The sequence below is a fragment of the Streptomyces sp. NPDC020747 genome, assembly GCF_044334695.1.
Lineage (GTDB): Bacteria > Actinomycetota > Actinomycetes > Streptomycetales > Streptomycetaceae > Streptomyces.
The window spans coordinates 1-57,671 of record NZ_JBIRTJ010000005.1 but is presented as its reverse complement, the minus strand read 5'-3'; the positions used below and the strand labels follow the sequence as shown (position 1 = coordinate 57,671).

Sequence of the window (57,671 nt, the reverse complement as noted above, 5' to 3'; positions counted from 1 at the left end):
CCCGTGCCGCGCGGTGTGCGCAAGCGCGGCGGGCTCTCGGCATGGGCCCGGCGGCTGACGGGCGGCCGGAGCGACGAGCCGGAGGCGGAGCACGACGAGGCGTACAACGACGCGTACGAGGACGGGTACGACGACGGGTACGAGACACCGGCCGCCGAGGAGCCCGTCGTGGCGGGCACGTCCGCTCCCGAGCGGTGGCCCGATCCCGCCGCGCTGCTGCTGGCCGCCCTCGGACCGGGGCCGCGGCTGTGGGAGCGCGGCCCGGGACACCCGGAGACGCTCACGGTGCGGCTCGGAACGGCGGACCGGAGCGCGCCCGACGGCTCCGGCCTGCTGCCCTCCGTGCCGGTGACCGCGGGGCTGCGGGAGGTCGGGGCGCTCGGCCTGGCCGGGCCGCGCGGCCGCCTCTCGGGGCTCGCCCGCGCGGTGGTCGCCCAGCTCGCCGCGCTGCACTCGCCGGACGCCTTGGAGATCACCCTGATCAGCACGGACCGCTCGCGTTCCGTGGAGGAGCGCACCGCCGAGTGGTCCTGGCTCGGCTGGCTCCCCCATCTCCGTCCCACCCACGGCCAGGACTGCCGTCTCCTCCTCGCCTACGACCGCGAGCAGGCGACGGCACGCACGGAGGAGCTGGTCCGCCGCCTTGAGGACCACCTGGCGGAAGTGGGCCGTGCCTCCGCGGCCACCGGCGGAGGGCTTCGCCTCGGCGAGGGCTCACCGGACGACACCGGGGCCTTCGCGGCCGTACGCCGGTCCGGCGGCGGCGAGCGGGGCCATGACGGTGAGGCGAGCGGCCGACCAGGGTCCTCCTCTTCCTCCTCCGACGGCCCGGCCCGGCCGAGGCACCCGTCCGACGGTGACTCGGCGCCCGACGGGACCGCCGGCCCGGCGTCCCCCCGCGCCCACCCCACCGCACACGACAGCAACATCACCCACCTGGGGCTCCCCCGCAGCGGTACGCAGACCAGCCACGCGGCCGCCCGGGGGCGGGCCAGGCGGCCCTCCTGGGCGCGGTCCGACGATCCGGCGGAGACCGAGTGGCCGGGCCCCCACACCGTCGTCGTGGTGGACGGGGACCCGGGGTCGGCCGGTGTGCGGGAGGCCGTGTCACGGCTCGCGGCCGAGGGGCCCCAGGCCGGGATCCACGTCATCTGTCTCGTCGAGACACCGGCCGCGTCGCCCGCCTCACCGGTGACGGACACGTACGAGGCGGCCTGCGCGGCCTCGCCCGTCTTCCGGGAGTGCGGGGCCGTCGCGCTGCTCAGCGGGGACGTGGCGACGGCGCTGCGGCTGCTGCGCGTGGCGCACGGCAAGCAGACGGGCGGTTCCGCGGCCCCGCCGCAGGGCGGGCCCGTGGGCCACGGCACGGTCGCCGCGGTGGACGCCGTGTCCATGGCCTGGGCCGAGCGGTTCGCCCGGGCGCTGGCGCCGCTCCGCGCGGACGGCGTGGCAGGTGAGCGGCACACCCGCGTGTCCGCGCCGCTGCCCCAAGCCGCCCGGCTGCTCGACGAGTTGGGCCTGGCGAGGGCCACCCCGGCGTCCCTGATGACCCGCTGGGCGGACGCGGCCGACGACACGGAGGCGCTCGGCGGCCGGGCCACGGCCGTGCTTGGCGCAGGCCCCCGCGGGCCCGTCTGCGCGGACCTCGCGGTCGAGGGACCGCATCTGCTGGTCGAGGGTCCTTCGGGCAGCGGGCGTACGGAACTGCTGCGCTCGGTGGCCGCCTCGCTGGCCGCCGCGGAGCGGCCCGACCGGCTCGGCATCGTGCTCATCGACGGGCGGGACGGCACGGGCAGCGGTGGCGCGGCGGCGCGCGGGGACGGGCTCCAGGTGTGTACGGACCTGCCTCACGTCACGACGCATCTGGGCGCCCACGATCCCGTACGGATGCGGGAGTTCGCCCAGTCCCTGGCCGCCGAGCTGAAGCGGCGGGCCGAGCTGCTCGGCCGGCTCGACTTCGCCGAGTGGCACTCCTTGCAGGACCGACAGGACAGGCAGGCCCGACAGGAACGGCAGGACCGGCAGGGGGCGTCGGGCCGTGTCGTCGCCCAGCGCTCCGCCGGTTCGGCGGGTTCGACCGGTTCGGCGGGTTCGGCGGCGGCCAGGCAGACGGGCGGTACGGCCGGCGGGTCCGCCGGTGCCGGGGACCTCGACACGCCTTCCAGTTCCACTCTCCGGCTGCGGCCCGCCGCCAGCAGGCCCCGTTCGGACACGGGTCCTCCGCTCCCCCGGCTCGTCGTGGTCGTCGACGACCTCGACGCCCTGCTCTCCCCCGCGCTGGGCTCCCCCGGGCGCCCGGCCGCCGGTTCGGTCGTACGGGCGCTGGAGGCCGTGGCGCGGGACGGGGAGCGGCTCGGGGTCCATCTGGTGGCGGCGACCGGGGGTGGGGAGCGGACGGACGAGACGGAGCTGGCTCGGCGGGCGACGCTTCGGGTCGTCCTCGAAGCGGTGGTGGCCGGGCCGGATGAGCCCGCGCCCGGGCGGGGGCGGCTCGGCGGACCGGCCGGTCGGTCAACGCCGTTCCAGGGGGGCCGGGTCACGGGGCGTATTCCTCGTACGGCGACTCTGCGTCCCACGGTCGTGCCCTTGGAGTGGGCTCGCATGGGCGATCCGCCCGCGCGGCGGCCCGTCCGCGAGCTGGGCAACGGGCCCACGGACCTGGCCCTCCTGGCCAGCGCCCTGGAGCGGGCGGCCCGCTCGGTCTCGGCGGCGGAGGTGCCGTCGCTTCTTTAGCGCGGGCTCCGTCCACCATTTTTTCGCCCCCGCCGCCCCTACCCAATCCCGTCCCTTACTCGGGGGCTCCGCCCCCGAACCCCCGTGCGCAGTTCCCCGCGCCCCTGAAAGGGGCCCGGGGTCCGGGGCGTGGCCCCAAGTCCCCACGTCACGACGCGGTTACGATCACGGGCTTGACAGCGCAGGCGCTCTTGCCGCCCCCAAGCGCACGGGCGTAGACCAAGAGCGCACGGGACAGCGCTCGGACGTTCGACGAAGAACGGGGCAAGTCATGCGCAGCAACACTCTTCGTACACACAGGCCGCACCACAAGTCGCACAAGATGAGCAGGACCGCGCGAACCGCGGCCGCCGTCGTCGCGGGGGCGATGGCGCTCACGCTCACGGCGTGCGGCGGTGACGACGACAAGAGCGACGAAGGAGGCGGGGGAAGCGAGACCGGCAGCGCCGCCAGTGTCGAGCTCCCCAAGCTCGACGGCCAGAAGCTGGAGGTCGCGGCCGTCTGGACCGGCCCCGAACAGGACAACTTCACCAAGGTCCTGGACGAGTTCGAGAAGCGGACGGGCGCGGAGGTCAGCTTCGTACCGACCGGCAACAACACCTCCACCTTCCTGGGCACGAAGATCCAGGGCGGCAAGCCGCCGAACGTGGCGTTCCTGCCGCAGGTCGGTGTGCTGCACCAGTTCGTCGACAAGGGCTGGGTCAAGCCCCTCGGCGCCGAGGCACAGGCGCAGATCGACAAGAACTTCTCGGCGGGCTGGAAGGACCTGGGCGCCTACAAGGGCAAGCAGTACGGCGTCTACGCGAAAGCCGCCAACAAGTCCCTGGTCTGGTACAACACGGCCGCGTTCGAGGCGGCCGGTATCACCGCGGAACCCAAGACCTGGGACGAGTTCATCCAGACCGCCCAGACGCTGTCGGACGCCGGTTCGCCCGCGGTCTCCATCGGCGGCCAGGACGGCTGGACCCTCACCGACTGGTTCGAGAACGTCTATCTCTCGCAGGCGGGCCCGGAGAAGTACGACCAGTTGGCGAAGCACGAGATCAAGTGGACGGACCCCTCCGTCAAGGAGGCCCTGACCACGCTCGCCCAGCTGTGGGGCAAGGACGACCTGATCGCGGGCGGCAAGGCCGGCGCGCTGCGCACCGAGTTCCCCAAGTCGGTGACGAACACCTTCTCGGGCGACACCCCGGCCGCCATGGTCTACGAGGGCGACTTCGTCGCGGCGAACATCAACGCCGACACGAAGGCCAAGATCGGCACGGACGCCAAGGTCTTCCCGTTCCCGGCGGTCGGCGACCAGTCACCGGTGGTCAGCGGTGGTGACGTGGCCGTGATCCTGAAGGACGACAAGGCCTCGCAGGCCCTGATCACCTTCCTCGCCTCGACCGACGCGGCCGAGCTGTGGGCGGCGCAGGGCGGCGTCATCTCCCCCAACAAGGAGATGGACCTGAAGAGTTACAAGGACGCCGTGGCCTCAGACATCGCCAAGGCGCTGCTGGACGCGGGCGACGACTTCCGCTTCGACATGTCCGACCAGGCCCCGGCCGCCTTCGGCGGTACCCAGGGCGCGGGCGAGTGGAAGGCGCTGCAGGACTTCCTGAAGACGCCCTCGGACGTCGCGGGCGCGCAGCAGGCGCTCGAAACGGCCGCCGCCAAGGCGTACAAGGGCTGACGGCAGCCCATGTCGTCGCAGGTGGCGACGGCGGGGGGCCCGGCGAGTCCGGTGCCCCCCGCCGGAAAACGCAAGAGCGTGATGGGTACGCGGGCGTGGGTGGCAGGACTGTTCCTGCTGCCCGCGATCGTGTTGCTCGGCGCGCTCGTGGTCTACCCGATCGGGTACTCGGTCTGGCGCAGTCTCTACGACGCCGACGGTTCGGGCTTCGTGGGCCTCGGCAACTACGGCGACCTGTTCAGCGACGACGCCACCTTCACCGCGGTCAAGAACACCGCGATCTGGGTGGCGGTCGCCCCTGCACTGGTCACCGGGCTCGGCCTGATCTTCGCCGTCCTCACCGAACGGGTGCGCTGGTCAACGGCGTTCAAGCTCGTCATCTTCATGCCGATGGCCATCTCCATGCTCGCCGCGGGCATCATCTTCCGGCTCGTGTACGAGGCCGACCCCGACCAGGGCGTGGCGAACGCGGTGGTGGTGGGCGTGCACGACACCTTCGCCGAGTCGTCCGTCTATCCGAAGGCACGCCCGTCGACCGAGAGCGACCTCAAGGCGTCCGGCGGGGGTTCCTTCACCTCCACCGGCGAGTTGAGCGCGGGCTCCCCGGCCCTGATCCCGCTGGTCGGCATCGCCCCGAACAAGGTGCCCGGCAGCCCCGAGGACGCCAAGCCCGCGCGGGCATCGGGCGACGGGGTTTCCGGCACGGTCTGGCTGGACTTCAAACTGGGCGGCGGCGGCGAGAAGGGCGCCATCGACACGGGTGAGAAGGCCCTGCCCGGCATCAAGGTCGAGGCGGTCAGGGACGGCAAGGTCGTGGCCTCCGCGAAGGCGGGCGCAGACGGTACGTTCACCCTGCCGGCGGCGGCCGACGGTGCCCAACTCCGGCTGCCGTCCTCGAACTTCGCGGCACCCTACAACGGCGTCGACTGGCTCGGCCCGTCCCTGGTCACCCCGGCCATCATCGGTGCGTACGCCTGGATGTGGGCCGGTTTCGCGATGGTGCTCATCGCGGCGGGGCTCGCCGGAGTCGACCGCAACCTCCTGGAGGCGGCCCGGGTCGACGGGGCCAACGAGTGGCAGGTGTTCCGCCGGGTCACCGTGCCCCTGCTCGCGCCGGTCCTCGTCGTCGTGCTGATCACCCTGATGATCAACGTGATGAAGATCTTCGACCTGGTCTTCATCATCGCTCCGCAGCCCACCCAGGACGAGGCCAACGTCCTCGCCCTGCAACTGGTCAACGCCTCCTTCGGCGGCGGCAACAACCAGGGGCTCGGCAGCGCGATCGGCATCGTCCTGCTGCTGCTCGTGATGCCCGTGATGATCGTCAACATCCGCCGACTGCGAAGGGAGCGCCGACGGTGACCGCACCCTCCGTACCCCTGAAGGAACCGCCGGTGGCCGTGGACGCGGCCGGTCCGCCCCGGCGGTCACTGGCCTCCAAGTTCGCGAGCGGCGCGGCGGGCGGCGTGATGCGGGTCTTCCTCATCCTGGTCGCGCTGCTCTGGGTGACGCCGACGGTCGGGCTGCTGGCCTCGTCGTTCCGCGATCCGACCGACATCGCCGACTCCGGGTGGTGGGACGTCTTCAGCAAGCCGTCCCAGCTCACCACCGAGAGCTACTCGACCCTGCTCGGCAAGGAGCAGATCACCGACGCCCTGCTCAACACGGTGTGGATCACCGTGCCGGCCACCGCGCTGGTCGTGGTGATCGGCGCGATGGCCGGATACGCCTTCGCCTGGCTGGACTTCAAGGGCCGCGACTGGTGGTTCGTGGCCGTGGTGGCCCTGCTGGTGGTGCCCATCCAGATCGCCCTGATCCCGCTGGCCGACCTCTTCGGCGACCTCGGGATCTTCGGCAGCGTCATCGGTGTCGTCCTCTTCCACGTGGGCTTCGGCCTGCCGTTCGCGATCTTCCTGCTGCGCAACTTCTTCGCGGAGATCCCGCGTGAACTCCTGGAAGCGGCGCGGCTCGACGGCGCGGGCGAGATCAGGCTGTTCACCACCGTGGTCCTGCCGCTCGGCGGGCCCGCGATCGCGTCGCTCGGCATCTTCCAGTTCCTGTGGGTGTGGAACGACATGCTGGTGGCGCTGATCTTCTCGGACTCCGACTCGCGGCCGCTGACCGTCGCGCTGACCGAGCAGACCCGGCAGTTCTCCGGCAACATCGAGACGCTGGCGCCCGGCGCGTTCATCTCGATGGTGATCCCGCTGGCCGTGTTCTTCGCGTTCCAGCGGCAGTTCGTGTCCGGTGTGATGGCGGGCGCGGTGAAGTAGCTTCCAGGACATCCGGGTCGGGCATCCGGAGTACACATCGCGAGGGGCGGGCCGTCATCGGCCCGCCCCTTCGCGTTCACCGGGGGTCCCCCACATGCCGCATCCGGCGTAACCCGGTAACCCCTTCGGCCGTTCCCGGGCAGTATGCCCGCGCCGACACAAGGATGTCCCTTGCCCCGGTTCAGTGTCATTGTCCCCGCGTACCAGGTGCAGGCATATCTGCACGAGTGCATGGCATCCGTCCTCGAACAGTCCTTCACCGACCTTGAGTTGATCGCGGTGGACGACTGCTCACCCGACGCCTGCGGCGCGATCATCGACGAGTTCGCGGCCGCCGACCCCCGGGTGCGAGCTGTCCACCTCAAGGAGAACGTGGGCCTGGGCCGGGCCCGCAACGCCGGTATGCGGTACGCGACCGGCGACTACCTGATCTTCCTGGACGGCGACGACACCCTCACCCCTGACGCCCTGCGGGCCATCGCCGACCGCGTCAAGGAGACCGGCGACCCGGACGTCCTGGTCTACGACTACGCGCGCACCTTCTGGTCCGGCGAGACGGTACGCAACATCCAGGCGGGCCAGCTCACCGAGGACGCGCCCGCGCCGTTCAGGCTCGACGACCGGCCGGGGCTGCTGAAGGTCCTCATGGTCGTGTGGAACAAGGCGTACCGCCGGGAGTTCATCGCCGGGGAGGGTTTCGCCTTCCCGCCCGGCTACTACGAGGACACCCCCTGGACGTCCCCGGTCCTGATGGCCGCCGAGACGATCGCGACACTCGACCGCGTCTGCGTCCACTACCGCCAGCGCCGCCGGGGGAACATCCTCGGCACGGTCAGCGGCAGGCACTTCGACATCTTCGACCAGTACGACCGGGTCTTCGCGCATCTCGACGCGCACCCCGAACTGGCGCACTGGCGCCCGGTCCTGTTCCACCGCATGGTCGACCATCTCTCGGCCGTGTTCCTCAAGCGCGACCGGCTGCCGCGCGGCTCCCGCGCCCTGTTCCTGCGCAAGGCCCGTGCCCACTACGTCCGTTACCGCGTACGGGCCGCCGACGTCCCGTCCGACAACCGGCTGCGGCACGCGCTGGTCCGCCTGGGCAGCCACCGCGCCTACCGGGCGACGTGGGCGGCTGTCCGGCTCAAGCGTGGCGTCGCACGACTCACCGGGGCACTGGCCCGGACCCTCCGCACGGCCGCACTCCGGCTGCACTACAGGCTCCAGCTCCGGCTTCCCGTCCGGGCCGACCAGGCCGTGTTCGCCAGCCACGGAGGACGCGGCCACGGCTGCAACCCGGGGGCACTGGAATCCGCGTTCCGGACGTACGCGCCGGACGTGCGCACCGCGTGGATCGCGCGCCCCGAGTTCCACCACACGATCCCGACGGCGACGCGCAGGCTGACGCCGGGCACGGCCGCGTACTGGACGGCGCTCGCCCGCTCCAAGTACCTGGTGAACAACGCCGACTTCGACCGCCGGCTGGTCAAGCGCCCCGGCCAGGTCCTCGTCCAGACCCAGTACGGCACACCGCTCAAGCACATGGGCCTGGACCTCCAGGAACGTCCGGCGGCGGCCCGCGGCACGGACTTCACCGAGCTGCTGCGCGACGCCGACCGGTGGGACTACTGCCTGTCCGCCAACCGCCACTCCACCCTCGTCTGGGAGCGCGTCTTCCCGTCCGGCTACACGACGCTGGAGTACGGCCAGCCGCGCAACGACGTGTTCCAGCAGGCGAGTTCGGCCGACGTGGCCCGGCTCCGCGAGAACCTCGGCATCCCCGAGGGCGCGGTCGCCGTCCTGTACGCACCCACGCACCGCGACTACCGGCGCGGCCAGCGCACCGCGCTCGACCTGGAGCGGGTGCTGCGCCAACTCGGCCCGCGCTTCGTCCTGCTGGCCCGCGCACACCACGCGTACGGTGCCCCGCTCGCGCGCAGCGGCGGCCGGCTCATCGACGTGTCGGACCACCCGAGCGTCGAGTCCCTGTGCCTCGCCTCGGACGCGCTGATCACCGACTACTCCTCGCTGATGTTCGACTACGCGGGCCTCGACCGGCCGATTGTCATCCACGCGGACGACTGGGAGGCGTACGAGGCGGCGCGCGGGACGTACTTCGACCTGCGCGCGTTCCCGCCGGGTGCGGTGGCGCGCAGCGAGGACGAGCTGATCGACATCTTCGCGACGGGCCACTGGCGCGGGTCCCGCTCCACACAGCTCAGGTCGGCGTTCCGGGACCGCTTCTGCCCGTACGACGACGGTCACGCGGCCGAGCGCGTCGTGCGCCACGTCGTACTGGGCGAGGCGTCGGGGCTGCCGGCGGTGGTCCCGCTCGCCGCGCGCAATCCCGCCCGGTCGGCGGCGGACCAGTCCGTCACCGCGCCACTGGCCACCGTCCCCACACCGGCGGGCCAGGCCCCTTGTCTCTAGGGGCGGGCCCGGTGGGGCGAACCCACACCCGGCACACCACACCAACCCCCACCCACCCCACGCCACAGAAAGAGCCCCGCACCACATGCCCCGCTTCAGCGTCATCGTCACCGCACAAGGCCTCGCGGGGCGCCTCCCCACCGCCCTGGACTCGGTCCTGACCCAGTCCTTCACCGACTTCGAGCTGGTCACGGCCTGCGACACCCCCGACTCCCCGGCGGCGACCGTCACCGGGGAGTACGCCGACCGAGACCCCCGCGTCGTCCGAACCCCCGGTTCGCGCGACGCGGGCATGCACGCGGCCACCGGCACGTACCTCCTGTTCCTCACCGCGACCGACGTCCTGACGCCGGGAGCGCTCGCGGCGATGGACGCACGGCTCCGGGAGACCGGCGAGGTGGACGTCCTGCACCTCGCCCACGAGCGCGTGCCGTGGTGGGTGGGCGAACCGGTGGCGGAACGGGTCGACGACGGCGACCCCACGGACGTACGACGGCCGGTCTGGGCCACGGCCTACCGAAGGGCGTTCCTCGCCGATCACCAACTCACCTTTCCCGAGGGCCACTTCACGGACATCGGCTGGTCCGGTCTGGTGACCCTCGCGGCCGGGGAGACCGCCGCGCTGGACACGGTCTGCGTACGACGTCATGAGCGGCGCCCCAGCGGCGGCGGCGCGACACCCGACGCACAGCGCCAACTCCTCGACCAGGTCGAGCTGGTACTGAGGCGGGCAGCCGAACAGGACCTGGACCAGGACACATCGCGTGCTCTCTTCGACCATCTCTACGCCGAGGTCCTCGACACGGCGGCCACGTCCTGCCGCAGGGCCTTCTTCCGCCGGGCGGGCAGGCTCCACCGCCGCCACCGCCCGCACGGCCACCGCGTCGAGGGGCTGCGCGACCGGCTGCTCGCCCGCGGCGCGTACACCACGTTCCGCGCGCTCCTCCGCATCGGCCGACTGACCGAACGGGCCGGTGTGTTCGCGACCCGCGCCGCCCGCAGATGGCGCCGAGGCCGACCGCACGGCCCGTACCGGCGATACCTCCGCAAGCCTCTCGACGAGAACCTCGCCGTGTACGCCGCCTACTGGGGCCGCGGCTACGCCTGCAACCCGGCCGCCGTCCACCGCAAGGCGCGCGAACTGGCCCCGCACATCAGGTCGGTGTTCCTGGTGCGGGAGCAGGACGCGGCGAACATGCCCGAGGACGTGGAGAGCGTGGTGATCGGGAGCAGGCGGTACTGGGAGGTGATGGCGCGGGCCAAGTACACGTTCAACAACGTCAACTTCGAGACGGCCGTGGTCAAACGCCCCGGATCCGTGCACGTCCAGACGCACCACGGGACGCCGCTGAAGCGGATGGGCGTCGACCAGGTCGAGTACCGGGCCGTCGCCGCGGCCACCGGGAGCTTCGGCCGGCTGATGGAGCGCGCGGACCGCTGGGACTACTCCCTCTCCTCCAACGCGCACTCCACGGAGGTCTGGTCGGGCGCCTACCCCAGCGCCTTCACGCACCTGGAGTACGGCTATCCGCGCAACGACCGCTTCTACACGGCGGATCCGGCCGAGGTCACCGGGATCCGCGAGCGGCTCGGCATCCCCAAGGACCGGGTGGCGCTGCTGTACGCGCCGACGTACCGCGACTATCCGCGCGATGTGTCGGCCCAGTTCGACCTGGCCCGCTTCTGTGCGGAGCTGGGGCCGGAGTTCGTGGTGCTGCTGCGGGCGCACTACTTCCTCGAAGGCGACGCCGACCTCCAACAGGCCGTGGCTTCGGGCCGGTTGATCGACGTCACGGCCTCTCGGGAGACCGAGGACATCTGCCTGGCCTCGGACGCCCTGATCACGGACTACTCGTCGATCATGTTCGACTACGCCAACCTGGACCGGCCGATCGTCACGTACGCCGACGACTGGGACGTCTACCGGGACACCCGGGGCGTCTACTTCGACCTGCTGGCCGAGCCGCCCGGCCATGTCGCCCGCACGCAGGACGAGTTGATCCGGGTCTTCACGACGGGCGAGTGGGCGGACGAGCGGTCCGCCGGGCTGCGGGACCGGTTCCGGGAGCGCTTCTGCCGGTTCGACGACGGGCGTGCCGCCGAGCGGGTCGTACGGCGGGTACTGCTGGGGCAGGCCGAGGAGGAGCTGCCGCCGGTGGTGCCGTTGCACGAACGCCTCCCCGTTCCGGCGGGAGGGCCAGCAGCGGGGGCGACGGCAGCCGGCTCACGGCGGCCCCACGCCCCGGCGCTCTGATGCGGCCGTCGAGTCCGATGCCGCCGTCAACTGCCCCCGAATCCCCGCCGGTTCCCGGACCTGGAGGTGCCATGCCCCGCTTCAGCATCGTCGTGCCCGTCCACAACGTGCAGGGCTATCTGCGCGTATGCCTGGAGTCGGTCCTCGACCAGTCGTACGGCGACTTCGAGCTGATCGTCGTCAACGACCGCTCCCCGGACGGAAGTTCGGCGATCATCGACGAGTTCGCGGCCCGCGACGAGCGGGTCGTGCCGGTGCATCTGCCGGTCAACGGCGGTATCGGCCCGGCCCGCAACCACGGCGCGAAGCTGGCGCGGGGCGAGTACCTGCTGTTCCTCGACAGCGACGACAGCTACACCCCGGGCACCCTGCGGGCGATCGCCGAGCGGATCGACGCGACCTCGCGGCCGGACATCGTCCTGTTCGACTACGCGCGCACGCACTGGCACGGCGCGGTGAAGCGCAACCGGGACGCGGCGGTGTTCGAGGCGCCGGGCCCCGAGGTGTTCACGGTCGCCGAACGCCCCGATCTGCTCGACCTGTTCACGGTCGTCTGGAACAAGGCGTACCGCCTCGACTTCTTCCGCGAGGGCGGCTTCGCCTTCCCCACCGGCTTCTACGAGGACGCGGTCGTCGTCTACCAGACACTGTGGACGGCCCGCACGATCACGCTCGTCGACCGGATCTGCGTGTACTACCGGCAGCGCCGCCAGGGCAACGCGTTGCGCACGCCGAGCCGGGAGCACTTCGAGGTGTTCGCGCAGTACGAGCGGCTGTTCCGATTCATCGGGGAGCGGCCCGAGTTGGAACGGTGGCGCGGCTTCCTCTACGACCACATGGCGGACCACTACCTCTTCATCCTCCGCCAGCAGGACCGCGTACCGCCGTCAGCCCGCCCCGAGTTCCACCGGCGGGCGGCCCGGGACCTGCGGGCGTACCGGCCGGACGGACACCGGCTCGGCGCGGACATCCCGCGGGTGTCCTTCACGCTGCTCGCCCGGACCCCGTACGCCTTCTACGCCCTGCACCGCGTGGCCGCCGTACGGCGGGCCGGACTGCGCAGGCGCTATCGGGTCTGGCGCCGGCGGCTGCGCAGGGTGCTGCTCGCGGCGCACCGGCGGCTGGTGCTGCGGCGCGCGCTCGACCCCAACCTCGCTGTGTACTCGGCCTTCTCGCACCGCGGCGTCCTGGGCGATCCGGCCGCGATCCACCGCAAGGCACGAGAGATCGCCCCGCACATCCGGGGCGTGTGGGTGGTCGGCAAGGAGTACGTGGACACGCTGCCGCCGGACGTCGAGCACGTCCTGCCGGGCAGCCGCGCCTACCGGAAGGTGACGGCGAGGGCCAAGTATCTGATCAACAACATGAACTGGGCGAACGACCTGGTGAAGCGCGAGGGTGCCGTGCACATCCACACCCACCAGGGCACCCCGCTCAAGTCGATGGGCGCGGACCTGCTCAAGTACCCGGGCGCGCGACGGGGTTTCAGCGTTCCGAAGATGCTGCGGCGGGCCGACCGCTGGGACTACAGCCTGGTCGCGAACCCGCACTCGGAGCTGGTCTGGGACCGCGCGTACCCTTGCGACTTCGTGTCCCTGCGCTCGGGCAGCCCGCGCAACGACTGCCTGGTCCGGCCGGAGCGGGGCCGGCGGGAGGCGGCGCGGGGGCGGTTGGGCGTTCCGGACGAGCGGACCCTGATCCTGTACGCGCCGACCAACCGCGACCACCGTCAGGGCGGTTACGCACCCGACTGCGACCTGGAACGTCTGGTGGCGGGGCTGCCGGGCGACCACGTGCTGGCGGTCCGCCTCCACCCGTCACTGGCCCAGCGCCACGAACGCGGCCTGGAACTCAAGGACTTGGCAAGGCGAGGCGTACTCCTGGACGTCACCGACGAGCCGAGCGTCGAGGACCTGATGCTCGCCTCCGACGCGCTGGTCACCGACTACTCGTCCCTGATGTTCGACTACGCCCACCTGGACCGGCCGATCGTCCTGCACGCCTACGACTGGGACACCTACCTCGCCGGCCGCGGCACGTACTTCGACGTGACCGAGCGCCCACCGGGCCATGTGACGCGCGACGAGGGCGAGTTGGCGCGGCTGTTCACGTCGGGCGCGTGGCGGGACGAGGAGTCGGCGCGACTGCGGGGCGCCTTCCGGGAGCGGTTCGGCGGGTACGACGACGGGCGGGCCGCCGAGCGGGTCGTACGGCTGCTGATGCTGGGCGAGGACCTGGCCGCCGTGCCGCCCACGGTCCCCGCACCCGGCGTCCCGAGCGGGCAGTTGGCCCGCTCGTGAGCGCTCGCCCCGCCGCGTGGGTGCTGTTCCTCGCCGCCCTCTTCGGCTGCCTCCAGCTCGCCAACGTCACCGGCCGTGACACGCCCGACAGCCGCAACTACCTGTCGTACGCGCTGAGTCTGGGCGGCGCGGCCAAGGAGGAGGCGGCGGGGCGCACGATCGCGTACGTGTGCGCGAGCCGGGCCGAGACCGTGTCGCGGAACCACAGTGTGGACGTGCGGCGCTTCCGGGCTCCCGATCCGGGGCCGGGGATCCGGGACGAGTGCCGGGGCTACTACGACTGGAGCGTCGGCCGGCGGCTGGAGGCCGGGGAGACGTCCGGGTGGACGGCGCCCTTCATGAGCGAACGGTTCATGCGGATCTTCGAGGTGCGGCCCGGATATCCGCTGCTGCTCGTGCCGTTCGTGACGGTGCTCGGGGTGACGTGGGGGCTGTGGGCGGCGGGGGTCGTCGTCGCGGCGGCCGGGGGCGCGCTGGTGTTCCTCGTCCTGCGGACGGTGGGCGTACCGGTGGGGCTGGCCCTGACCGGGCAGGCCCTCTACTACCTCCTGCCGACCGGTGCGACCGCGATGCGGCCCATGACCGAGGGCACGATGATGGCGCTCACGCTGGCGGTGCTGTGGGGGTGTGCGCTGGTGCTGCGAGGGCGGGCGGGGGCCGCCGGACTGGTCGGCGTCTCGCTGGCGCTGCTGTTCACCGTGAAGCACTCGCAGGCGCTGTTCCTGTCGGTGTGTCTGGCCGCGGGGCTCGGGGTGATCGGCCTCTACCGGAAGCGGGCGGGGCGGCCGGTGGGCGACGCTGTGAAGACGCTGCTGAAGGTGACGCTGGGTGCGGTCGTGGGCGTCATGCTCCTGACCCGGCTGCTCCCGTACCCCTCGGAGTCCGACAGCCTCCAGGACCTCCTCACCGACCACTTCAACCGGCCGGACCGGGAACGGGCGTGGTGGGAGTTCCTCCATCTGGAGCTCAACTTCTGGACGGAGTGGCTGCGGCGGCAGTTTGCCGAGCCGTTGTTCCTGGCGCTGCTGGTCGCCGGCGGGTGGGGGGCTCTTCGGCGGTGGCCCGCCTTCGGGGTGCTCCTCGCCGCCGCCGCCGGCACCGGCGTGCTCAGCATCGCCGCCCATCCCGACATCGGCATCGACCGGTTGATGGTGATGGTGTGGCTGGTGCCGGTGGTGGGGGTGCCGTTGCTGCTGGCGGAGTTCGTCGAGGACGGATCACCGGAGAAGGTTTCTCGCCCCCGCCGCCCCTACCCATTCCCGTCCCCTACTCAGGGGCTCCGCCCCCGAACCCCCGCTCCTCAAACGCCGGAGGGGCTGAATACTTCGCGGCCCGGGCCGACACCTTCAGCCTGTCCGGCGTCTGAGGACGAGCGCGGTAGCGCGATGCGGGGGTCTGGGGGCGGCAGCCCCCAGGGACGGGAAGGGTAGGGGCGGCGGGGGCGAGGAAAGGTCTACTCGACGACGAGCTCCACCGGCACGTTGCCCCGCGTCGCGTTGGAGTACGGGCACACCTGGTGAGCCTGCTCGACCAGCTTGCGGCCGGTCTCGGCGTCCACGGACTCCGGCAGCTCCACCCGCAGCGTGACAGCGAGGGCGAAGCCCTCCCCCTGCTTGCCGATACCGACCTCGGCGGTCACCGCCGCGTCACTGACATCGACCTTCGCCGCCCGCCCGACCAGCGCGAGCGCACTGGCGAAACAGGCCGAGTAACCGGCCGCGAACAGCTGCTCCGGGTTCGTGCCCTGACCGTTGCCGCCCATCTCCACCGGTATCCCGAGCTCCAGGTCGAGCTTGCCGTCGGAGCTGTAGGCCCGACCGTCACGGCCGTGGGTGGCGGTGGCGACGGCGGTGTAGATCGCGTCCATGGAAACCATCCCTCTCAGGGTCAACGTCGTATCGGCGGGCCCTGGTCCGGCCCCCCTCACGACCACAAGTAGAGCACACAATTCAGTTGTGCACAACTAAATGACGCACCGGAGGTATCCTGGAGCCATGACCACGACGCCCGCACCCGACCCCGCCGTACAGCACCCTGCACAGGGCCCCGTACAGAACCCTGTACGGGACGAGGACTTCCTCCGCCTCGACCAGCAGATCTGCTTCTCCCTGAACGCGGCCTCCCGCGCCTTCGGCGGCGTCTACCGGGTCGTGCTCAAGGATCTGGGGCTCACGTACCCCCAGTACCTGGTCATGCTCGTCCTGTGGGAGCACGGCGAGCTGCCCGTGAAGAAGGTCGGCGAGCACCTGCGGCTCGACTCCGGCACGCTGTCGCCGCTGCTGAAGCGCCTGGAGGCGGCCGGCCTCGTACGGCGTGAGCGCAGTGCGCGCGACGAACGGTCCGTGGTGGTCGGACTCACGGACGAGGGCACGGCCATGCGCGAGCAGGCACTGCGCGTACCGCGCCGGATCGCCGCCGCGACGACCTTCGAACTGGACGAGATCCTCGAACTGCGCGCCCGGCTCGACAAGCTCACGAACGCGCTGGACGCGGCGGCCCTGGACGAGACCCCGGGCTGCGGCGCGTAACGACCACCGCGCTCCCCCGCCCCCTCACACCGCCGGAGCCCTCCGCACGTACAGCCGCAGAATCGACCCCTTGCGTACGAACTCCGCCCGCGGCGCGAACTCCTCGCCCACGACGGTGAGTTTGACCCGCTCGGTCGGATCCCTCGGATACCAGGCCGACTTCAGGGCGTACGGCTCGGCGACCACCCACACGCGGTCCAGGCCGGCGAGTCTGCGGCGCAGCTCGTCCGGGCCTGCCTCGCGCCCGTAGAGCGTCCCGGAGACGGGTGCGGGCTCCTCCAGCGCGATGTCCCGCGTGCCCTGGAACCCCTTCGGATACGCCAGCGCGGAGCGCCTGCCGAGCGACGGCAGGAAGAGCACAGAGTCGCCGGGGCTCATCCGCTGGGCCGCCGCGGCCGAGACGACGGCGAGGTTGTCGGGACGGCGGGCGGGATCCCGGTCCTCCCGGAGGACGGGGAGCTGTGAGACGAAGGCGAGGGTAATGGCCAGTACACCGACCAGCGTGGCGGCGTACGGCACGCGGACGCGGACGCGCACACCTCGTACGAGAGCGGGATCGAGGTCGGGACCGGGATCGGGGTCGAGGTCGGGAGCGCCCCCCACGTCTCGCATCAGGCCGTCGGCGTCGCGTCGCGCGAGGCCCGCCCGGCGTGCCGCCAGGACCAGCCGTTCAGCCCCCGCCGCCGCCAGCAACGGCGCCCCGGCGAGCGCGTACAGCACATAGCGGTCGTCGTAGAGCGGCCAGTGGCGCGAGACCGCGATGAGGACCGCGGGCGGGAGGAGCAGCAGCGGCAGGGCGACCGCGGGGACGGAGAGTTCGCCGCGGCGGGCGGGCGGGGTGAACGGGACGCGCACGGCGAGGGCGATCAGCAGCAGATACGGGCCGAGGACCAGCATGGTCGGACCAGTGAAGGAGCGCAGCAGGCGTTCGACGGTGCCGCCGCCCGGGGGCCGGAGCCAGGCGACCTGGTCCGCCTGGCCGCTGGAGACCAGGGCGAGCGGAAGCAGGACGAGGACTACGGCACCCGCGGCGCGGGCCCAGTCGCGCCACACGCGGCGGGGCATGCGGGCGAGGGCCAGGGTGGCGGCGTGCGCGAGCAGGATCAGTACGGCGAACTCGTGCAGCAGGACGGTGACGGCGACGGCCCCTCCGTACGCGCACCAGCCGACCGGGCGCGCGTGCCGGGCGAGCCGGCCCACGGGCTCGTCTTCCTGGTCCCCACCTCCGCTCCCGCTCCCGTTCCCGTTTCCGTTTCCGTCCCCGTCGGCCGTCACCGCCCGTGCCAGCAGCAGCGTCGATGCCGCGACCCCGGCGGCGACCAGCGCGTACGAACGGCCCTCCTGGGCGAAGTGCCCGGCCATCGGGGTCACGGCGTAGAGCAGCCCGGCCCACAGGCCCACCCTCGGGCGGGCGAGCCTGGCCCCCAGGGCCGCGACGAGGCCCGCGGTCGCGGCGGCCGCGCAGAGCGAGGGGAGGCGCAGGGCGACCTCTCCGGGGTGGAGGGCGAGGACGGGGTGCATGAGGAGGTAGTAGAGGCCGTGCACCGCGTCCACGGAGTGCAGCAGCTGCCAGATCTGCGGGAGCGAGCGCCGCGCCACCTGGAAGGTGACCGCCTCGTCCCGCCACATCCCGCCGCGATCGATCCCCCACAGACCGATCGCGGACATGACGAGCACGGGTACGAGCACGGCGACGGCAACCTGCGGGCGCTTGACGACCATGCACCAGATTTTGTGCTATTAGTCAGCCTTCACTCGTGATTGACCCGTCATCGGACGTTATATGCCTTCTTGCGGCTTACGATCCGTCGGGTGAAGCCCTGGATGAAGCCCCGTCTCCTCCTCGTCGCCGTCGGCTGGCTCACCACCCGCGCCCTGATGCTCTGGCTGCTCGCCCGGGACGGGCACGCCCCGCTGGGCATCGGCGGTGTCGCGCGCGAGGTGCACGAGCTGTACGCCCGCTGGTACGGCGTGCTCGCCCACGGCACGTTCCCCTCGGGCGACCGGCTGTGGCAGTACCCGCCGGGCGCGGGCCCGGTCCTGTTGTCACCCGGACTGCTGCCGGGGCTGACGTACTTCCAGGCGTTCGTGCTTCTCGCGCTGGCCGCCGACGCCGTGGTCGCCGTCGCCCTCACGCGCGCGGGCACCCGGACGGGCCGCAGCCTGCGCGGCGCGGCCCTGTGGGTCGCGGGCCTCCCCCTCCTCCTGCACCTCCCGCTGGCCCGCTACGACGTGCAGGTCACCGCCCTTGCCGTCATCGCCCTGTTGACGTTTTCGCGCTCCACGCGCGCGTGCGGCGCATTCGCGGCGCTGGGCGCTCTCGTGAAGGTGTGGCCCGCGCTGATCCTGATCGGCACCCCCAGGGGGCGTACGACGAGGGAGGTGTGGACCTCGGCGGCCGTCACCGCGGGCGTACTGCTCCTCGCCCTCGCCGCGCTCTTCCGCGACCCCTTCGACTTCCTGCGGCAGCAGGGCGGCCGGGGCGTACAGATCGAGTCGCTCGGCGGGACGGCCCTCTCCTTCGCGCGGCACGCCGGCTGGCCGGGGCAGGTGCGCTACCGGTACGGGGCGATGGAGTTCACGGGACCGTACGTCAGCACGATCGCGGCGGCGTCGCTGGCGCTCACCGTCGCCGCCTTCGGGGCCCTGCTGCTGTGGCGCCTGCGGGCCCGGCACTGGACGCCGGCCACCCCGTACGACGCCGCACTCTGTGCCGTGCTCCTGTTCACCGTGACGAGCCGGGTGATCAGCCCCCAGTACCTGGTGTGGCTGCTCGGCCTGGCCGCCGTGTGTCTGACCTCGCGGCACACCTCGCAGCGTCCGGTGGCCGTGCTGATCACGGCTGCCGCGGCGGCCAGCGCCCTCGCCTACCCCGTCCTGTACCGGGACGTCATGGACTGCACCTGGACCGGCACCCTGCTGATGCTGGTCCGCAACGGGCTGCTCGTCGGGGCCGCGGCGCTCTCCTTCCGCCGCCTGTGGACCGCCGGATGCCGGCCGGCCGGTGTCCGGTCCGCGGGAATTCGATCAGCGGAAACGGAACCCTCACATAATTCCCGTCATCTTCCCCACGAGACAGTAAGTACCTCTTAACGGAAAATTAACTACACCAGCCACTATTTCGCCCCGTGGAAGCCATGCGACCTCTCCAAGCCATACCTCCCCACCAGTCACAGGTGTGCGTCGTCGTCATCGGGTACGACGACGCCGCCCATGTGACGGACGCGGTGCGCTCGGCCCTCGCGCAGGGACCCGCCGTCCGCGAGGTGATCGCCGTGGACGACTGCTCGACGGACGGCAGCGCGGAGCTCCTGGACCGCCTCGCCCTGGACGAATCGCGTCTGAAGGTGCTCCGCCGCAAGGTCAACAGCGGCGGTTGCGGCAGCCCGCGCAACGACGGGATCGACGCCGCCACGGCCCCGTACGTGATGTTCCTGGACAGCGACGACGTGCTGCCGCCCGGCGCCGTGGACGCGCTCCTCGACGCGGCCGTCGGGCGCGGGGCCGAGGTCGCCGCCGGTCTGTGTGTACGCCGTGAGCTGCCGTCCGGCCGCGAGGTCCCCTGGCAGCCCGAGCTGTACGCGAAGGCCGCCCTGGTGAGGCACCCGTCCCGCCGCACCCACCTGGTCCACGACACCCTCTGCGTCAACAAGCTCTACCGCACCGACTTCCTGCGCGAGCACGGCATCCGGTTCCCCGCGGGACGCTTCCCCTACGAGGACTTCGTCTTCACCGCGCGCGTGCTGGCTGCGGGTCCGCACGTCGCGCTGATCCCGGACACGGTGTACGTCTGGCACGTGCGCCGGAGCGCCGAGCAGCTGTCGATCTCGCTGGACCGGGCGGGCGTCGGCAACTGGCGGTCCAGGATCACGGCCCACGCCCTCTCGTACGACATCCTCCTGGCCGCCGGTGAGAAGGGGCTGGCGCGGGCGACGCGCGCGCGGTTCCTCGACCACTCGCTGCGGATGTACGCGCGCGAGCTCGATCAGCGCGGCCCCGAGTACCGGAGGGAGTGGTGGGCCCTCACGCGCGCGTACCTCGCGACGTTCGACGCGGCCGACCTCGCGCTCGCACCGGCGCCGGGACGGGTCCTCGCGCAGGTCGTGACGGCCTCCGAGGAGCCCCGCGACCTGACCCGCGTCAAGGAGGTCGCGGCACGCCCGGCCCGGCTGCGACCGCCCTATGCGCGGCTCGCGGACGGTACGCCGGTCTGGTCCGCCGACCTGACCCAGGTGACTCTGGAGCACCTCCTGTTCCGGCCCGTAGGTCTTCTCCCGGTGGCCGTAGACGCGGAACTGCGGCCACGCGCGCGTGCCACCCGGCTGCTGCTGCGCCTGCACGAGCTGTACGGGCGGATGGCGGACGCGGCGCCGGCGTCCGTGGACGCCGAGTTCGTGAACCGGCACGACGGGGCGGTCGGGCTCACGGTGACGGCCCGGTTCCTGCCGGACGACCCCGATCCCGTGGACGACGGCTCGGGCACCGACGGGAGCACCGACTCGTGGACGGCCGAGGCGGCCGTCGACCTCGCGGCGCTCGGGTCCGGCACCTGGGACCTGCGCCTCCGCCTGCGCTTCCACGACGGCACGAGCCGCGAGACGACCGCGCACGCCGTCGCGGGCCCGGGTCTGCTGCGCCGGTCCGTCGTACCGAACGGCCGGCACGGACTGCTGCTCGTCCAGCCGTACGCGACCCACGCGGGCTCGCTCGCGCTGCGGCTGGCGCCCGGCTGGCGTGGAATGACCACCGTGGTGGGCCGCAGAATGAAGCGTTTGCTTCGCTGACGGCCGGCTCGACCACCCGGACGGATCCACGCGTCCGCACGTCCGGTCCGCGCGTCCGGCCGGCCGCACCACCATCGACGCACCAACCGACACACGAGGGGACGGCCGATACATGACCTGGCTGATCACCGGCGGCGCTGGCTACATCGGGGCGCACGTCGTCCGTGCGATGACCGAGGCGGGCGAACCGGCCGTGGTCTACGACGACCTGTCCACCGGCATCGCCGAGCGGGTGCCCGACGGGGTGCCGCTGGTCGTCGGCTCGACCCTGGACGGGGACCGGGTGGCCCGCGCGCTCAAGGACCACTCCGTCACGGGCGTCGTCCACCTGGCGGCGAAGAAGCAGGTCGGCGAGTCCGTGGAGCTGCCGCTGCACTACTACCGAGAGAACGTCGAGGGGCTGCGGGTGCTGCTGCAGGCGGTCACGGCCGCCGCGGTGCCGTCCTTCGTGTTCTCGTCCTCCGCGGCGGTGTACGGCATGCCGGACGTCAACCTGGTGACCGAGGAGACGCCCTGTGTGCCGATGAGCCCCTACGGCGAGACGAAGCTGGCGGGGGAGTGGCTGGTCCGCGCGACGGGCCGCGCCCACGGTCTGTCGACGGCTTGCCTGCGCTACTTCAACGTGGCGGGCGCCGCGGCGCCGGAGCTGGCCGACACAGGCGTCTTCAACCTGATCCCCATGGTCTTCGAGAAGCTCACGGAGGGCGTGCCCCCGCGCGTCTTCGGCGACGACTACCCGACCCCCGACGGCACCTGCGTCCGTGACTACATCCACGTGGCCGACCTGGCGGAGGCCCATGTCGCGGCCGCACGCCGGCTGGCCGCCGCCCCCGGCACGGACCTGACCCTCAACATCGGCCGCGGCGAGGGCGTCTCCGTCCGCGAGATGATCGACCGGATCAACGAGGTCACCGGCCGCACGCTCACCCCGACCGTCACCCCGCGCCGCGCAGGCGACCCGCCCCGCGTCGTCGCCTCCGCCGACCGCATCGCCGCGCAACTGGCCTGGAAGGCCAAGCACGACGTCCACGACATGATCACGTCGGCGTGGGAGGGCTGGGTACGGCTCCGTCCCGAGGCCCGGCGGGGCTAGGGACCGGGTTCAGAAAACGCGCTCGCCGCGGGCCGGACGTCGTCCGGGGCCGCGGCGAGTGCCTGACGGGTGTACTGACGGGATCCGTCAGAGCTTGTCCATGCGGGTGTAGGGGCTGACGATACGGGCCTGGCGGGAGCCGAAGTCGACGAGCATCGCGATGCCCTCCTCGACGCCGACGATCCTGCCCAGGCCGAACTGGTCGTGCGTAACACGGTCACCCAGGGCGAAGTGCTTGGCGACCGGGACAACCGGAGCTTTGAAGGGACTGGTGGACAGGTGGCGCCGGGGCGCGGATGGCTTCGTCATCGTCAGTCCAGTATGCGCCCCCGAGGGCCTCGAAAGTGAGGCCCGGATGACAACGATCCGGACGCTACGGGGTTGACGCCCCTTGCCGGGGCACCCCGCAAGGGGTTCGGAGCTGCGACGATTCCTGGCTCCCTGGCATGAACGGGACCAGCCTCGGCCGACTTCCACTACCCGCGCGTGAACCCGGACTTCGTGACCCGGAGGCGCCTTTTCGACGCCCTTCGACGCCTTGCGGCCGCCTTTACAACATCTTTACAACGCCTTGAGTGCCACCGCCGTGGCCCGGGCCAGGCTCTCCAGGTACCCCTTCGGCGGCTTGGGGCTGCGGATGACCACCGAGCGCCAGTACAGCGGTCCGGAGATCAGGTCGAGGGCCAGCTCGTCGTCGATGCCCATCCGGACCTCGCCGCGCCTCTCCGCCGCGGCGACGATGCCGCTGGCGACGCCCTCCTGCCCCTCCCGCAGGGCCTTCTGCATGGCCTCGGCGATGTCCGGGTTGCGGGCGGCCTCGGCCTGAAGGTCGGGGATGATCTGCGAGGCGACAGGGTGACGCAGGGCTCGTGACGTGACCTCGTACAGGAGACGCAGGTCGCCCTCCAGGGAGCCCGTGTCGGGCGCCGGCAGCCCCTGCACCGCGACCGCCGACACCAGGTCGAGCACCAGATGCAGCTTGGAACGCCACCGGCGGTACACCGCGGTCTTGCCCACGCCCGCGCGGCGCGCGATCCCCTCGATGGACATCCGCGCGTATCCGACGGCCGCGAGCTCCTCGAAGACGGCCGCCCTGATGGCCTCCGTCACATCCTCCCGGAGCACCGCCGCCCCGGCGGGAGTCCGGCGGCGCGGCTGCTGCGGGCTCTCTGGGGCCCCGTCGGCGTTCGTCATCATGCCGGACAGCATAGGGGCGTCACGACGAAACGGTTGCGTTCCGACGTCGAATCGGCCTACGCTCACGTGACGACGATACGGTTCCGTCCCGACGTAAAGAGGGTCCCAGGTACGGGTAAAGACGGGCCCGTGGCGACGTAAAAGAAGCGTTCGCACACCCCCGTTCGCACGCCTCCTCTCCCACGCAGTTCCTCTCACGCACCCCCTCCCTCACGCACCCCCTCCCACGAGCCACGCGCTCCGAGCGAAAGCAGCGGATGTGAGTCAGGTCCTCCACTCACCGCCCCCGGCGCCCGACCCGGTGCCGGTATCGGCCGCCCTGCCCGACGACGCCGCGGCACTCGCCGCCCGTTACGGCCTCACGGTCAGCGGCGCCCGCCCCTCACTGCCCGCGTACGTCCGCCAGTTGTGGGCACGCCGGCACTTCATCACGGCGTTCGCCACGGCCAAGCTCACCGCCCAGTACAGCCAGGCGAAGCTCGGCCAGGTCTGGCAGGTGGCCACGCCCCTGCTGAACGCGGCGGTCTACTACTTCATCTTCGGCGAGCTCATGGGCACGAGCCGCGGCGTCCCGGACTACATCCCGTTCCTGGTCACCGGCGTCTTCGTGTGGACGTTCACCCAGAGCTCGATCATGGCGGGCACCCGGGCGATCTCCGGCAGCCTCGGCCTGGTGCGCGCCCTGCACTTCCCACGGGCCGCGCTCCCGGTGTCGTACGCGCTGCAACAGCTCCAGCAACTGCTGTTCTCGATGGCCGCGCTGTTCGTGATCCTGCTCTGCGTCGGTGTGCCCGTCCGTATGTCCTGGCTCCTGGTCGTTCCCGCCCTGGCACTGCAGTTCGTGTTCAACGCGGGCGTGGCGATGATCATGGCCCGGATGGGTGCGAGGACGCCGGACATCGCGCAGCTGATGCCGTTCGTGCTGCGCACCTGGATGTACGTGTCCGGTGTCATGTGGAGCATCGACCGGGTGCTCACCGCCCACCAGGACATGCCGCACTTCGTGCTGGTCGCGCTGGAGTGCAACCCGGCCGCTGTCTACATCGACCTCATGCGGTTCGCGCTCATCGACACCTTCCACGCGAGCCAGCTGCCCCACCACGTGTGGCCGCTCGCGGTCGGCTGGGCGCTGCTCGCCGGCGTCGGCGGCTTCATCTACTTCTGGAAGGCTGAGGAGACGTACGGCCGTGGCTGATCCCGAGAACGCACCCGCCCCCACCCTCGTCGCGGACCGTGTCCCCACCGTCGCGACCGACGCCTCCGTCCCCGCTGCCGGGGCGGACCTCGTCCCCACCGTCGTCGCCGACCGCGTCGACATCGTCTACCGCGTCAACGGCACGGGGGCCGGCCGCGGCAGCGCCACCGCGGCCCTCAACCGCATGCTGCGCCGGAAGAAGACCGAACAGGCCTCGGGCGTGCGGAAGGTGCACGCCGTGAAGGCGGTCTCCTTCACCGCGTACCGGGGAGAGGCGATCGGGCTCATCGGCACGAACGGATCCGGAAAGTCCACGCTGCTCAAGGCCGTCGCCGGGCTGCTTCCGGTCGAGCACGGGCGGATCTACACGGACGGGCAGCCCTCGCTGCTCGGTGTGAACGCCGCCCTGATGAACGACCTGACCGGCGAGCGCAACGTGTATCTCGGCGGCCTCGCCATGGGAATGTCCCGGGAGCAGGTGCGCGAGCGGTATCAGGAGATCGTCGAGTTCTCCGGCATCAACGAGAAGGGCGACTTCATCACGCTGCCCATGCGGACGTACTCGTCCGGAATGGCCGCGCGGCTTCGTTTCTCCATCGCCGCGGCCAAGGACCATGACGTGCTGATGATCGACGAGGCCCTGGCCACCGGAGACCGCTCCTTCCAGAAGCGGTCCGAGGACCGGATCCGGGAACTGCGGAAGCACGCCGGCACGGTGTTCCTGGTGAGCCACAACAACAAGTCGATCCGGGACACCTGCGACCGGGTGCTGTGGCTCGAACGCGGCGAACTCCTCATGGACGGGGCCACGGAGGACGTTCTGCAGGAGTACGAGAAGTTCACCGCGGGCGGGGGCAAGAGGTAGGAACCCCTGAGGAGGCTGCAGGCGGCAGGCGCTGTCAGCGCTCCAGGAACGCGAACAGGTCCTCCCACTTCCTCACTATCTCGTCCGTCGTGTAGCGCTGGATACTGATCCTCGCCGCCTCGCCCATCCTGTCCCGCAGTTCCTTGTCGGACATCAACGTGCCGAGGCGGCGGGCCAGTTCACCGGTGTTACCCAGGGCGGCGAGCAGGCCGTCCTCGCCGTCGTGGACGATCTCGTGGACGCCGGGGGCGCAGTCGAAGGCGGCGCAGGGCACGGCGGTCGCCATGGCCTCCATGAGGGCGAGCGGGAAACCCTCGCCGCGGGAGGACTGGACGAAGACGGAGCCGCCGCGCAGGGCGCCCGGCACATCGCTCGTACGCCCCATCCAGTCCACGGAGTTGTCGAGTCCCAGAGCCGTGCACTGCTTCTTGAGGATCTCCTCGTCCTCGCCCGAGCCGTAGATGCGCAGCCGCCAGTCGGGATGGTTCGGCGCGACCTCCGCCCAGGTGTCGAGGAGCATGTCTATGCCCTTCTGGTCGTGCAGCCGGCCGATGCTGATGACCGCCTTCTCGACGCGCGGCGAGGGCACCTCGGGCATGAACGGCAGCGGGTTCGGCATGAACGAGGCGTTGTTCAGGCCCTGTCCTATCCACAGGTCGGCGTCCTCGCGGGTCAGCGCCAGCATGCGGTCGACGTCCTTGTAGTGCTTGAGCACCCGCTGGAAGCGCGAGGACGCCTTCGAGTACACGAAGGACTCATGGCTCATGCCGATCACGGTCAGCCCGCGGGTGTCGGCCTGCGCCACCCACTCCATGGCCCACACCTGCGTGACGATGACGACAGCGCCGGGCCGCGCCGCCCGGAACAGCGCGGTGAGCTTGACGGCCTGCTCGCGCATGCTCGCGTCACGCGCCCTGCCGGGACGCGGCGGCTGTCCGGCGTACAACGTCGTCATCGGGTAGGGCACTTCGCCGAGTTCCTGCACGACCTCTGACGGGGTGATGCCGACGACATGGACGCGATGCCCGCGCCCGGTGAGGAGCCGGGCCATCTGGTGCGACCAACTGGTCACTCCGCCCAGCTCGTCGACACTGTTGGAGACGAAGAAGACGTCCCGCTGCGGATAGGTGCTCACGAGGGTCATCCACGCCTCCACTGCGCGAAGAACTGGTCGACGATGCTCTGGGCGGCGGTCCCCTTGTCGTACTCGCCGAATTCCGCCACGAACCCCTCCCGCGCCTCCGCGTACTTCACGGCCTGCTCGTCCAGGGAGGCGAGGGCGGTGTGCAGCTCCTCCTCGGTGCGCACGACCGGTCCCGGCGCCCGCTCCAGCAGGTCGAAGTAGGTGCCGCGGCCCTCGTGCACGTACTCCTCGTAGTCGTAGGCGAAGAAGAACATCGGCCGGCCGAGGAGCGCGTAGTCGAACATCACGGACGAGTAGTCGGTGATCAGCCCGTCGGCGAGCGCGAGCAGCGGGGTCACGTCGTGGTGTGCCGATACGTCGATGACGCGCCCGCGCACGGACGGCGGGAGCACGACGTGGTTGAGGTAGTGCGAGCGCACGAGCAGGACGTACCGGTCACCGAACGTGTCGGCGAACCGCTCCACGTCGAAGGGCAGCTCGAACCGCCGCTGCCTGCCCCCGTGTTGACGGAAGGTGGGCGCGTACAGCAGTACGGCCCTGTCGTCGGGAATCCCCAACTCGGCGGCGAGCGCCCCGCGTTCGCGCTTGCCCACTTCCTCTTCCCTTCTCCTGGCCCGCACCAGGTCGTCGTTGCGGGGATAGCCCACCCGCAGCAGCGTCCTCTCCTTCAGGCGGAACGCCCGGGCGAGGGTGCGTACGTCGTGCTCGGAGCGGATCAGGAACCGGTCGAACCGGTCGAGGGTGCGCTGCTGTTCGGCCTGCTCGGGCCGGGATCTGAGCTTCCACTCGGGCTCGTCGAAGCCCATCCGCTTGAGTGCCGAGCCGTGCCAGGTCTGGATGTAGGTCGTCTCGGGCCGCTTGGTGAGCTTGAGCGGATAGCTCTGGTTGTCGACCCAGAACTCGGCCTGCGCCAGCGCCTTCAGATAGGGCAGCGACCAGCGGCGTACGAGAGTGGCGTCGGCCGGAAACCCGGTCGGACTGCTGCCGGTGTACGACCACACGGCCTCGAACTCCAGCCCCTGGCGCCGCATCTCCTCGTAGATCGCCTTGGGGCTGTCGCTGAACTGCCGGCCCAGATGGCTCTCGAAAACAACGAGCCCCTTCTTCACGGGCAGCCGGCTGAACACCTCGTGGTACAGGCGGATCTTGGTGTCGCCGGAGGTCAGCTTCCTGCGTACCTCCTTCGCCTTGCGGTACCCGGACTTGGCGAACCGGCCGGGCACGCCCCGCACACCCCGCTCGACGAGCGCGTCCACCTTCTCGCGGGTCATGATCCGGAAGGAGAGATGGCCGCGCGAGGAGATCTCGGGCGCGACGTGGTCGGCGACCAGCCGGGTGAGCCGGGGCCGGACGGGCAACTGCCCGTCGGCCAGCCCGGGTTCGGAGGCGGTGAGGCGGGTGGTGGTGCGGGCGCCGTCGACGTCGAGATGCAGCCGTACGTCCCACACCGCGTCCACGATGCCCAGCGGCCGCAGCCCGCGCGCGAGGTCCGCCGACGCCTCCCAGCCGATGGCCGCGCCCTCGTGCCGCAGGGTGGCGACCGGGAAGCGGAAGACCTGGAACCGTACGCCCTTGCGGCGGGCGGCGAACTCCAGCTCGCCGGTGAGCCGGGCGCCGGGCGGAACGACACCGAGGGGATTGGTGATGTGCCCGGCCAGCCGGACGGTACCGCCCGCCTCCTCGTACCCGGTCAGGACGTTGCGCAGGAACATCTTCTCGACGGGCCTGACGTGATAGCCGAGTTCGGTGACGTCGAGGACGTGCCGGGCGAAGTCGCCGTCGAGAGGGTCGTCGAGGTGTTCGGCACACCAGTAGATGCGGCCGTCGCGTTCCACCATCGGCGCGGAGATCTTGTCGCGGTTGGTGAGGGTGTCCACGGCCGGCAGGAGGTTGTCCCAGTCGCTCTTCTGCAGCAGATAGGCGCAGATGGCGTGGATGGGCTCCACCTCGTCGAAGGCGGCGCGGTCGATGGACTCCAGGTAGTCGCGGGCGATCTCGGCGAACTCCTCCCGGTAGGAGGCGTCCCGGAACGGCAGGTCACGCAGATGCAGCACCAGGTCGTGCTTGAGGAACTTGACGTCCTTGTGGAACTTCAGCTCCAGCAGGCCCTTGTCGGCGAGGAGTTGGTCGACCCGCCGATGGATCTCCATCCGGTGCGCGAAGTTGGCGATCTCGGCACGCCGGTTGCTGATCGACTTGGCCGTGGCCTTGTCGACGACGTTCCAGTCGTAGACGCGGTTGGGGATGAGGGTGATCCGGCGCGCGGCGGCGTAGGCCTGGGCGGAGAAGAGCAGATCCTCGTAGTGGATCCCGACAGGAAAGGCGAGCCCCTGCTCGGCAAGAAAGTCCCGCCGATAGCACTTGTTCGTCGAGAGGGTGTCGAAGACCAGCAGGTCGGGCAGCTCGGAGATCGACTCCAGGGTGCGGGTGCGGGCGTACAGCCAGGGGTACCACTTGACCTCCTTGCCGTTGCGCGAGTCCACGTGCACCCGCACGCACATCCCGGAGACCAGGTCGGCGCCGGTCGTCTCGGCCGCCTCCAGCATGTTCCGGCAGGCGTCGCGCTCCAGTACGTCGTCACTGTCGAGGAAGAGGACGTACGTGCCGCGCGCCTGGGCGATGCCGTGATTGCGGGGAGCCCCGCATCCTCCGCTGTTCTGTTCGAGCTGGAAGGCCCGGACCCTGCCGGGGTGCTCGGCGGCCAGCCTCCGTGCCACGTCGTACGACCCGTCCGTACTCCGGTCGTCCACGATCACGACCTCGACGTTCCGCAGGGTCTGCTCCAGCACGGAGCGCACGGCTGTGGGCAGCCGCGTCTCGTCGTTGTAGACGATCACGACGACGGACACGTCCGGTACGCCAGCCGGTACGACTCCCGGTACGACGCCCTGTGCGGGAAGCGATTCCTCGTTCATCCTATTTATCCTAAGTGTCCCTTGCTGGACCCTGTACGGGGTGTAGGCCGCTTGGGGGCCACTTAGGTAGATGTTGATCGAGAGGCACGGGTTGCTCCGGGGACCTTTTCGCCCCCGCCGCCCCTACCCACCAGCCCGTCCGGCGTTTGAGGACGAGGCCGTTCAGGCCGATGGCGGGGGTCTGGGGGCGCAGCCCCCAGAAGGGACGGGAATGGGTAGGGGCGGCGGGGGCGAAAAAGAAAGGGCGCCCCCAACCCGCAGGGCGCCCCTCTCCGGTCCCGAGGAACTACGACCGCGTGCGCAGCATCGTCCTCATCGTCCTCATCGCCACCGACAGATTCGCGAGATCGAACGCCTCGGACCCCTGGATCTCCTCCAGAGTCGTCCGCGCCCGAGCGAGAATCGCCACGTTCTTCTCCTCCCACGCCTTGTACCGCTGCTCAGGCGTGGACCCCCCGTTCCCGACGGCGAGAACATCGGCGGTCAGCGCGGCATGCGCCGCGTACAGGTCCTCACGGATGGACGCCCGGGCCATGGACTGCCACCGGTCCGCACGAGGCAGCTCGATGATGCGATCCATGAGCTGCGTGATCCGCAGCCGGTCGGCGAGGTCGTAGTAGACCTCCGCGACGTCCATCGGGTCCTTGCCCATCCGGTCCCCCACCGCCACGATGTCGAGCGACGGGAAGGCGGACGAGAACCCGGCCACCCGCTGGGCGAGCTCGTCGGGCACCCCGCCCTCGGACAGCTCGTCGTAGATCTGCTGGTACCACTCCAGATCCGCACCCCGCAGCAGCTTGGGCAGCTCGGCCCAGACCCGCGTGACGCCCTCCCGGAAGAAGTCGATCGTCTCGGCGAGCTGCAACGGCTGCGGCCGGTTGTTGAGCAGCCACCGCGTCCCCCGCTCGACGAGCCGCCGCGAGTGGAGTCGGATCCGGGTCTGGACACCCGCGTCGACCGTGTTGTCGAGCGCCTCGACGGCGTCCCACACCTCGCTGGAGTTGAAGATCGCACGGGCCGCGGTCTGTGCCCGGACGATCTCCTCCAGGGAGGCCCCGGTCTCCTCGCGGAGCCGGTGCAGGAAGCTCGTACCACCGGTGTTGACGGTGTCGTTGACCAGCACCGTCGTGACGATCTCGCGGGACAGCGGGTGGTTGTCGATCTGCTCGATGAACTGCTCGCGCAGCGCGGTCGGGAAGTACGCGTGCAGCAGCCCCCGCAGATACAGATCGTCGGGCAGCGAGGTGTGCAGCAGCTCGTCGGAGACCGTGATCTTCGTGTACGCGAGGAGGACGGCCGTCTCCGGCGAGGTCAGGCCCTGCCCGGTGCCGAGCCGCTCCCGGATCTGCCGGTCGGTCGGCAGGAACTCCAGCGCCCGGTCCAGATGGCCCTCGCGGACCAGGTGGCGCATGAAGCGCTGCTGGGCGTGGAGCATGTCCTTGGACTGGGCGAGCGCGTTGGCCAGGGCCGTGTTCTGCGCGTAGTTGTTGCGCAGGACGAGGCCGCCGACCTCGTCGGTCATCTGGGCGAGCAGCTTGTTGCGCTGCTTGACGGTCATGTCGCCGTCCGCGACGACCGTGTTGAGCAGGATCTTGATGTTCACCTCGTGGTCGGAGGTGTCCACGCCCGCGCTGTTGTCGATGGCGTCCGTGTTGACCTTGCCGCCGGCCTGCGCGAACTCGATGCGGCCCAGCTGGGTGAGGCCGAGGTTGCCGCCCTCGCCGACGACCTTGACCCTCAGGTCGGCGCCGTCCACGCGGATCGCGTCGTTGGCCTTGTCGCCGACGTCCGCGTGCGACTCGGTCGACGCCTTCACGTACGTACCGATGCCGCCGTTCCACAGCAGGTCCACCTGCGCCTTGAGGATCGCCCGCATCAGGTCGGCGGGGGTCATCTTGACGATGTTGCCCTCGATGCCGAGGGCCTCGCGGATGTGGCTGTTGAGCTGGATGGCCTTGGCCGTACGGGGGTAGATGCCGCCGCCCTGCGACAGCAGCGTCTTGTCGTACTCCTCCCAGGAGGAGCGTGGCAGCTCGAAGAGGCGACGGCGCTCGGCGTACGAGGTCGCCGCGTCCGGGTTCGGGTCGATGAAGATGTGCCGGTGGTCGAAGGCGGCGACCAGCCGGATGTGCTCGCTGAGCAGCATGCCGTTGCCGAACACGTCACCGGACATGTCACCCACGCCGACGACCGTGAAGTCCTCGGTCTGCGTGTTGACGGCCAGCTCCCGGAAGTGCCGCTTGACGGACTCCCAGGCTCCGCGGGCGGTGATGCCCATCTTCTTGTGGTCGTAGCCGGCCGAGCCGCCGGAGGCGAAGGCGTCCCCGAGCCAGAAGTTGTAGCTCTCCGCGACACCGTTGGCGATGTCGGAGAACGTCGCCGTGCCCTTGTCCGCGGCGACGACGAGGTACGTGTCGTCCTCGTCGTGCCGTACGACGTCGGCGGGCGGTACGACCTCGCCGGCCACCATGTTGTCGGTGATGTCGAGCAGCGCCGAGATGAAGGTCTTGTAGCTGCGGATGCCCTCGGCCAGCCAGGCGTCGCGGTCCACGGCCGGGTCGGGCAGCTGCTTGGCGACGAAGCCGCCCTTGGCGCCGACGGGCACGATGACGGTGTTCTTGACCATCTGCGCCTTGACCAGCCCGAGGATCTCGGTCCGGAAGTCCTCACGCCGGTCGGACCAGCGCAGACCGCCTCGCGCGACCTTGCCGAACCTGAGATGGACGCCCTCGACGCGCGGCGAGTACACCCAGATCTCGTACGCCGGACGCGGTGCCGGCAGGTCCGGGATGGCCTGCGGGTCGAACTTCATGGAGACGTACGTGTGCGGCTCGCCGCCGCCCGCCTCCTGGAAGAAGTTCGTGCGCAGGGTCGCCTTGATGACCGTGAGGAAGGAGCGCAGGATCCGGTCCTCGTCCAGGCTGGCGACCTGGTCGAGGGCGGCGTCCAGCTCCTCCAGGAGGGCGTCGGTCAGTTCGAGGCCGGCGCGCTGGCGGTCCGGCGACATCCGCGCCTCGAAGAGGGAGACGAGCAGCCGGGTGGTGTGGACGTTGCTGCGGAGGGTGTCCTCCATGTAGTCCTGGCTGAACGTCGAACCGGCCTGCCGCAGGTACTTCGCGTACGCGCGCAGCACCATCGCCTGCCGCCAGTTCAGCCCGGCGCTCAGGACGAGGGAGTTGAAGCCGTCGTTCTCGGCCTGTCCGGTCCAGGTCGCCGAGAAGGCCTCCTGGAACCGCTCGCGGCCGTCGTCGCCGAGGTGGTCGCCGTTGCCGCTGCCCGTCTTGGGCAGGCGCAGGCCGAAGTCGTAGATCCACGCGGACGCGCGGTCCGAGCAGCGCAGCTCGTACGGGCGCTCGTCGGTGACCTCGACGCCGAGCCGGGTGAGGACCGGCAGGACGGCGGAGAGGGAGACCGACTCCCCGGTGCGGTAGATCTTGAAACGGCGCTCGCCGGGGGCGGCCCCCACCGGCTCGTACAGGCTGAGTGCGAAGTTCTTGCCGTTGCCGAGCTGCTCCAGGTGGACCAGGTCGGCGACCGCGGTGCGCGGGTTGTGGTCGGCCTTGTAGCCCTCGGGGATGGCGTTGCCGTACCGGCGCAGCAGTTCGGCGGCGCGCTCCTCGCCGCACTCCGCGTTCAGCGCCTCGGCGAAACCGTCGGCCCAGGAGCGGGCGGCCTCGACGAGCCGCGCCTCGATGCGGTCCTTGTCGACGTCGCTCAGCTGCGGCAGCTCGGTGCCCTGCGGGACCCGGACCACGAAGTGCAGCCGGGAGAGGATCGACTCGGTGTTCCAGGCGGTGAAGTCGACGCTGGTGCCGCCGAGCTCCTCCTTCAGGATGTCGATGATCCGCAGGCGTACGCCGGTGGTGTAGCGGTCGCGCGGGAGGTAGACGAGCGCCGAGTAGTAGCGCCCGTACTCGTCCTGCCGCAGGTAGAGCCGCAGCCGCCGCCGCTCCTGGAGGTACAGGACGGAGGTGACGATCGACCGCAGCTCGTCGGGCGGGGTCTGGAAGAGCTCGTCGCGCGGGTACGTCTCCAGGATCTGGAGGAGGTCGCGCCCGTCGTGGCTGTTGGGCAGGAAGCCCGCGCCCTTGAGGACCTCGGCGACCTTGCGCCGGACGACGGGGACACGGCGTACGGACTCGGTGTACGCGGCGGAGGAGAAGAGGCCCAGAAAACGGCGCTCGCCGACGACGTTGCCGTCCTCGTCGAACTTCTTCACGCCGACGTAGTCGAGGTAGGAGGGCCGGTGCACGGTGGCGCGGCTGTTGGCCTTGGTGAGGACCAGCAGCTTGTGCTCGCGGGCCTTGGCGCGGGCGTCGGCGGGCAGCCGCTCGAAGGACGGGCTGACCGGGTGGCTCTCGTCGGTCGCGTGGTGCGGATCGGAGCGCAGGATGCCGAGTCCGGTGCCGGGAACGGCGGCGAGCGAGTCGTCCTCGCGCAGCTCGTACTCCCGGTAGCCGAGGAAGGTGAAGTGGTCGTCCGCGAGCCAGCGCAGCAGCTCACGGGCCTCCTCCACCTCCTGGTCGCGCAGGTCGTCGGCGGTCGGCTCGGTGGGCAGCTCGTCGGCGATGCGCAGCGCGGAGTCGCGCATCTTCTCCCAGTCCTCGACGGCCTCACGGGCGTCGGACAGGACGCGGACCAGGTCGGCGGTGATCTGCTTCAGATCGGCGCGGTCGGTCTCGCGGTCGATCTCGACGTGGATCCAGGACTCGACGAAGGTGTCGTGGGCCTGCTCGCCGGCGGGCCGGGCCTTCAGGACCTCGATGAGCTTGCCGGTGAGATCGCGCCGCACGATGACCTGCGGGTGGATGACGACATGGATCCCGCGCCCCTGCCGGGACAGCTCGTTGGTCACGGAGTCGACGAGGAAGGGCATGTCGTCCGTGACGACCTCGACGACGGAGTGGCTGCAGGTCCAGCCGATCTCCTCGACCGTCGGCGTGTGGACTCTTACGTTGGCCGTGCCCTGAGGTCGGTTCTCGGCCAGCCGATAGTGCGAGAAGGCGGCTCCGAAGACGTCGTCCGGGTCTCGGTCGGTGAGGTCTTCGGGGGCGGTGTGCAGGTAGTAGCGCTGGAGGAACGCGAGCAGGGTGTCCTGGTCGGGAGCGCTCGCGCCCGTCTTCCCGGTCGGCAGGTGAAGATTCCCCCCGACAGGGCTGTTCTCAGCTACCCGGGCGGCCCGTTCGAGCAGCTCGGCCTTGGCTTCGTCCAGCTTGGTCTGCATTGTCCTCTGGCTCCTGTCGCGCGCCGTTGCGTGACGTCGTAGAACGTGAAGTGACGTAGCGCCGCGACGCGGGGTGTCCGGTCTCGTTCGACGCTATGCCGCGATGAGAGATGAGCGGGGCGTTATCGGCCATTCTTGGCGGCTCCGGAGGCTGTGACGCTGCTCTCGGTGCACCCGCGCCTGCCGCGTATGCGGCGTTTTCTGCGCTTCCCCGCTCGGAGAGACCAGCGACCGCCCGGTCACGGATGTCGTCCGTGCGTTCCGGGCGCAGGGCAGGGGCGACAAGGCCCCCGCGACGTATCGCGCTGATCACGGCACAAGGCTATCGCTCTCCACGGGCCCCCCGTCATGAGCCGTATGTGTACAAAAGAGGGGCCCCCTTTTTGACACATTGCACAGTTCGCTCCGCCGGGGGTACGTGGATGAGCCACCCCGGCCCCCATCCACCCCAGGGGCCCGAGAAACCGGCCGCTAGGCCGCCAACCGCTCCGCCTCCGCGACGGCCTCCTCCAGGCTGTCCACCACGGGCACCCCGACCCCCTCAAGGCTGGCCCGGCTGTGCGACCCGCCGGTGTAGAGCACGGCCCGCGCCCCCACGTGCAGCGCCGCGACCGCGTCGTCCGCCGCGTCCCCGATCACCACCGTACGAGCGGGTTCCACGCCCGCCAGCGCCCCCACGTGCCGGACCATGTGCTCGGCCTTGCTGCCTCCGGACGGCCCGGTCCGCCCGTCGACCCGTATGAAATGGGGCTCGATCCCGAACCCCCGCACCAACGGGACGAGCTCGTCGTGCCCGTACATGCTCAGGATCGACTGACTGCGACCGGCCGACGTCCACTCGGCGAGCAGACCGGGCACCCCGTCGGTGAGCCCGCAGCCCACCCGGTGCTCCAGGTAGTACCGGTGGAAGGTCAGATCCATGACCTCCCACTCCTCGTCCGTGGGCAGCCGCCCCAGCAGCCGCTCGTAGAACTTCGGCACCGGTACGCAGTAGACCTCCCGGTACCTCTCAAGCGTGATCGGTTCCATCCCCAGCTCGGCGAACGCCGCGTTCGTCGCGCCGATGATCGCCGCGTTGTCGTGGAACAGGGTTCCGTTCCAGTCCCAGACGATGTGTGCTGCTCCGTGCATCCCCATACCAAAAAAATACCCGGCCACACTGACAACACGTCCGGCGCGCTCCAGTGCGCGCCCCCGAAAGCCGCGACCGGTCGGCCGGGCCCGTCGGACGGACAGGTCCGTCAGTCGCCCAGCCCCACCAGGTTCGGAATCTCCTGCGTGGCGAACCACAGCAGCTCGTGGTCCTCGGCCCCGTCCACGACGAACTGCGCGTCGTCGTCACCCCGGTCGGCCGCGCCCAGCACGTCCACGGCAGCCGTCACGTCCGCCTCGGCCTCGTCCGAGTCCAGGTGCACGGCCGCGGCCTTGGCCAGCGCCACGGCTCCGCCGACCCGCACCTCGCCGAGCGCCGAGGGGTCGAGCCCCCGGTCGGGGTCGGCGACCGCGGCCCCGTCCGGCACGTCCACGGCGACGACGACCCGCCGCCGCGGGGCTCCGGGGTCGAGCGCGACCAGCCGCAGGGAGGCGATCGCGGCCCGGTTCAGCGCCGCGTACTCCAGTTCCTCGATGTCGTCGGACAGGTACCACTCCCGCAGCGCGGGCGTGACGGCGTACGCGACGAAGGGCCCCGGCCCCAGCTCACCCGTCTTGTACGCCTCGGCGAGACCGGAGAGGGTCAGGGGGACGTAGACGCGCATGGCTGGCCGCTTTCGTAGTCGGATCCCGCAATCGGATCGCGTGGTCGGATCTCGCCGTCGGGTTTCGCTGTCGGGTTTCGCCGTCGGGTTTCACCGTCGGAGGACTCCGAGGGGGCGGCTCCGCGCCTCCCGGGAGGGCCTTCAGGATACGTGCGGGCGTCCCCTTTCGAGTCCCGGCCACCCCTCCGGAGACGTCCACCACCGGCCTCGCACATCACCCGGTACACCCCAGCCGCGCCAAGCCTCCCATCCTGCCCCGTCACCCTGATAGGTGAACCTTCCGGCACCCCCGGCGCGCGCCCAGGGTCCTTGCAGCCACCCGCTCCGGCCTCGTACAAGATCCCCAACGGAAAGTTACCGACTGGTATCCAGCCGGTCCGACGGAATGGGGATCCCGCCGTGAACAAGGTGATGACCAGGACGAAGCGCACCACGGGCGCCCCGGGCACCCGCCCGCCCGTACGCCACGACACCCGCCGCCCGGGCAGCGGCTCAACGCGTACGACACCGGGCGGCGGCGCACCTCGCACACGGCGGGCCGACACTGCCTCGGCCACGGCACCGGGCAGTACCGCACTCGCCCCGGCCCGGCACACGAGCGCACCCCGTACGGCTGCCCCGCACACGGTCCCGCGCGACGGCCGCCCGCCCACCACCTCGACCGCTACGACCACCTCGCCGGTCCCGTCCGGAGCCCCACCCCGGACGACCGCCACAGCCCCCGCTGAGAGCCTTCCGGGCGCACCCCGGCAGCCTCGCCCCACCGACCTGTTCGCCGACCGTCTCGTGGCCGTTCTCAGTGGTCAGCGCCCTGTCCACTGCATGCTCCGGCACACCGCGGGCCGCGCGTACGACGAACTGGCCTGGCTCGCCGAACGCGGCCCGCTCCGCGCCCGCGGCACCCGCCCCGTGGTCCGCGACATCGGCTACTACGTGCCCCGCCCGGGCGCCGTCGAGGCCTTCGCCCGCATCGGCGCGGGCGACCAGCTCCGCGCCATGGCATTCCGCCTGGAACAGGGCTCCGACCTCCGCTGGCGCTGCACGGCGGTGGAACTGGGCGGCGCCCGCATGCCACACACGAACGAGGACTGACCCGCGCGCCGCGCACCTCCAGGGGCGCGGGGAACTGCGCACCAAGCCCTCACCGGCCTGCGGCCAGCATCACCCGCCCCCGGCGCCGCCCAAGGCCGGGCCGGGGCCCGGAGGCCTGGGCCCGGGCCCGGACCCCGGGCCAACGCGAAGAGCCGGGCACCAATAGGCACCCGGCCCTTCAACTGCCCACCCCGCGAAGCGAACCACCCGCCCCGCAGAGCGAACCGTCACTTCTTGCGGCGACGGCCACCCTTCTGCTGCTTACGCCGCTCCGCGCGCGTGAGCCCGTCGGACTCCGATCGCACCGGCTCGTCGTCGTTGGCGAAGTCGCCCTCGACGACGCCGCCCTCCCCGTCCACGGTGGGCGCGGAGAAGTGCAGCCGGTCCGGCCGCTGCGGGGCGTCGAGGCCCTTGGCGCGGATCTCCGGACGGGAGGCACCCGCGGCGGCGCCCTCCTTGGAGAGCGACGGCTTCGCGTCCTCGACCAGCACCTCCTCGACCTGCTGCTCGACCTGGACCTCCAGGTTGAACAGATAGCCGACGGACTCCTCCTTGATGCCGTCCATCATGGCGGTGAACATGTCGAAGCCCTCACGCTGGTACTCGACCAGCGGGTCCTTCTGGGCCATCGCGCGCAGGCCGATGCCCTCCTGGAGGTAGTCCATCTCGTAGAGGTGCTCGCGCCACTTGCGGTCCAGGACCGACAGCACGACCCGGCGCTCCAGCTCACGCATGATCTCGGAGCCGAGCTGCTCCTCACGGGACGCGTACTGCTCGTAGATGTCGTCCTTGATGGACTCGGAGATGAATTCGGCGGTCAGACCGGCACGGTCACCGGCCGCCTCCTCCAGCTCGTCGACGGTGACCTTCACCGGGTAGAGCTGCTTGAAGGCGCCCCACAGCCGGTCCACGTCCCATTCCTCGGCGAAGCCCTCCGCGGTCTCCGCGTCGATGTACGCGTCGATCGTGTCGTTCATGAAGTGCTGGATCTGCTCCTGAAGGTCCTCGCCCTCCAGGACGCGGCGACGCTCGCCGTAGATGACCTCGCGCTGCCGGTTGAGGACCTCGTCGTACTTGAGGACGTTCTTCCGGGTCTCGAAGTTCTGCGTCTCGACCTGCGACTGGGCGGAGGCGATGGCGCGGGTGACCATCTTGTTCTCGATCGGCACGTCGTCCGGGACGTTCGCCATCGACATGACGCGCTCGACCATCTGGGCCTTGAAGAGGCGCATCAGGTCGTCGCCCAGCGAGAGGTAGAAGCGGGACTCGCCCGGGTCGCCCTGACGGCCGGAGCGACCGCGCAGCTGGTTGTCGATACGGCGGGACTCGTGCCGCTCGGTACCCAGCACATAGAGCCCGCCGAGGTCCTTGACCTCTTCGAACTCGGCCTGCACGGCCTTCTCGGCCCGCTCCAGGGCGGCGGGCAGCGCGGCGGCCCACTCCTCGATGTGCTCCTCGGGGTCGAGGCCGCGCTGGCGCAGCTCGGCCTCGGCGAGGTCGTCGGGGTTGCCGCCGAGCTTGATGTCCGTACCGCGGCCGGCCATGTTCGTGGCGACGGTGACGGCACCCTTGCGGCCGGCCTGGGCGATGATCGGAGCCTCGCGGTCGTGCTGCTTCGCGTTCAGCACCTCGTGCTGGATGCCTCGCTTGGAGAGCTGCTGCGAGAGGTACTCGGACTTCTCGACCGACGTCGTACCGACGAGGATCGGCTGGCCCTTCTCGTGCTTCTCGGCGATGTCGTCGACGACGGCCTCGAACTTCGCCACCTCGGTGCGGTAGATCAGGTCGGACATGTCCCTGCGGACCATCGGCCGGTTGGTCGGGATCGGGACGACGCCGAGCTTGTAGATCTGGTGGAACTCGGCGGCCTCGGTCATCGCCGTACCGGTCATGCCGGAGAGACCGGGGACTTCCTTGCCGTTGCGGTCGTGGCGCTTGTAGAGGCGGAAGAAGTTCTGCAGGGTGATCGTGGCGAGCGTCTGGTTCTCGTCCTTGATGTCCACCCCTTCCTTCGCCTCGATCGCCTGGTGCATGCCCTCGTTGTAGCGGCGGCCGGCGAGGATACGGCCGGTGTGCTCGTCGACGATCATGACTTCGCCGTCGATGACGACGTAGTCCTTGTCCTTCTTGAAGAGCTCCTTGGCCTTGATGGCGTTGTTCAGGTAGCCCACCAGAGGCGTGTTCACCGACTCGTAGAGGTTGTCGATACCCAGCCAGTCCTCGACCTTGGCGACGCCGGGCTCGTGGATGGCGACGGTGCGCTTCTTCTCGTCGACCTCGTAGTCGCCGGTCTCCTCGATGCCCTTGAGGGTGTTGCCCGCCTCGCCCTTCTTCAGGCGTGTGACGAGCTTCGCGAAGTCGCCGTACCACTTGGTGGCCTGGTCGGCGGGGCCGGAGATGATCAGCGGCGTACGGGCCTCGTCGACGAGGATCGAGTCGACCTCGTCGACCACCGCGAAGTTGTGGCCGCGCTGCACCAGTTCGTCCTGCGACCACGCCATGTTGTCGCGCAGGTAGTCGAAGCCGAACTCGTTGTTCGTGCCGTACGTGATGTCGCACGCGTACTGCTCGCGGCGCTGGGCCGGCGTCATGTTGGCCAGGATGCAGCCGACGCTCAGGCCAAGGAACTTGTGGACACGGCCCATCATCTCGGAGTCGCGCTCGGCCAGGTAGTCGTTGACCGTGATGAGGTGAACGCCGTCTCCGGAGAGGGCGTTCAGATACGTGGGCAGCGTGCCGACCAGGGTCTTGCCCTCACCGGTCTTCATCTCGGCGACATAGCCGAGGTGGAGCGCCGCGCCGCCCATGATCTGCACGTCGTAGGGGCGCTGGCCGAGGGCGCGCTTGGCGGCCTCGCGGACGGTCGCGAACGCCTCGGGCAGCAGGTCGTCGAGGCTTTCGCCGTCGGCGTACCGCTGCTTGTACTCATCGGTCAGGGCTCGCAGCTCGGCGTCGGAGAGGTCAACGAAGTCCTCTTCGATGGAGTTGACCTGGTCCGCGATGCGGTGCAGCTTGCGCAGGATCTTTCCTTCGCCTGCACGCATGATCTTCGAGAGGACGGACACGGGGGTTTGTCTCCTTGCCGGTCGGGCCTGGGACGGTCGGTTTCGATGACAGTTTCAAATCACAGCTTGAGCAACGGCCATCGTAAGCGAGGACCCCACCGCGCCGGGAGGTCTGCATGTGACAGCCATTAGGACAACGGGCGGAGGATGCGGAAGGTGCCGCGCAAGCGCTACGAAAGGTAACCGTCGACGCACGCAGAGCTAAAGTCATGGCTTCCGCACCGAAGCCCGAGCAGAATCGGCCGATGGACCCCGTCACACTGACCTCCGAACGGCTCCTGCTGCGCACGGTGGGACCGCACGACACCGACGCCGTGTACGACGCCGTCCAGGATCCCGAGATCCAGCGCTGGACCACGATCCCGTCGCCCTATCTGCCCGAGCACGCCACGGCCTTCACCGAGCAGATGGTGCCCGACGGATGGGTGGACTGCTCGATGTTCACCTTCGGTGTCTTCCTGCCCGTCGGCGGTGAACTCGCCGGCATGCTCGCCATCACGATGCGCTCCCTCGGAGTCGGCGAGATCGGCTTCTGGGCGACGAAGGAACACCGGGGCAAGGGCTACATCACCGAGGCCGCCCTCACCGCCTCCCGCTGGGCCTTCACCCAGCTGGCGATCGACCGCGTCGAGTGGCGGGCCGAGGTGGGCAACACGGGCTCCCGCGCGGTCGCCGAACGCGCCGGCTTCACCATGGAAGGCACCCTTCGTTCCGGCATCAACAACAAGGGCGTACGCCGCGACTGCTGGGTCGGCTCCCTGCTCCCGTCGGACCTGGGCCTGCCGTCGACAGCGCCCTACCTGCCCGCTCCCCGACAGGGCTGAACTCCCGGCGCCCGCCCGCCCCCGGCTGTCTCCCACGGCGGTTCCCCCAGCAGTTTTCGCAGCTCAGGGCCCACTGTCAGTGGCACCGCATATCGTGCTGACCATGACGAGTCTGCCGCGCCCCACCGCCGAACTCTCCGCCGACGAGGCCCGCCGAATCGCCCTGCGCGCCCAGGGTTTCCTGGGTGCCCCCGACCGCAGGGGCGGCGTCCGAGGCGTACTGCGGCACCTGGGCGCGGTCCAGCTCGACACGATCTCCGTCCTGGCCCGCTCCCACGAACTCATCCCGTACGCCCGCCTCGGCGCGGTCGGCCGCAAGACGGTGGACGACGCCTACTGGACCCCCGCGTCCGACGGCACGGCTCCGCCACGCCCGCACGCCTTCGAGTACTGGTCGCACGCCGCCTGCATCCTCCCCGTCGAGGAGTGGCCGCACTTCGCGTTCCGCCGCCGCGCCTACCGCGCCCGCCCGCACTGGAACCACGACCTGCCGGACGGCACGTACGACCAGGTCATCAAGCAGCTGAAGGCCGAAGGCCCGCTCACGGCCACCGACTTGGGCGGCGCGAAGAAGACCAGCGAGTGGTGGGACTGGTCGGGCACGAAGGTCGCCGTCGAGCGCGCTCTGATGTACGGCGAGGTGGTGTGCACGGAGCGCAGGGGCTGGAAGCGGGTGTACGACCTCGCGGAGCGCGCCATCCCGGGCGACCTGCTCCACGACGAGCTGGACGACACGGAGTGCCTGCGCCGTCTGGTCCGGCTCGCGGGCCGGTCCCTGGGCGTGGGCACGCGCGCGGACATCGCCGACTACCACCGCCTCAAGGGCGAGCAGGTCGACGCGGTGCTCGCGGACTCCGGTCTGGTCCCGGTCACGGTGGAGGGCTGGTCCAAGCCCGCCTGGGCGGATCCCGCGGCCCTGGAGACGCCCCCGCGGGGCCGCCACCGCACCACGCTCCTGTCGCCGTTCGACTCCCTGGTCTGGGAGCGGGCCCGCACGGAGCGGATCTTCGGCTTCACCCACCGCCTGGAGGCCTACGTCCCCAAGCCGAAGCGGGTCTACGGCTACTTCGCCATGCCGGTCCTCGCCGGCGGCCACCTGGTCGGCCGCGTCGACCCGGCCCGCGAGGGAGCCACGCTGGTCGCCAAGCAGGTCACCCTCGACAGCCCCAAGGCCGTACCGGCAGTGGCCCAGGCCCTCCTGGAGGCGGCCACCTGGGTCGACTGCACGAACGTACGGGTGGAGCGAGCGAACACTCCGGCCCTGCGAGAAGCCCTGACAACGGAACTGGCCCGAACGCTGGGCTAGGACAGACAGAGGCCCCCGTCGGCCCGCTGCTACGAACCGGCCCCCGACCCCACGCCGCCCTCAACGAATCTCGAGGATCTTCTCCCGCATCGCATACACCACGGCTTCCATCCTGGAGTGCAACTGCAGCTTCTCCAGAATGTTCCGCACATGGTTCTTCACGGTGTTCTCGGAGATGAACAACTCCTTGGCGATATCCCGGTTGTTCATCCCGGTCGCCACGAGCTTGAGAACCTCCAGCTCACGCTCGGTGAGCCGAGGCGCCGGCACCAGCCGCCGCTCGTCCGTACGCTGGATCATCGACTTGAACTCGGTGAGCAGCTTCGACGCCATCGACGGACTGATCTGCGACTGCCCGTCCGCGACGGCGCGAATTGCCGTGGCCACTTCGTCCGTGGAGATCTCCTTGAGGAGATACCCGGTGGCCCCCGCCTTGATCGCGTCGTAGAGGTCCGCCTCCTCGTCGCTGATCGTCAGCATGATGATCTTCGCGCTGGGCGCGACCTCCTTGATGGAGGTGCACGCCTCGATCCCGCCGCGCTTGGGCATCCGTACGTCCATCAGCACGATGTCCGGCAGCAGATCGGCGGCCTTGTCGACCGCCTCCGCGCCGTCACCCGCCTCGCCGACGACCTGGATGTCCTCCTCGGCGGCGAGCACGATCTCCAGGCCGCGACGGAAAAGGGCATGGTCATCCACGACAAGGACCCTGATGGGTTCCTTTCGTGGGGACCCCGCGTCCGGGCCCATGCCGACGACGCCGTCGTCGGCATCTTCGTCACGCATCGGTCCGAAGCTGTCCGCCATGGTTCCTCCCCCTGAAGGCCGTGGCCTGTGTTTCCTGTGCCATCGCCAACCCGAGGCAACGGCCCACCGGTTGGGCCGGTAGGGCCATGATTTCATGCCCGGGCGGCAACGGGACGACAGAGCGGGGCACGAAGGGGTCGCACACCGGTGCCCCTGGGGGCGCACGGGCACTCCAGGGGCACCGCTGGAGATCCTCCCGGCCGAGGGCCGGGGGCTCACCGGGCGAGGTCAGCCGCCCAGCGCCCCGCCTGCCGGGGCCTGCTGCGCCTTGGCGACCATCGGGTCGGTGCTGAGGTGGATGACGCCGTAGTCGTACGCGTGCCGCCGGTAGACGACACTCGGTTCCTTGGTCTCGGAGTCGACGAACAGATAGAAGTCGTGCCCGACCAGCTCCATCTCGTAGAGCGCCTGGTCGAGCGTCATCGGGGACGCGACGTGGGTCTTCTCGCGGACGACGAGGGGGCCGTCACCCTTCACCTCGATCGAGCCGATCTTCTTGGTCGGCACCGCCTCGGGCTCTTCCTCGTGGACCACACTGCCGTTCCCGTTCAGCGTCGCCGCTCCGGGGACGTGGTCGGCGACCTCGGCTGCCGAGATCCTGCGGGCGCCACGGCGCGTGTACCTCTTGTCGTGCTGCTTGCGCAGCCGTGCTTCCAGCTTGTCTGCCGCCAGGTCCAGCGCCGCGTACGGATCGCTTGCCGCTGCCTCCGCCCGGATCACCGGACCGCGGGAGTGAAGCGTGATCTCCACTCGGTCCGAGCGGTCGGCCTGTCGAGGGTTGAGCTCCTTGGACACCTCGACGTCGAGGCTGATCACCTTGCCGTCGAGCTTCTGGATCTTCTCCAGCTTCAGCTTCTCGGCCACGTGCTTGCGGAACCGCTCGGGCACCTCGGTCTTGCGGCCCTTGACGACGATGTCCACGCAGAACTCCGTTCCCGGATCACTCCGCATCGACGGCGGAGCATCTCCCTTTTGCACCAGGCTCCAGCAAGTCCCGGAGCCTCGGACTCGGTGACTTCCACCTCCTCCTCCCCCGCGGGCAAGATCTCCACCCACTGTCGCGGGTGATTGCAGAAAACCCACGGCACGGCATTCCGATATGTGAAGGACGGCGTCCGCCATTCCCTCACAACCGAACATATCTCGCCTGGACGGATGGCGTCACCCTCTACTGCGGCGTACCTCCATTCAGGTGAATACAACCTCTCACTACCTGCAACGACGCAACTTCTCTGTCAGTTCCGGTTTATTTCGAAAGATGCCGGAGTCGCCGCGACCACAGCGGCTGCGAGCATGCCTTCGGCGCCGTTCGTACCTCTCATTTCCCTGACCACTTCTGGTCGGCCTACACCTGTCACCGTCGCTTGTGACATCCCTTCCCCTGTCACTTTGGGTGTTACTCGGCCGTAAGGACCGGTTCCCGCCACGAGAACGGCCTTCAGGGCCCGTGCCGCCTCCGTCAGAGACGCCCCCGTGGTCATCAGGTCGTCGACGAGCACGACCCGCCCGCCGCCGGCCAGCAGCCGCGCGCCCCCCGCGGGCACCTCCAGGGCGCCGGCGAGATTGTCCAGCCGCTGCCGGGAGTTGAGCCCCGACTGGTCGGCCACTGCACGCCGCTGCCGCAGTACGGCGACCACCCGGGCCGGTGTCCCCGTACGCCGCAGCTCACCCGCCGCGGCGAGCGCGATCCGCCGTGCCGGGTCGTGCCCCCGCGCCCGGACCGCCCAGGGCGCGGACGGCACGGGAACGAGCGAGACAGGCGTCCCGGAGCCGCCCGCTCCGACCGGTCCACCGCGTCCACCGCGTCCACCAGGTGTGAGCCGCACAGCCCCTCTCCCGCTCCCGTCGCCGGCCGTGAGCCCCGCCCGCACAGCCCCGGCCAGCGCCGCTCCCAGAGGCCCCGCGAGCATCAGCGCACCCCGTTCCTTGTGGGCGAGGAGCACCGCGCGCACCTCGTCCTCGTACGGAGCCGCCGCGTGCACCACCGGCAGCCCCGGTGGTTCCGGCTCCGGTCGCACCCGGCTCGGTACGGCCCCCGTCAGGGCGGCACGGCACTCCGGGCAGAGCACCGTGCGAGGCCTCCCACAGCCTCCGCACTCGGCCGGCAGCACCAGGTCCGTGAGGTCCTGCCACCACCCCCGCATGCCCACCACTGTGCCAACGCGCGAGCGCCCCGGCCACCCCTGTGGACAACTCCCTGTGGACAACTCCCGGCAACCACAGGGCCGTTGTCACCCACACGAGGGAACCCAATCCGGCGTACCGGCACCGCCACCGCCGCCGCCACCACCGCCTGCGCGGCCGCTGCCGCTGCCGCTGCCGCCGCCACGGTCAGACGGACGGACGGTCAGACGGACGGGCGACAGCGCAGACGGACATGCAGCGCGCAGCGAGCGAAGGCAAGCCGGGTCTGGCCGGCCGGCCCAGGGCTCACCCCGGATAGACCGGTGCCATCCCCTTCTTGACCACCGTCTGCCACTGGGACCCGGACGAGAGCCGCACGATCCCGTCCTCCGAGTGGGCCACCAGCGGCAGCCGTTCGTCCTCGGAGGCGGCGATCTCCTTCACCCCGGTGAGCGCGGCGGGTGCCGGGCCGACCGGTGTGGAGCCGTCGACCTGGACGTACTGGATCTGCTGCACGACCCGGGCCTCGCGCCCGACCACGACCAGACGGCTGTCGCCGGCCCAGGACATGGCGGTGACCTCCTCCAACTGCGGTGCCACGGACCGCAGCTCATGGACGGAGACGGACGGCTTCCCGTCCGATCCCTTCTGCCGCTCGATCCGCCCCACGAGCAGGGTCGTCCTGTCGCCCTTGCGCACGATCAGCGCGATCCGCACACCGTCGGCGGCCACCCGCACCGCCTCGATGCGCCCTTCGAGGCCGGGTGTCGTGACCACCAGAGGCTCACCGGCGCCCTTCGTGAGCAGCAGCAGCCTGGAGCTCTTCGGGTCACGGTCGGCCACCCACAGGTCCCCGCTCGCGTCCCAACTGGGCGTCGTCAGCCCGTCGTCGTCCGACTTGGCCGTGCTGCGCAGCACGGGCTCCCCGAGCGAACCGCCGGAGGCGAGCGACCCGACGTACAGCGAGCGCCCGTCGAGCGACACCCCGGCCGCGGTGTCCTCGTCCCGCGAGACCGCGGCCGACCGCAGCGCCTCGTCGCCGTCGCCGAGCGCACCCGGCACCGGCTCGGGCTCCTGTTCGCTGCCCGCGCTCGCTATCCGGACGAGCCGCTTCTCACCGTCGATGAAGTACTCGTACTCGGCACGCTTCGCGGGGCCGTGGGCGACGTAGATCTCGGCCTTGTTCGCTCTGAGCACACACGACTGCGTGCCGTCCGAACGCTGCAGCTCCACCTCGTCGATGCCCGTGGGCGTCAGGTCCTGGAGGGTGAACAGGAGTTGGGCCGCCATCTCCGTGCACACGGACTGGCCGATCCGGTCGGCCTTGTCGTTCAGCGGCACCGTCAGTCGGTTCTGGTCGTCGGGCGTGAGTGTCTTGACGCCCTTCTTCAACGCCGTACCGGTGGGGAAGCTGGACCTGACGACCGGCTTGAGCCAGCTCGTCGGCCCCTTCAGGAGCGAGCGGACCATCTGCGTCACCGGGTCCACCTGCTCACGCACGTAGACGGGGTCGGCGACCGCCCCGAGCTGATCGTCCGTCCTGCCCGACGTGTTCGACGCGAAGTAGTACTTGTTGACGGACAGGTAGTTGCGCTGGAAGTCGGACTTCCCCATCACAAGGCCCTGCGGCAGCTCGTCGATGCGCCACTGCTTGCTGCCGTCCTTCTCCTTGTCCTTCGTGAGGTGCACGAACTCGTTGTACGTGCCCGCGGCGGGCTCGTACGCGAACTGCGAGTCCACCTTGGCGACCCTGGTGCCACTCAGTGAGTACACGTAGTCGCCGGTCGCCTCCCGGCTGCCACTGTGCTCCGCCGTGGTGTTCGGCCCGTCCGCGAGCACCGTCGTGGACTGGTTGGGACGCCACTCGTTGGACGCCTCGCCCGTCAGGTACTTGCGTGCCGTCTCGAACCCCGGATCGTCACTGGTCAGCGCCTCCAGGAAGCCCTGCACGATCTCCTCGGGCTGTGCGTTCTCCCGCGGCGGTATGGCGAAGACCCGGACCTGCGGGTCCGGCCGCTGCGAGGCCTCGACCCCGCGCAGATCCCCGCCGTCCGGCATCGAGGCGCACCCGGTCAGCAGTACGGCCCCGCAGACGCCGTACGTCACCAGACGCACCGGACGCCGACGGCCGCCCCGATCGCGGTCAGCGCCCACGTGATTCCTCCCCCTGCTTCAACTGATCCGGCTGCTCACCGGTTCCCCGTCCGTCCTCGGACGGGGCTTCCTCCGCCGCCTCGGTGCTCTGGCCGCGCCCTTCCGCGGTGGGCCGCGGCACCACGCGCGCGCCGTTGCCGGGCAGCGCGGCCGGGTCCACCGCGCCCGTCACCCGGGGAGCGAGCATGGGCGGCGGCCCGGTGCGCTCGCTGACGGGCTGCGCGGGCACTGTGGCCAGCTTCTGCGTGCCGCCGAGAGGCAGCCCCGCGTCGTTCAGGCCGCGGTTGCGCCGTGAGTCCTTGGGCTCCAGGGGTATCGGCGAGCCCCGCAGCGGCTCGTCCGCGGTCCGCGGCAGCGTCAGCCGGAACTGCGAGCCGCCGCCCGGCTCACCCCAGGCCTGCAGCCAGCCGCCGTGCAGCCGCGCGTCCTCCAGGGCGATGGACAGCCCGAGGCCCGTACCGCCGGTCGTACGCGCGCGTGCCGGGTCCGCCCGCCAGAAGCGGCTGAACACCCGGGTCGCCTCGCCGGGCTTGAGCCCCACCCCGTAGTCGCGCACCGCGACCGCGACCGCCCCGCCCGCCGCGGCGAGTTTGACCACCACATCCTTGCCCTCACCGTGCTCCACGGCGTTGACCACGAGGTTGCGCAGCACCCGCTCCACGCGCCGGGCGTCCGCCTCGGCGACCACCGGCTGCTGGTCCCCGACGACCTGTATGTGCGTGCCCTTGCGGTCCGCGAGCGGCTCCGCCCCGCTGACGACCCTGCGTACGACCTCCCGCAGGTCTATCGGCTCGGCCTCCAGGGCCGCCGCGCCCGCGTCGAAGCGGCTGATCTCCAGCAGGTCGGCGAGCAGTGTCTCGAACCGGTCCAGCTGGTCGGCGAGCAGCTCGGCCGACCGCGCGGTCATCGGATCGAAGTCCACGCGCGCGTCGTGGATGACGTCGGCCGCCATCCGGACGGTCGTCAGCGGCGTACGCAGCTCGTGCGACACGTCGGAGACGAAGCGCCGCTGCATCCGCGACAGGTCCTCCAGTTGCTGGATCTTCAGCTGCAGGTTCTGGGCCATCTTGTTGAAGGCCTCGCCGAGCCGCGCGATGTCGTCCTCGCCGGTGACCTTCATACGTTCCTGGAGGCGCCCCGCGGACAGCCGCTCGGCGATCCCGGCGGCCATCCGCACGGGCGTGACGACCTGGCGCACCACGAGCCAGGCGATCGCCCCGAGCAGCACCACCACGAACAGCCCGGCCGTCGCGAGCGTCCCCTTGACGAGGCTGAGCGACTTCTCCTCCTGCGTGAGCGGGAAGAGGTAGTACAGCTGGTACGGGGCGTTCCTGGGGTCGTTGAGCTGGGTGCCGATGATCAGCGCCGGCTGGGAATCCTGGCCGTTGGTGTAGAAGATGCGCGTGTAGCTCTGGGCCGCGCCCGTGCCCTCGTCGACCCGGTCACGCAGGTCCTCGGGCACGCTGAGGCTCCAGTCGACGAAGCCCGACGCACGCGGTCCAAGGCCCCTGCTGCCGTTGTCGGCGGAGGTGGTGCTGAGGGTCACGACGCTGAACGCGCCCTGGCCGCCGCTGGACAGCGACTCCACGAGAGCGCTCATCCAGCCGCTCACGTTCTGCACGGGGTTCTCGTCCGAGTCCGGGCCGCCGTCCGCGCCCGCCGCGCTGTCGGCCTCCTGCTTGGCGACCGTGAACCCGCCCGTGGCCTGGCTCTGCGAGGCCTTCACCTTGGCGTCCAGCAGGCCGTTGCGCACCTGCCCGATCACGACGAAGCCCAGCAGCAGAACGACGCCCAGGGACATCAGCAGGGTCGTGGCGACGACCTTGAGCTGGATGTTGCGCCGCCACAGCCGCATGACGGGCAGCAGCGGACGGCGCACCCAGCGCATGAACAGCCGAAGGACCGGGCTGCCCTGGACTCCGCCCTGCAGCAGCCCGCCCTCGGTGAACTGGCGCCAGTGGGAGCCCGTCGTCTTCCGGCCGACAGGCCGCCCCGGGCGGGTCCCCGGCTGGCCGGGCGCCGAAGCGGCACTGTCCCGGGACATGTCAGCTCGGTCCGGCCTTGTAACCGACGCCACGGACGGTCACCACGATCTCCGGCCGCTCCGGGTCCTTCTCGACCTTGGAGCGCAGCCGCTGCACATGGACGTTCACCAGTCGGGTGTCCGCCGCGTGGCGGTAGCCCCACACCTGCTCCAGGAGCACCTCACGCGTGAACACCTGCCACGGCTTGCGGGCCAGCGCCACCAGCAGGTCGAACTCCAGCGGAGTCAGCGCGATCGACGCCCCGTCCCGCTTCACAGAGTGACCGGCCACGTCGATGACCAGATCGCCGATCGCGAGCTGCTCGGGCGCCGGCTCCTCCGACCTGCGCAGCCTGGCCCGGATCCGGGCCACCAGCTCCTTTGGCTTGAACGGCTTCACGATGTAGTCGTCCGCGCCCGACTCCAGACCGACCACGACATCGACGGTGTCGCTCTTCGCGGTGAGCATCACGATCGGTACCCCGGACTCCGCCCTGATCAGGCGGCACACCTCGATACCGTCCCGGCCGGGAAGCATCAGGTCCAGGAGCACCAGGTCGGGCTTGCTCTCACGGAAAGCGGCCAGCGCCTTGTCGCCGTCGGCTACGAAAGACGGCTCAAAACCTTCACCACGCAACACAATGCCGAGCATCTCGGCCAGTGCGGTGTCGTCATCGACGACAAGGACTCGTCCCTTCATAAACGACATCATCCCATTAACTAAATCGTTACCTGGCGTGACCTGTCACACAGCTCTTCAAGCGCCTCAGCCGTCACGGGAGACACGGCGCCCTCCTCGGTGACGATCGCAGTCACCAGCTCGGGCGGCGTCACGTCGAACGCCGGGTTGTACGCCTGGGTCCCCAGGGGTGCCACCGGTATCCCGCCTCCCGCTTCCGCTCCCGCCACCGGCACCTGCGGTGCTGTGATCTCCGTCACCTCATGTCCAGCACGCTGCTCGACCTCGATCGCGGCTCCGTTCGGAGTGTCCGGATCCACCGTCGTCACCGGCGCCACCACGATGAACGGCACATGGTGGTACCTGGCCAGCACCGCGAGCGGATAGCTCCCCACCTTGTTCGCCACCGAACCGTCGGCCGCGATCCGGTCGGCCCCGATCAGCACCGCGTCCACCTCTCCCGCCGAGAACAGCGATCCCGCCGCGTTGTCCGTGAGCAAGGTGTACGCCATTCCGGTCCGCGCCGCCTCATAGGCCGTCAGGCGAGCACCTTGCAGCAACGGCCGCGTCTCGTCCACCCAGAGCCTGCGCAGCCGCCCCGCCCGGTGCGCCGCGAGGGCCACCGCGAACGCCGTGCCCTCACCCCCGGACACCAGCGCACCGGTGTTGCAGTGCGTCAGGATCCGGTGGTTGCCCCCGGGCAGCAGCTCGTCGAGAAGCGCCAGCCCGTGCGTGGCCATCCGGGCGCTGGCCTCGGCGTCCTCCGCGTGCAGCGCCCGCGCGGCGGCCAGCGCGGCATCGGCGGCCTGCTTCTGGTCACCGCCGCCCCGCAGCACCGCGAGATGGGCCGCCTGGGCCCTGCGCGCCCCGTACGAGAGGTTCACCGCGGTGGGCCGGGCACCCGCGAGCGAGGCCGCCGCCTCGTCCACGTCGAACCCTCGGGCGGCGGCGAGCGCGACCCCGTACGCCCCCGCGATGCCGAGCAGCGGCGCCCCGCGAACGGCGAGCATACGGATCGCCTCCACCAGGGCGGGCGCGTCCGTGCACACCAGCTCGACCTCCTCGGCGGGCAGCCGCGTCTGGTCGAGGAGGACCAGTACAGGACCTTCCGGCGGCTCGTCCCACCGGATCGCCGGTATCTCGGGGGGCCGGTTGTTCTCGCGGGATTGCGCGTACTGATCAGCCATCCGCCCAGTCTGCCCCGTACCGGCCGGACAATTGAAGGTGTGCAGCCCATACGGCCGCCGGTCACTTCCCGGCCACACCGTGGCACGATGGCAGCCAACCTGCCGCCGCGACCGCGGACGGGCACCGTGAAGGAGCGACGATGAAAGACACTCCGGGCTGGGCATCGCCCGGATCTGCCCCCTCCGACGGGCAGAACGGACAGGAGCCGACGGCTTCCGGCCCTGCCGAGCCCGCCGACCGGCCCGGTCCCACGGAGCCCGCGGGCGAACCGGGCCGACCCGGCACCGACCCGTCCGCCCCCGGCCCGAAGTGGTCCAAGGAGCAGCCCCCGCCGGCCCAGTGGCCGTCCCCCGGCAGCCCCCAGGACACCCCGCCCCAGGCCCCGCCACCACCCCCGCCCGGCCCCGGCTGGGGCGGCCCGCCCACAGGCCCGGGCTGGGGCGGCCAACCGCCCGCCGGCCCCGGCCCGTACGGCGGCTACGGAGGTCCCGGCGGCCCGGGTGGCTACGGCGGCCCCGGCGGTTACGGCCCCGGCGGACACCCCGGCTGGGGAAGCGGCTGGGGCGGTCCCCCGCCCGCGGCCAAGCCCGGCGTCATCCCACTCCGCCCGCTCGGCGTCGGCGAGATCCTCGACGGCGCGGTGTCCACGATGCGTACGCACTGGCGCACCGTGCTCGGCATCTCGCTGACCGTCGCGGTCTTCACGCAGATCGCCGTGATCCTGCTGCAGGGCTTCGTCCTGGACGACAGCGCCAGCACGGAGATCCTCAACGACCCCAGTGCCACCGCCGGCGAGCTGTCGCGCGCCCTGGGCGACAGCCTCCTGAACTCCGGCGTCGTCCTGCTGATCACCCTGCTCGGCACGATCGTGGCGACCGCCCTGCTCACGACCGTGACCAGCCGCGCCGTGCTCGGCAAGTCGGTGACCACCGCGGAGGCCTGGAGCGACGCCCGGCCGCAGCTGCCCAAGCTCTTCGGCCTGACCTTCCTGCTGCCGCTCATCGCCATCACGGTCGGCGCCCTGGGCACACTGCCAGGCATCCTCGTCGGCCTCGCCGGCGGAGGTGACGGCGCCATCGCGCTCGCCGTCTTCGGCGGCCTGGCCGCGGCCGTCGTCGCGCTCTGGCTGATGATCCGCTTCTCGCTGGCCTCGCCCGCCCTGATGCTGGAGAAGCAGAGCGTCTTCAAGTCGATGAGCCGCTCCGCGAAGCTCGTCCGCGGCTCCTGGTGGCGGGTCTTCGGCATCCAGCTGCTCGCCACGATCATCGCGAACATCGTGGCGTCGATCATCGTGATCCCCTTCGCCTTCCTCGCCTCCGCGCTCAGCGGCGATGGTGTCACCGGCTTCCTCAACACCGGCACCGGCGACCTCGGCTGGACGTTCCTCGTCATCAGCGGGATCGGCTCGGTGATCGGCTCCATGCTCACCTTCCCGATCACCGCCGGAGTCTCCGTGCTCCTCTACATCGACCAGCGCATCCGCCGCGAGGCCCTCGACCTCGACCTGGCCCGCGCGGCCGGCGTCCAGGACTACGGCTCCGGCAGCCCCGGATCCACCCCGGGGCGCTGACGGAGTGAGTCTGGCGGGGGGAGTTCTCACAGCGGTACTGACGCTGTCGCGCGCCGACGCGACGGCCGTACTCGCGCTGTCGCGCGGCGAAGGCGAACCGCCGGTCACCATCCCGCGCGACCCCGCGCGGGAGGCGGCCCGACGCGAGCTGTCCAAGCGGATGTACCACGAGAACGACCCCAGCCTGCTCGAACGCGCTCTGAACGCCTTCTGGGACTGGGTCGACAAGCTGTTCAACGCCGCCTCCTCCGCGACACCGGGCGGCGCACTCGGCCTCCTCGTCGTCGTCCTGGCGGCCCTGGCCCTCATCGGTGCCCTCTGGTGGCGCCTCGGCACCCCACGCCGAGGCCCGACATCAGCGGCCCCGCTCTTCGACGACCGCCCGCGCAGCGCCGCCGAGCACCGCGCGGCCGCCGAGGCACACGCGGCCCAGGGCCACTGGAACCAGGCCGTCCAGGAGCGCATGCGCGCCGTCGTGCGCTCCCTGGAGGAGCGCGCGCTGCTCGACCCCCGCCCCGGCCGCACCGCCGACGAGGCCGCCGCCGAAGCGGGCCGCACCCTCCCCGCCCACACGGACCGACTGCGCGCCGCCGCCAGGGACTTCGACGACGTGACGTACGGCGGACGAACGGCCGGCCCGGATACGTACCAACGCCTCTCACAACTCGACCGCGACCTGGAACGCACCAGGCCTGTCCTCGCGAACAGCACCCACAGCACGGCCCACAGCGCCCACCAGGGGGCCGCCGAGTGACCACCGAGGCCCCCGCACCCGAGGCGCCCGAGGCCACCCCGCCGTCCACCTCGGCCTCCCCCACCGCCCGCCGGCTGTGGACCCGCTCGCGCGGTGTGCTGCTCGCACTCGTGGTCCTCCTGGCGGCGGCCGTCGCCATCGCCGCGGTCCGCTCGGACTCCCAGAGCGGCAGCCTCGACCCGCGCTCCGCAGACCCCTCCGGCAGCCGCGCCGTCGCCGAACTCCTCGCCGACCGAGGTGTGTCCACCCGCGTGGTCACCACCCTGGATGAGGCCGCAGCCGCCACCGGCTCCGACACGACCCTGCTGGTCGCCCGCCCCGACCTGCTGACCGACCGTCAGCAGAACCGCCTCCACTCGGCGTTCGCGAACTCCGGCGGCCGTACCGTCCTCGTCGCCCCCACCACCCCGTCCGTCGGGACCCTCGCCCCGGGAGTCGACGCCGACCCCGCGCCCAGCTTCGACACCACGCTGTCGCCCGACTGCTCCCTGCCCGCCGCCCGACGAGCGGGCAAGGCCGAAACGGGCGGCATCCGCTACACCACGAACGCGACCGGCGCCGACTCCTGCTACCCGGGCGACGGCCTGCCCACCCTGCTGCGCATCCCGGCGCCCGAGGGGAACGGCGACACCGTCGTACTCGGTGGCCCCGACATCCTCCAGAACGAACGCCTCGACAAGCAGGGCAACGCCTCGCTCGCCCTCCAACTGCTCGGTTCCCGCCCCCACCTGGTCTGGTACCTCCCCTCGCTCTCCGACGACTCGGCCACCGACGCCGGTGACCGCAGCTTCTTCGACCTGATGCCCTCCGGCTGGCTCTGGGGCACCCTGCAGCTCTTCATCGCCGCGCTCCTGGCCGCCCTCTGGCGTGCCCGCCGCCTCGGCCCGCTCGTGCCCGAGAAACTCCCGGTCGCGATCCGCGCCTCCGAGACCGTCGAAGGCCGCGCCCGCCTCTACCGCAAGTCCAACGCCCGCGACCGCGCCGCCGCGGCTCTGCGCTCCACCACCCGCACCCGCCTCGCCCCCCTCGTCGGTGTCTCCCCCGCCCAGGCGCACGCGCCCGAGGCCCTACTCCCCGCCCTGTCCGCCCAGCTCCGCCGGGAAGGACAGGCCCTGCACTCACTCCTCTTCGGGCCGCCACCCCGCGACGACGCGGCCCTCATCGCTCTCGCCGACCAACTCGACGCCCTCGAAAGTGAGGTACGCCGTCCATGATGGACCCGACCACTGACAACGCCGGGAACACCGGGGATCCGGGCACCGCCCGCTCCTCCCTGGAAGCCCTGCGCGCCGAGATCGCCAAAGCCGTGGTCGGCCAGGACCCCGCCGTGACCGGTCTCGTCGTCGCCCTCCTCTGCCGCGGACACGTCCTGCTCGAAGGGGTCCCCGGAGTGGCCAAGACGCTGCTCGTCCGGGCCCTGGCATCCGCACTCGAACTCGACACCAAGCGCGTCCAGTTCACCCCCGACCTGATGCCGAGCGACATCACGGGCTCCCTCGTCTACGACTCCCGCACCGCCGAGTTCTCCTTCCAGCCGGGCCCGGTCTTCACGAACCTCCTCCTCGCGGACGAGATCAACCGCACGCCGCCCAAGACCCAGTCCTCGCTCCTCGAAGCGATGGAGGAACGCCAGGTCACGGTCGACGGCACCCCCCGCCCACTCCCCGAGCCGTTCCTGGTCGCCGCGACCCAGAACCCCGTCGAGTACGAAGGCACGTACCCCCTTCCCGAAGCCCAGCTGGACCGTTTCCTCCTGAAACTGACGATCCCTCTCCCATCCCGCCAGGACGAGATCAACGTCCTCACCCGCCACGCGGAGGGCTTCAACCCACGCGACCTGCGCGCCGCCGGCGTACGCCCCGTCGCCGGCCCCGGGGACCTCGAAGCCGCCCGCGCGGCGGTCGCCAAGACCACGGTCTCCCCCGAAATCACCGGCTACGTAGTGGACATCTGCCGCGCCACCCGCGAATCCCCGTCCCTCACCCTCGGCGTCTCCCCGCGCGGCGCGACGGCGCTCCAGGCCACGGCCCGCGCCTGGGCCTGGCTGACCGGCCGCGACTACGTCATCCCCGACGACGTGAAGGCCCTCGCGCTCCCGACCCTCCGCCACCGCGTCCAACTCCGCCCGGAAGCAGAGATGGAGGGCGTGACGGCCGACTCGGTCATCAACGCGATCCTCGCCCACGTCCCCGTACCCCGCTGATGGCCCTCACCGGACGCGCCGCCCTCCTGGCGGCCCTCGGCACCCTCCCAGTCGGCATCTGGGAACCGAGCTGGACGGGCATCCTCGCGGTGAACGTCCCGCTGGCCCTCGCCTGCGCCTGCGACTTCGCCCTGGCGGCCCCCGTACGCCGCCTCGGCCTGACCCGCTCCGGCGACACCTCGGCACGCCTCGGCGAAACAGCCGACGTCACCCTCACCGTCACCAACACATCCGGCCGCCCCCTGCGCGCCCGCATCCGCGACGCCTGGCCCCCGAGCAGCTGGCAGCCCGGCACGGAGATCGCCGCGTCCCGCCACGAACTCACGGTCCCCGCAGGCGAACGCCGCCGCGTGACCACCCGTCTGCGCCCCACCCGCCGCGGCGACCGCCACGCGGACCGCGTCACCATCCGCTCGTACGGCCCTCTCGGCCTCCTCACCCGCCAGGGCAGCCACAAAGTCCCCTGGACGGTACGCGTCCTGCCCCCCTTCACCAGCCGCAAGCACCTCCCCTCGAAGCTCGCCCGGCTACGCGAACTCGACGGCCGCACCAGCGTCCTCACCCGCGGCGAGGGCACAGAATTCGACAGCCTCCGCGAGTACGTCCCCGGCGACGACACCCGCTCGATCGACTGGCGCGCCACCGCCCGCCAGACCACGGTCGCCGTACGCACCTGGCGCCCCGAACGCGACCGCCACATCCTCCTGATCCTCGACACGGGCCGCACGTCAGCAGGCCGCGTCGGAGACATCCCCCGCCTCGACGCCTCCATGGACGCGGCCCTCCTCCTCGCAGCCCTGGCCTCCCGGGCCGGCGACCGCGTGGACCTCCTCGCATACGACCGCCGCGTACGAGCCCTCGTACAGGGCCGATCAGCGGGCGATGTCCTTCCCTCCCTGGTCAACGCCATGGCCCGCCTCGAACCGGAACTCCTAGAAACGGACGCCCGCGGCCTGACCTCCACGGCTCTCCGCACGGCTCCCCGCCGCTCCCTGATCGTGCTCCTCACAACCCTCGACGCGGCCCCCATCGAGGAAGGCCTGCTTCCCGTACTCTCCCGCCTCACCCAGCGCCACACAGTCCTCGTCGCTTCGGTGTCCGACCCCCACATACAGCGCATGGCAGCGGCACGAGGAAACACCGAAGCCGTGTACGAGGCCGCCGCCGCGGCGCAGGCCCAGGCAGAACGCCATCGCACCGCGGAACAACTCACCCGCCACGGAGTGACTGTCGTCGACGCGACCCCGAACGATCTCCCGCCGGCCTTGGCGGACGCATATCTGGCACTAAAGGCAGCGGGCCGCCTTTGAGTGCTGCAGAAATGCAAGGGCGGAAAAGGAGCCCCGCCACGAAAAGGCCCTGAACGCAAGAAAGCCCCCGCACCGAAGTGCGGGGGCTTTCTCATCAAAATTTGTTCGGCGGTGTCCTACTCTCCCACAGGGTCCCCCCTGCAGTACCATCGGCGCTGTAAGGCTTAGCTTCCGGGTTCGGAATGTAACCGGGCGTTTCCCTCACGCT

39 protein-coding genes and 1 rRNA gene (1 of these 40 running past the window's edge) are annotated in these 57,671 nt (G+C 70.9%); 22 read left to right on the top strand and 18 right to left on the bottom strand.

Features of this window, described 5'->3' with window-relative positions; translation table 11 throughout:
• The 8 genes from ACH4YP_RS15425 to ACH4YP_RS15390 all read left to right on the top strand — a co-directional run.
• On the top strand, positions 1-2,733 hold the 3' portion of the coding sequence (locus ACH4YP_RS15425; protein ID WP_398490859.1) for an FHA domain-containing protein. It extends 1,059 nt beyond the left edge of the window; the window shows 2,733 of its 3,792 coding nt (coding positions 1,060-3,792); its start codon lies beyond the left edge, outside the window; the stop codon is at positions 2,731-2,733.
• A 271-nt stretch (positions 2,734-3,004) separates the two neighbouring features.
• Positions 3,005-4,408: an ABC transporter substrate-binding protein gene (locus ACH4YP_RS15420; protein WP_398490858.1), complete on the top strand. Its 1,404-nt coding sequence runs from the start codon at positions 3,005-3,007 to the stop codon at positions 4,406-4,408.
• Between the two features lie 9 nt (positions 4,409-4,417).
• Positions 4,418-5,770, top strand: coding sequence for a carbohydrate ABC transporter permease (locus tag ACH4YP_RS15415; protein WP_398490857.1), 1,353 nt, complete (start codon positions 4,418-4,420; stop codon positions 5,768-5,770).
• A gap of 107 nt (positions 5,771-5,877) precedes the next feature.
• Positions 5,878-6,681, top strand: a complete 804-nt coding sequence (locus ACH4YP_RS15410) for a carbohydrate ABC transporter permease (protein WP_361069731.1) — start codon at positions 5,878-5,880, stop codon at positions 6,679-6,681.
• Between the two features lie 171 nt (positions 6,682-6,852).
• Positions 6,853-9,108 (top strand): CDP-glycerol glycerophosphotransferase family protein, encoded by a 2,256-nt coding sequence (locus ACH4YP_RS15405; RefSeq protein ID WP_398490856.1) that lies wholly within the window; start codon positions 6,853-6,855, stop codon positions 9,106-9,108.
• Positions 9,109-9,193: 85 nt separating this feature from the next.
• Complete coding sequence (locus ACH4YP_RS15400; protein ID WP_398490855.1) at positions 9,194-11,362, top strand: CDP-glycerol glycerophosphotransferase family protein; 2,169 nt, start codon at positions 9,194-9,196, stop codon at positions 11,360-11,362.
• 71 nt (positions 11,363-11,433) lie between these two features.
• Complete coding sequence (locus ACH4YP_RS15395; RefSeq protein WP_398490854.1) at positions 11,434-13,662, top strand: CDP-glycerol glycerophosphotransferase family protein; 2,229 nt, start codon at positions 11,434-11,436, stop codon at positions 13,660-13,662.
• Positions 13,659-15,092, top strand: coding sequence for a hypothetical protein (locus ACH4YP_RS15390; protein WP_398490853.1), 1,434 nt, complete (start codon positions 13,659-13,661; stop codon positions 15,090-15,092). The genes ACH4YP_RS15395 and ACH4YP_RS15390 overlap by 4 nt, the downstream gene beginning before the upstream one ends.
• Positions 15,093-15,115: 23 nt before the next feature.
• Here ACH4YP_RS15390 and ACH4YP_RS15385 read toward each other — a convergent pair whose 3' ends face one another.
• A complete protein-coding gene (locus ACH4YP_RS15385) occupies positions 15,116-15,529 on the bottom strand; it encodes an organic hydroperoxide resistance protein (RefSeq protein WP_361064832.1) in 414 nt (137 codons plus the stop codon).
• Positions 15,530-15,656: 127 nt separating this feature from the next.
• On the opposite strand from ACH4YP_RS15385, the gene ACH4YP_RS15380 reads away from it, so the two are divergent.
• On the top strand, positions 15,657-16,190 hold the full coding sequence (locus ACH4YP_RS15380) for a MarR family transcriptional regulator (RefSeq protein WP_361064830.1): 534 nt from the start codon (positions 15,657-15,659) through the stop codon (positions 16,188-16,190).
• A 24-nt stretch (positions 16,191-16,214) separates the two neighbouring features.
• Here ACH4YP_RS15380 and ACH4YP_RS15375 read toward each other — a convergent pair whose 3' ends face one another.
• Positions 16,215-17,912, bottom strand: a complete 1,698-nt coding sequence (locus ACH4YP_RS15375; protein ID WP_398490852.1) for a hypothetical protein — start codon at positions 17,910-17,912, stop codon at positions 16,215-16,217.
• Positions 17,913-18,014: 102 nt separating this feature from the next.
• Between ACH4YP_RS15375 and ACH4YP_RS15370 the strand changes: the two genes are divergently transcribed.
• The 3 genes from ACH4YP_RS15370 (at position 18,015) to galE (ending at position 22,067) form a co-directional block, all read left to right on the top strand.
• The gene (locus ACH4YP_RS15370; protein ID WP_361064841.1) at positions 18,015-19,283 is read left to right on the top strand and encodes a glycosyltransferase 87 family protein; all 1,269 of its coding nucleotides are present in this window, start codon (positions 18,015-18,017) and stop codon (positions 19,281-19,283) included.
• A 44-nt stretch (positions 19,284-19,327) separates the two neighbouring features.
• A complete protein-coding gene (locus ACH4YP_RS15365) occupies positions 19,328-20,974 on the top strand; it encodes a glycosyltransferase family 2 protein (protein ID WP_398490851.1) in 1,647 nt (548 codons plus the stop codon).
• Between the two features lie 112 nt (positions 20,975-21,086).
• Positions 21,087-22,067 carry a UDP-glucose 4-epimerase GalE gene (galE, locus tag ACH4YP_RS15360; protein ID WP_398490850.1) on the top strand — a complete coding sequence of 327 codons (981 nt, stop codon included), beginning with the start codon at positions 21,087-21,089 and terminating at the stop codon, positions 22,065-22,067.
• A gap of 87 nt (positions 22,068-22,154) precedes the next feature.
• On the opposite strand, the gene ACH4YP_RS15355 is transcribed toward galE, so the two are convergent.
• Together ACH4YP_RS15355 and ACH4YP_RS15350 are read right to left on the bottom strand one after the other, a co-directional pair.
• Positions 22,155-22,376, bottom strand: a complete 222-nt coding sequence (locus ACH4YP_RS15355; protein WP_055517933.1) for a hypothetical protein — start codon at positions 22,374-22,376, stop codon at positions 22,155-22,157.
• Positions 22,377-22,628: 252 nt separating this feature from the next.
• Positions 22,629-23,264, bottom strand: a complete 636-nt coding sequence (locus ACH4YP_RS15350; RefSeq protein WP_398490849.1) for a TetR/AcrR family transcriptional regulator — start codon at positions 23,262-23,264, stop codon at positions 22,629-22,631.
• Positions 23,265-23,523: 259 nt separating this feature from the next.
• Here ACH4YP_RS15350 and ACH4YP_RS15345 point away from each other — a divergent pair, with 259 nt between their 5' ends.
• Together ACH4YP_RS15345 and ACH4YP_RS15340 are read left to right on the top strand one after the other, a co-directional pair.
• Positions 23,524-24,459 carry an ABC transporter permease gene (locus ACH4YP_RS15345; RefSeq protein ID WP_398490848.1) on the top strand — a complete coding sequence of 312 codons (936 nt, stop codon included), beginning with the start codon at positions 23,524-23,526 and terminating at the stop codon, positions 24,457-24,459.
• Between the two features lie 121 nt (positions 24,460-24,580).
• Complete coding sequence (locus ACH4YP_RS15340; RefSeq protein ID WP_361064838.1) at positions 24,581-25,324, top strand: ABC transporter ATP-binding protein; 744 nt, start codon at positions 24,581-24,583, stop codon at positions 25,322-25,324.
• A gap of 34 nt (positions 25,325-25,358) precedes the next feature.
• Here ACH4YP_RS15340 and ACH4YP_RS15335 read toward each other — a convergent pair whose 3' ends face one another.
• From ACH4YP_RS15335 to ACH4YP_RS15315, 5 genes are all read right to left on the bottom strand, one after another.
• On the bottom strand, positions 25,359-26,468 hold the full coding sequence (locus ACH4YP_RS15335) for a glycosyltransferase (RefSeq protein WP_398490847.1): 1,110 nt from the start codon (positions 26,466-26,468) through the stop codon (positions 25,359-25,361).
• Positions 26,465-29,383 carry a CDP-glycerol glycerophosphotransferase family protein gene (locus ACH4YP_RS15330; RefSeq protein WP_398490846.1) on the bottom strand — a complete coding sequence of 973 codons (2,919 nt, stop codon included), beginning with the start codon at positions 29,381-29,383 and terminating at the stop codon, positions 26,465-26,467. The genes ACH4YP_RS15335 and ACH4YP_RS15330 overlap by 4 nt, the downstream gene beginning before the upstream one ends.
• A gap of 286 nt (positions 29,384-29,669) precedes the next feature.
• Positions 29,670-34,607 (bottom strand): NAD-glutamate dehydrogenase, encoded by a 4,938-nt coding sequence (locus ACH4YP_RS15325; RefSeq protein ID WP_398490845.1) that lies wholly within the window; start codon positions 34,605-34,607, stop codon positions 29,670-29,672.
• Between the two features lie 471 nt (positions 34,608-35,078).
• Complete coding sequence (locus tag ACH4YP_RS15320; RefSeq protein WP_361064808.1) at positions 35,079-35,744, bottom strand: HAD hydrolase-like protein; 666 nt, start codon at positions 35,742-35,744, stop codon at positions 35,079-35,081.
• A 104-nt stretch (positions 35,745-35,848) separates the two neighbouring features.
• Positions 35,849-36,364: a DUF6912 family protein gene (locus ACH4YP_RS15315; RefSeq protein ID WP_398490844.1), complete on the bottom strand. Its 516-nt coding sequence runs from the start codon at positions 36,362-36,364 to the stop codon at positions 35,849-35,851.
• Between the two features lie 399 nt (positions 36,365-36,763).
• Between ACH4YP_RS15315 and ACH4YP_RS15310 the strand changes: the two genes are divergently transcribed.
• On the top strand, positions 36,764-37,456 hold the full coding sequence (locus ACH4YP_RS15310) for an Rv3235 family protein (protein WP_398490843.1): 693 nt from the start codon (positions 36,764-36,766) through the stop codon (positions 37,454-37,456).
• A gap of 227 nt (positions 37,457-37,683) precedes the next feature.
• On the opposite strand, the gene secA is transcribed toward ACH4YP_RS15310, so the two are convergent.
• A complete protein-coding gene (secA, locus tag ACH4YP_RS15305; RefSeq protein ID WP_398490842.1) occupies positions 37,684-40,521 on the bottom strand; it encodes a preprotein translocase subunit SecA in 2,838 nt (945 codons plus the stop codon).
• Between the two features lie 245 nt (positions 40,522-40,766).
• Here secA and ACH4YP_RS15300 point away from each other — a divergent pair, with 245 nt between their 5' ends.
• Both ACH4YP_RS15300 and ACH4YP_RS15295 read left to right on the top strand, forming a co-directional pair.
• Positions 40,767-41,345, top strand: a complete 579-nt coding sequence (locus ACH4YP_RS15300) for a GNAT family N-acetyltransferase (RefSeq protein WP_361064796.1) — start codon at positions 40,767-40,769, stop codon at positions 41,343-41,345.
• Between the two features lie 103 nt (positions 41,346-41,448).
• Positions 41,449-42,651 carry a winged helix-turn-helix domain-containing protein gene (locus ACH4YP_RS15295; protein WP_398490841.1) on the top strand — a complete coding sequence of 401 codons (1,203 nt, stop codon included), beginning with the start codon at positions 41,449-41,451 and terminating at the stop codon, positions 42,649-42,651.
• Positions 42,652-42,711: 60 nt separating this feature from the next.
• On the opposite strand, the gene ACH4YP_RS15290 is transcribed toward ACH4YP_RS15295, so the two are convergent.
• From ACH4YP_RS15290 to mtnA, 7 genes are all read right to left on the bottom strand, one after another.
• A complete protein-coding gene (locus ACH4YP_RS15290; protein ID WP_055617175.1) occupies positions 42,712-43,458 on the bottom strand; it encodes a response regulator transcription factor in 747 nt (248 codons plus the stop codon).
• 228 nt (positions 43,459-43,686) lie between these two features.
• Positions 43,687-44,379 (bottom strand): ribosome hibernation-promoting factor, HPF/YfiA family, encoded by a 693-nt coding sequence (gene hpf / locus ACH4YP_RS15285; RefSeq protein ID WP_373466239.1) that lies wholly within the window; start codon positions 44,377-44,379, stop codon positions 43,687-43,689.
• Positions 44,380-44,693: 314 nt separating this feature from the next.
• Positions 44,694-45,602 (bottom strand): ComF family protein, encoded by a 909-nt coding sequence (locus ACH4YP_RS15280; RefSeq protein ID WP_398490840.1) that lies wholly within the window; start codon positions 45,600-45,602, stop codon positions 44,694-44,696.
• A 286-nt stretch (positions 45,603-45,888) separates the two neighbouring features.
• Positions 45,889-47,736 (bottom strand): LpqB family beta-propeller domain-containing protein, encoded by a 1,848-nt coding sequence (locus ACH4YP_RS15275; RefSeq protein ID WP_398490839.1) that lies wholly within the window; start codon positions 47,734-47,736, stop codon positions 45,889-45,891.
• Positions 47,726-49,780: an MtrAB system histidine kinase MtrB gene (mtrB, locus tag ACH4YP_RS15270; RefSeq protein WP_361064785.1), complete on the bottom strand. Its 2,055-nt coding sequence runs from the start codon at positions 49,778-49,780 to the stop codon at positions 47,726-47,728. Before mtrB ends, ACH4YP_RS15275 begins: the two co-directional genes overlap by 11 nt.
• 1 nt (position 49,781) lies before the next feature.
• Positions 49,782-50,471, bottom strand: coding sequence for a two-component system response regulator MtrA (gene mtrA / locus ACH4YP_RS15265; RefSeq protein WP_188114266.1), 690 nt, complete (start codon positions 50,469-50,471; stop codon positions 49,782-49,784).
• Positions 50,472-50,479: 8 nt separating this feature from the next.
• On the bottom strand, positions 50,480-51,625 hold the full coding sequence (mtnA, locus tag ACH4YP_RS15260; protein ID WP_398490838.1) for an S-methyl-5-thioribose-1-phosphate isomerase: 1,146 nt from the start codon (positions 51,623-51,625) through the stop codon (positions 50,480-50,482).
• A gap of 140 nt (positions 51,626-51,765) precedes the next feature.
• On the opposite strand from mtnA, the gene ACH4YP_RS15255 reads away from it, so the two are divergent.
• From ACH4YP_RS15255 to ACH4YP_RS15235, 5 genes are read left to right on the top strand one after another with little or no spacing between them, the layout of a single operon-like run.
• Positions 51,766-53,196, top strand: coding sequence for a glycerophosphoryl diester phosphodiesterase membrane domain-containing protein (locus tag ACH4YP_RS15255; RefSeq protein WP_398490837.1), 1,431 nt, complete (start codon positions 51,766-51,768; stop codon positions 53,194-53,196).
• A 4-nt stretch (positions 53,197-53,200) separates the two neighbouring features.
• Complete coding sequence (locus ACH4YP_RS15250) at positions 53,201-53,950, top strand: DUF4129 domain-containing protein (protein ID WP_398490836.1); 750 nt, start codon at positions 53,201-53,203, stop codon at positions 53,948-53,950.
• Positions 53,947-55,164 carry a DUF4350 domain-containing protein gene (locus ACH4YP_RS15245; protein WP_398490835.1) on the top strand — a complete coding sequence of 406 codons (1,218 nt, stop codon included), beginning with the start codon at positions 53,947-53,949 and terminating at the stop codon, positions 55,162-55,164. The genes ACH4YP_RS15250 and ACH4YP_RS15245 overlap by 4 nt, the downstream gene beginning before the upstream one ends.
• Positions 55,164-56,153, top strand: a complete 990-nt coding sequence (locus tag ACH4YP_RS15240) for a MoxR family ATPase (protein ID WP_361064835.1) — start codon at positions 55,164-55,166, stop codon at positions 56,151-56,153. Before ACH4YP_RS15245 ends, ACH4YP_RS15240 begins: the two co-directional genes overlap by 1 nt.
• Entirely contained in the window at positions 56,153-57,463 is a 1,311-nt protein-coding gene (locus ACH4YP_RS15235) for a DUF58 domain-containing protein (protein WP_398490834.1), read from the top strand. Before ACH4YP_RS15240 ends, ACH4YP_RS15235 begins: the two co-directional genes overlap by 1 nt.
• A 103-nt stretch (positions 57,464-57,566) precedes the next feature.
• On the opposite strand, the gene rrf is transcribed toward ACH4YP_RS15235, so the two are convergent.
• Positions 57,567-57,671: ribosomal RNA gene (gene rrf, locus ACH4YP_RS15230) — 5S ribosomal RNA — on the bottom strand; the annotation flags it as partial.

Bases quoted from the DNA above. Each gene is read 5' to 3' on its own strand.
- ACH4YP_RS15355 (WP_055517933.1), bottom strand. From the start codon at position 22,376: ATGACGAAGCCATCCGCGCCCCGGCGCCACCTGTCCACCAGTCCCTTC.
- ACH4YP_RS15380 (WP_361064830.1), top strand. From the start codon at position 15,657: ATGACCACGACGCCCGCACCCGACCCCGCCGTACAGCACCCTGCACAG.
- ACH4YP_RS15385 (WP_361064832.1), bottom strand. From the start codon at position 15,529: ATGGACGCGATCTACACCGCCGTCGCCACCGCCACCCACGGCCGTGAC.
- ACH4YP_RS15295 (WP_398490841.1), top strand. From the start codon at position 41,449: ATGACGAGTCTGCCGCGCCCCACCGCCGAACTCTCCGCCGACGAGGCC.
- ACH4YP_RS15415 (WP_398490857.1), top strand. From the start codon at position 4,418: ATGTCGTCGCAGGTGGCGACGGCGGGGGGCCCGGCGAGTCCGGTGCCC.
- ACH4YP_RS15365 (WP_398490851.1), top strand. From the start codon at position 19,328: ATGCGACCTCTCCAAGCCATACCTCCCCACCAGTCACAGGTGTGCGTC.
- mtrB (WP_361064785.1), bottom strand. From the start codon at position 49,780: ATGTCCCGGGACAGTGCCGCTTCGGCGCCCGGCCAGCCGGGGACCCGC.
- mtnA (WP_398490838.1), bottom strand. From the start codon at position 51,625: ATGGCTGATCAGTACGCGCAATCCCGCGAGAACAACCGGCCCCCCGAG.
- ACH4YP_RS15315 (WP_398490844.1), bottom strand. From the start codon at position 36,364: ATGCGCGTCTACGTCCCCCTGACCCTCTCCGGTCTCGCCGAGGCGTAC.
- ACH4YP_RS15410 (WP_361069731.1), top strand. From the start codon at position 5,878: ATGCGGGTCTTCCTCATCCTGGTCGCGCTGCTCTGGGTGACGCCGACG.
- ACH4YP_RS15400 (WP_398490855.1), top strand. From the start codon at position 9,194: ATGCCCCGCTTCAGCGTCATCGTCACCGCACAAGGCCTCGCGGGGCGC.
- ACH4YP_RS15240 (WP_361064835.1), top strand. From the start codon at position 55,164: ATGGACCCGACCACTGACAACGCCGGGAACACCGGGGATCCGGGCACC.
- ACH4YP_RS15290 (WP_055617175.1), bottom strand. From the start codon at position 43,458: ATGGCGGACAGCTTCGGACCGATGCGTGACGAAGATGCCGACGACGGC.
- mtrA (WP_188114266.1), bottom strand. From the start codon at position 50,471: ATGATGTCGTTTATGAAGGGACGAGTCCTTGTCGTCGATGACGACACC.
- ACH4YP_RS15370 (WP_361064841.1), top strand. From the start codon at position 18,015: ATGAAGCCCCGTCTCCTCCTCGTCGCCGTCGGCTGGCTCACCACCCGC.
- ACH4YP_RS15395 (WP_398490854.1), top strand. From the start codon at position 11,434: ATGCCCCGCTTCAGCATCGTCGTGCCCGTCCACAACGTGCAGGGCTAT.
- ACH4YP_RS15300 (WP_361064796.1), top strand. From the start codon at position 40,767: ATGGACCCCGTCACACTGACCTCCGAACGGCTCCTGCTGCGCACGGTG.
- ACH4YP_RS15350 (WP_398490849.1), bottom strand. From the start codon at position 23,264: ATGATGACGAACGCCGACGGGGCCCCAGAGAGCCCGCAGCAGCCGCGC.
- ACH4YP_RS15255 (WP_398490837.1), top strand. From the start codon at position 51,766: ATGAAAGACACTCCGGGCTGGGCATCGCCCGGATCTGCCCCCTCCGAC.
- ACH4YP_RS15375 (WP_398490852.1), bottom strand. From the start codon at position 17,912: ATGGTCGTCAAGCGCCCGCAGGTTGCCGTCGCCGTGCTCGTACCCGTG.
- ACH4YP_RS15325 (WP_398490845.1), bottom strand. From the start codon at position 34,607: ATGCAGACCAAGCTGGACGAAGCCAAGGCCGAGCTGCTCGAACGGGCC.
- ACH4YP_RS15335 (WP_398490847.1), bottom strand. From the start codon at position 26,468: ATGACCCTCGTGAGCACCTATCCGCAGCGGGACGTCTTCTTCGTCTCC.
- ACH4YP_RS15320 (WP_361064808.1), bottom strand. From the start codon at position 35,744: ATGGGGATGCACGGAGCAGCACACATCGTCTGGGACTGGAACGGAACC.
- ACH4YP_RS15420 (WP_398490858.1), top strand. From the start codon at position 3,005: ATGCGCAGCAACACTCTTCGTACACACAGGCCGCACCACAAGTCGCAC.
- ACH4YP_RS15330 (WP_398490846.1), bottom strand. From the start codon at position 29,383: ATGAACGAGGAATCGCTTCCCGCACAGGGCGTCGTACCGGGAGTCGTA.
- ACH4YP_RS15235 (WP_398490834.1), top strand. From the start codon at position 56,153: ATGGCCCTCACCGGACGCGCCGCCCTCCTGGCGGCCCTCGGCACCCTC.
- ACH4YP_RS15280 (WP_398490840.1), bottom strand. From the start codon at position 45,602: ATGCGGGGGTGGTGGCAGGACCTCACGGACCTGGTGCTGCCGGCCGAG.
- galE (WP_398490850.1), top strand. From the start codon at position 21,087: ATGACCTGGCTGATCACCGGCGGCGCTGGCTACATCGGGGCGCACGTC.